Below are 57,671 nucleotides of genomic sequence, written 5' to 3'. Positions count from 1 at the left end.
ATGGAGGGGTACTTGAAGTGACGGAGGAAAGAACGGCTTTAGAGAGGCGGGGTATAGGTTTGGAAGTTCTTTAGCGTCAGTTCCTGAAAGGAGGATATGGGATGGTTCAGAAAAAGCTGGCGGTTCCGGAAACAAAGGGAGGGGCAAAGAGTGTTCAGACTCGGACAGGTATTCGCTCGGTAGAGGAAGAAGAGCTTCAAGTCAAAAGAGACGAAGCACGACAACGAGCTCAGGAGAGGGCTCGGGCGAGAACCTTGGCTAAACGTCAAGCCATGGCTGAGCGTATTTCCAGTGCGGCTGAGGAGTTACTCGCTGGAGTGGAAGAGGCGTCATCTGCGGTGGAAGAATTGGCCAAGGCTATGGAGCAGATCGCGGCTGGGGCTGAGCAGGCTTCCAGCGCTGCGGATGAGTCGCGAGCGGCGGTGAACCAGATTCGGGCAAGTGCTGAAAACATCCAGAACATGGCTCAGGACATGGTTCGAAGCGGCAGAGATGCTCAGAATACACTGGGATTGATGAACGAGAGTATTCAAGGTCTCATCGGGGCTATTGAAGAATCGGCTACGAAAAACGAGGAATCGGCTGCGCTCATTCGCAAGCTCGAGGAACAATCAAATCGGATTGAGGAAATCGTCAAAACGGTGGTCATGATTGCCGATCAAACCAATCTTTTGGCGCTCAACGCTGCCATTGAGGCGGCCAGAGCAGGAGAACACGGTAGCGGTTTTGCGGTGGTTGCTGACGAAGTCCGGGGATTGGCGGAGATATCCGAACGTTCAGCCCGGGAGATTACTGGTATTGTGGGAGACATCAAGCAAGCTGTGGTGCAAACGGTACAGGATATTCAAAAGATTGTGGAGGATTCTCGTTCTCAGGTGGAGCTGGGACGTGAAGTGACTGAACAACTTGAAGACATTGTTCAGCGTTTTGTGGAAATGAATGTCCACATGGAGAGGATTTTACGGGATATGAATGAATGCGCCGATGCCGCCCAGGAACTTCTGGAATCTTCCGAGCAGGTGGCCAGTGGCTCGGAAGAGATGAGTTCGGCTGCAGCGCAATCCTCAAAGGCGGTTGAGGAACAGAGTAAAGCCTTTGCGCAAACGAGTACTGCAGCGCAGGAACTGGTCGAACTTGCCGAAGAATTGAAAACCTCTACCGATACCGAAAAGTCTTCGGAAACTCTGGCTTCCGCAGCAGAGGAGCTCTCTTCGAACATTGAGGAACTTTCAAGTAGTGCGCAAGAGATTGGTACTGCTTTGCAGCAGCTGGAAAAGGGTGCCCACATTCTCTCTGAATCCACCGAACGTTCCAGGCAGATTGTGGAAGTTCTGGCCAAGAAGGTAGAGGATCTGCGGATGGTAGTTGAAGGTGATTTAAATCTTTTGCAACAACTCTCGGAGAAAATAGCCCAGAATCGAGTGAGTGTGGAGAAGATGATTGAGGGGATCTCCTTTGCATCGGAGTCCTATACAAAAGCATCCGGTAATGTGGAAGCTCTTTCTGAGCGTGCTCGACGTATTGGGAAAACGGTGGATACCATCGATAAGGTTACCATACAGACCAATATGCTTGCGGTCAATGGATTTATTGAAGCAGCCCGAGCTGGGGAGTATGGCAAAGGTTTCGCAGTGGTGGCCAACGATATCCGGACCCTGGCCAACGAATCGGGGAGCAATGCCGAACAGATCAAAGACCTGGTAACCAATATTCAGTACCAGGTTCAGCTTGTTGCGAGCGATATCGCTGATTCAGCTAAAGTTGCTGCCGGTGAAGTAGGAAAAGCTCGGGAAACGACCAAGCTTCTCGAGAGCGTCAGAAAAGCGATGCTCGACCTAACCTCCCGGTTCGATACCGTGGCAAAGGAGCTGGAACAGATTGCTTCCGCGATTGAAGAGACCGGTAAGGCCATCGAACAGATCAATTCTTCTGCTGTCGAGTCGGCTTCAGCTATTGAAGAAGCAGCCAAGGGTGCTCGGGAACAGGCAAAAGGGGTGGAGGAGCTGGCCAAGGCGATTGAGGAAATTGCTGCCATTGCTGATGAACTCCAACATGAAGCGGAGGTGTGAGCATGCTTGCTACAGCTGAAGCGAAGTATGTCACCTTTGCCATTGCCGGGGAAATGTATGCTGTACCAGTTGAATATGTGCGGGAAATCGTTCGGGTTCCCAAAGTGACCAGGGTTCCACTGACACCGGCATATGTGCGGGGGGTTGCCAATCTTCGGGGGGAAATCCTCCCAGTGATGAGTATTCGGCAAAGAATGGGTTTTGAGGAAGAGGACCTCGAGACTTCTAAGGTGGTTGTCCTTGATTGGAAGGGGAGAACGCTGGGAGTAGTCGTGGATCGTACAGCGCAGGTGATTCAGATTACGGAAGACCGGATAGAGGAAGCTTCAACGGCGAGCGAACTGGTGCGCAGGGTTATTCGTACCGGCGAAACACTGCAGATGATCTTAGAGATAGAAAAACTCTTTACCATGGGTGTTTCGGAAGCGCATTTTGACGCTCGTTCTGGAGAAGCTCGAACTGTTGACAAGAAATTCGATGAAAAACGGGTGGAGGAATATGTGCAAATTGTAAGCTTTGCACTGGCTGGCGAAGAATATGCATTTCCCATTCAAGATGTTCAAGAAATCATTCGTTACGCTAGGCCAACTGAAGTACCGGATGTACCACCCCATGTCAAAGGAGTGATTCATCTCCGGAGCACCGTCCTTCCCATCGTTGATCTGCGTACCATGCTCGCTCTTCCTGCGGCAAGCACGGATGAGTTTACCAAGGTCATTGTCCTCCGATTGCGCGGGAGGCAATTTGGACTCATCGTTGACCGCATTCATGAAGTTTTGCGGGTACGCAAAAGTGAGATTCAGAAGCCACCTTCCCTGTTTGAACAGGCTGGCAAAAAAGGAATTGCCGGTATCGTGCGCAAAGAGGAACAGACCATAATGATTCTACGCAGTGACGCCTTGCTTTCAGAAGAAGTTGCGGGGTTGTCTCAGGAGGGAGGAGAACGGAGTCGGGAAGCGAAAACCATAGGTCGAGAGGTAGAAACGCAGTACATCATTTTCCGGGTGGCGGAAGAACGGTATGGTGTTGATATTGAGGAGGTACGAGAAATCAACCGCATTGCTACCATTACCAGAGTTCCCCGAGCTCCAGAATTTCTGGAAGGAGTGATGAATCTTCGGGGTGAAGTGACCCCGATTGTGGATTTGCGCAGGCACTTTGGTCTTATCCAGGGTAAGCGGGACGAATCCACCCGAATTATCGTGGCCGAAATCGAGGAGAAAAAGACCGGTTTGATTGTTGATGCAGTGGAGGGTGTGGAAAAAATCCCGCAGAGCGCTATATCCACCGTGCCCGAAGTCGTGTTATCGGGTGAGTCGGGAAGGTTTATCAAAAACGTCGCTCGTCTGGAAGAGGAAATCATCCTTATCCTTGACCTTAATCGGATTTTTAGTGAGAGGGAAATTGAAACGATGGCGAAAATCCTGGAGGGGGAAACCAAAGAGGAACCTCAAAAAAGGGTACCGAAAAAAGCGCTGAAAAGGTTTCAGGAAGGAGAGTAAGTATCTTGGAAAAGTGGCGAGTACTGGTAGTCGATGATTCAGCCTTGATGCGTAAGGTGTTAACTAGGATCATTGCAGCGTCACCAGATTTTGAAGTGATCGATGTTGCCCGAGATGGAGAAGATGCGGTGGAAAAGGCCCGGACATTGCACCCAGATGTTATCACCATGGATGTCAATATGCCTAAAATGGATGGCTTGACAGCCCTCCAGATTATCGTAGAGGAAGCCATCGCTCCTGTGGTGGTGGTCTCTTCTCTTACCCAGGATGGTTCCGTAACGACTTTTGAAGCACTGGAGCTTGGGGCGTTTGATTGTGTGGCCAAACCTGGTGGAACGGTTTCGACTAATGTTTATCTGGTGCAGGAAGAACTCCTGGAAAAGTTGCGCGCTGCCTGTAAAGCTTCCCGAAAGAAACGCATTCTGCAAAGACTTGCTCAGCGAAAAGCGGTTTCTCCCGTTGAAAAAAAGGTGTTCCGTCACCGGCAACCGTTCCTTTCCTTCTCAGCCGTGGCCATTGGGATATCCACTGGAGGGCCAAAAACCATTTATGATGTATTACCATTCCTTCCAGCCGAGTTGAACGCGGCGGTGTTTCTCGTCCAGCACATGCCTCCTGCTTTTACGAAATCTTATGCGGAGAGGCTCAATACTTACTGTGCTCTTAGAGTGGTGGAAGCAGAAAATGGTATGTTGGTGGAGCCAGGAGTGGTATACGTGGGGAAAGGGGGATATCACCTCAAAGTAGGACGTAAAGGAGAAGAAATTCTGATTCTCCTTTCCACCATTCCCAAACATATGTTCATGCCTTCGGTGGATGTGATGATGATGTCGGTACTGGAAGTTTTTGGTGAACGAATGGTAGGGGTGCTCATGACAGGTATGGGGGACGATGGTGCTGAAGCCATGGTGAGAATACGCCAGAGTGGAGGGTATACCATCGCTGAATCTGAAGAAACGGCGATCGTTTTTGGTATGCCCCAAGAAGCCATCGTAAGAGGTGGGACGGATGTGGTTCTTCCGTCGTACCAAATTTATAGAGAGATTGTGAAAAAGGTGGGAACGAGGTGACGCGATATGCGGGTCCTGGTAGTGGACGATTCACCCCTTGTCAGAAATATGGTCAAAAAGGCCTGTATGGGTTCAAAATTTGAGGTGATTGGAGAAGCTAAAAACGGAGAGGAAGCGGTAGCACTCTATCGGGAACTCAACCCCGATATTGTAACGCTCGATGTCACCATGCCTGTCAAAGATGGCCTACAAGCAGCGGAGGAAATCTTGATGCTAAACCCCGAAGCAAAAATTTTACTTCTCAGCGCCATGGGAGACGAGAATCTCTTGAAGAAAGCCATGAACATGGGAATTCATGTGTCTCTTCAAAAGCCATTTACTGCTCAAAGGCTCCTTGAGGTTTTGGAGGATTTAGCGAGGGGGTAGCGATATGAGCGAGGCAGAAATCTACGAAATTGTACAGGACTTTATTGAAGCAACGCAAGAAGTTTGTGTACAGCTTCTCGGTGTAGGTATTCGCGAGATTTCGAAAAGAGAAGTGGAAATTTCCCAAATTCAGTTTGATGGTGTTGTGGCTGTGGTCGGTTTTTCGGGAGGGTTTTCAGGGAGATTCTGGTTGGGTGTTCCAGAATCCTTTCTCAACATGCTGTATGGAACCATGAGTGGTCATCCATCATCGTCCTGGGAGGAACAAATCCTGGCAGTGAGTGAGTTTGGAAACTTAGTTGCTGGTCACGCCCTTACCAGAGTGAATAATCGTTTCCCAGGCAAAAATGTACGACCTGCGCCACCAAGTTCGTTCTGGGGAGAACGACTGGTATTCTTCAACTTTGGCATGAGGGGCTCGCATGTTGTTTTTGAAACTCCTCATGGCCATGTGGAGATGAATATTTTGCTGGAGGAAAACGCATGATTACCGAACTGGGCAGTGCGCTTCAGGAAGTACTCTCGGCATTTGGTCTTGAGTTGGGCGAGTTTAAAATTATTAAAGAAGATATGCACCTGGTAACAGGTGTCCTCTGTGTCATCACCGGTCTTCTGGAATGTAATGGAGAACGGAAGGGAATTATGAGCCTGGAGTTCGATGAAAAAGCGGCTTCGTTTCTCCTTGGCATCATGATTGGCGATGTTAGTGGGCTTTCTTCTGAAATGGGTTTAAGCGCCCTTTCAGAACTCGCTACCATGATATGTGGCTCGTTTTTGACTCGTCTCAATGTGATGATGGTAGCTACTCCCCCCACCGGGGTGATGGGTGGGGTAGTGCGGGGAATACTGAATACCATGCCAGCAGAAAAAGTTTCTTTGTTTATCGGAGGAGGGTTGCTTTTGGCTGGTCTGAGCGTTTCGTAAGGGGTTCACCGTGAGCGATTTTAAAGTTCTTCTTGTGGATGACGAACCGGTTATCATAGAGGTCATTGCAAAATACCTTGAAACATGGGGATACGAAGTGCAAAGCGCCGGAAATGGAAAGGAAGCGCTGGAAATATTTGAGGGGCATCCTCATGCCTATCGAATTATCATCACCGATCTCAGTATGCCGGAAATGGATGGTTTTGAAATGATTACGGCGTTACGTAACCGGCTTTCCTATGTTTATCCATATATTATCGTCCTTTCTGGTCATGGTGAAGAAGAAGCCGTCATCCGTGCTTTAGAATGTGGTGCCGATGATTTTCTGGAAAAACCGGTATCGGCAAAAAAACTCTTTGCCTATCTCCGCTCTGGGCTTCGTAAACTTACCTGGTCAACACTTGATGTGGTACTTGAACTACCCTTAAAAATCATTGAAATGCAAGATGGCCATACTGGGAAACATGTTCGCGATATTCGTATTCTCTCCTTCATCCTTGCTCGTGCTTATAGTGAGCGTTACGAAGTGGAGGATCTTCGATTTGCGGAACGACTCCGAATCGCTTCCGCTTTCCATGACATCGGGAAAATTATTATCTCCACCGACCTTCTTCGTAAACCTGGTCCTTATACTCCTGAGGAACGGAAGTTGGTCGAAAATCATACGTTCTATGGAGCAGATATCCTGAAAGAAGCTATCATGCGCCATCCCGAAAATGAAATACTCAAGACCTGTTACGAAGTAGCCCTCTATCATCATGAACGCTTTGATGGTTCGGGATATCCCTATGGTCTGCGAGGCGAAGAGATTCCGCTTTCGGCTCGGATTGTGGCGGTAGCAGATGTGTTTAATGCTTTGACATCTGCACGTCATTATCGTCCTGCTTATTCCCTGGATGAAGCATATGCCATAATGGAAAAGGAAAGGAAGCGTTTTGATCCTAAAGTCTTTTCCATCCTTTTTGAATACCGTAGTTTCTTCAGGGCAGTAAAGGGGAATAAGTAAGTAGACTCTTTTTCTTGAACTCTACGATAGCATGGGTGATTATCGATTTTTACTGAGTGTTTTGAGTTTTCGTCGAGGTGGAAATAGTTTTTTTGGCTGCATTTTTGCGCTTTACGGAGTTTCTTTTTTTGAGTTGCTCGGTTTTTCGCATCACCTTTCAATTGTTTCCCTGCATATTTTCTCTGCTATTTTCAGATATAAATTCATGTGAATCTGCAATAGGTAGGATAAACAAAAAGCGATAGAATTCTGTGTCCTCACGCTGGCTGTAATCTCAGACTGAGATTTCCAAACTTCCGGTGACTTCATCGCTGTTGATACGCTCGGTATCCGTTCCCTTTCTGAAAAGGCAGGGTATGGGGTTTTTCAGTTCCGCCTTTTCCTCCCTTTATTTTCGGGTTACGATCGATTTGGTCAAGACAATGGTCAGGTGATGAAAACGAACCTTCCGGGAGAGTTCTGGAATCTCCATGATGACGAAATTAATTTTCAAGCCCGCGTTTTCACCTTCAAAGATGGACGAAAGAAGTGTACAATAAAAATGACTAAATTGGAGTTTGGAATCCAGGACACCCCGGGTTTACTGAAGGATACTGGTCTTATCGAGCGTGCCCACGAGGTGAACTTGTACATCTCGTTGACACCCATGAACCTTCGGGATATAATTGAAAGCGCTCTGCGCAAGGGATGGGGCGTGGCCAAGCGGTAAGGCAAGGGACTTTGGATCCCTTATTCGAAGGTTCGAATCCTTCCGCCCCAGCCATCTTTTTCTATTTTTGGAGATGAGGGAAACACGGTGCAAAAGTGGTGTTTGGTGATTTTGGCTGCCGGTCAGGGGAAACGGATGCGTTCTCCTCTTCCCAAGGTTTTCCTCCCTGTTCTGGGTAAGCCGCTGATGGAATATTTGCTCGATGTAACCGAATCGCTTGGATTTGCAAAGCGTCTGGCGGTGTTCTCTCCTTCTTTTCTTGAGGAAGCAAAAAAAACTTTTGGAGGTAGAGTGGAAGTTGTGACTCAGGAGATTCCCAGGGGTACGGCACATGCTGTAAAAAGCGCTTTGCCTTTTTGTGATGCTGGTATTGAGTGGGTGCTGACCGTATATGCTGATATGCCTCTTCTTCCCCGGGATACCATAGAAGCGATGATTCATTTTGTCGAAGCACAGCATGTCGATGTGGTCTTCCTGACGGCCGTTTCACCCAATCCTGGAGGTTTTGGAAGGGTGATTCGGGACGAAAAAGGTTTTCCCTTAGGGGTGGTAGAGGAAAAAGATTGTACGCCGCAGGAACGTTTAATTCGTGAAGTCAATGTGGGCGTGTTTGCTTTTCGGAAAGAAATTTTGGGAGCAATCCTGGAGGCGATTCGGGATGAAAATCAGCAGAAGGAGTTTTACTTAACTGATGCAGTAGCAGTGGGCCGGAAAAAGGGGTTTTCTGTGCAGGCTTTTCAGGTAGAATGGCGAGAAGAATTTCTGAATGTGAATAGTCCTGCAGATTTAGCTGGTGTTTTTGGGCTTGTGCGTGAGCAGAAAGTTGCTTCGCTATGGGTAAAAGGAGTGAAGATTCTTGATCCACAGTCGGTTTATATTGACTGGGACGTTGAGGTTGAAAGTGATGTGTGGTTATATCCCGGAGCCGTGATTGAGGGAAAGAGTGCAATTGGGAGGGGAACGAGAATTGGACCTTTTGCCAGGATTGTGGACAGTGTCGTTGGTCAAAATAGTGTCATCGAATATAGCGTGGTTGAACATGCTTACCTTGAAGATGATGTGCTGGTTGGTCCGTTTGCTCACCTTCGTCCGGGTACAATGCTTGGTAAGGGGGTGCGGATAGGCAATTTTGTGGAAGTGAAAAATTCTCAGATTGGTGAAGGAACAAAGGCACTCCACTTAAGTTACCTTGGTGATGCACAGGTGGGAAGAGAGGTCAACGTTGGGGCAGGCACCATTACCTGTAATTTTGATGGGAAGAAAAAAAATCCCACCTTTATCGAGGATCGGGTCTTTATAGGGAGCAATAATTCGCTCGTGGCTCCGGTTCGAATCGGGGAAGGAGCATATACTGCGGCCGGTTCGACAATTACCCGGGATGTCCCTCCGTATGCCCTGGGGATAGGAAGGGCAAAACAGGTAAACGTTGAGGAGTGGGCGAAAAGAAAGCGAGGAGAGGAGAAGTAATGTTTGGTTTTGTTGAAATTGCACAGCATCTCAAGGTTTTTTCCGGGACGGCTAACCCCTTTTTGGCACAGGAAATATGCTGGTACCTGGATATTCCCCTTGGCAAAGTTGACGTAGGTCGCTTTCCAAACGGAGAAATTCGGGTGCGGATTGAGGAAAGCGTCAGGGGATGCGATGTTTTTGTGGTTCAGCCTACTTCTCCTCCAGCGAATGACCATCTGATGGAACTCCTGATCATGATTGATGCGCTGAATCGGGCTTCGGCTGAGCGGATCACCGCGGTTATCCCGTTTTATGGATATTGTAAGCAGGATCGTAAAACCAAAGGGAGAGAACCGATTTCTGCAAAACTGGTGGCCAACCTCCTGACCACAGCAGGAGTAAATCGGGTTTTGACCATGGACCTTCACGCCGGGCAAATTCAGGGTTTTTTTGACATTCCGGTTGATAACCTGGCAGCACAGTCACTCTTAGCTCGTTATTTTTCGGCGAAGGGGCTAAAAGATATTGTCGTGGTCAGCCCTGATGTGGGGGGGACAGCTCGAGCGCGCAATTTTGCCAATTTTCTGGGTGTGGATCTTGCTGTGATTGATAAACACCGGCCCAGCTACTCTGAAGTCATGGTCATGAATGTCATTGGAGAAGTGAAAGGGAAAAATGCCATCATGGTTGATGACCTCATTGATACCGCCGCGACGCTCGTAGAAGGAGCAGAAGCACTTCTGAAGCATGGAGCCAAAAGGGTCTATGCGTGTGCCACGCATCCCCTTTTTAGTGAGCCGGCTCTGGAGCGGATCGGTCAATCATGTATCGAAGAGGTGGTGGTGACGAATACCATTTGCTGTGACCAGGAAATGCTTCGTCGTCGGGTTCAGGATCGAGTAAAGGTACTCTCGGTAGCACCCATTTTTGCTGAGGCGATCAAACGGATTCATGGGGAACGCTCGGTGAGCGAACTCTTTATATAAAAAACGGAGAGTGAGGATAGAAACCATGGAAGACAAGGTTACGATTCAATTATTTCAGAGAACCCCCGAAGAGAAGGGGAAGGGTGGATCACGCCGCCTGCGAAAGGCTGGATGGATTCCAGCAGTGTTATACTCCAAAGACAGTCGGGGTGGAAAAGGAGAACTGGTCAAACTGCCGGCAAGAGAGTTTGAAAAAGTGCTCTATGCACGTCACGCTTCGCATCATCTTTTGTCGCTTTCCCTTGACGGAAAGGAGAAAAGGAGCATTATTAAGGAGATACAGCGAAACCCCGTAAAGAATGAGGTATGGCATATCGATTTTTATGAAGTCAAGGCTGACCAGAAGATTTCTCTTTCGGTACCGGTAGTGGTTAAAGGTGAAGCAAAGGGTGTTAAAGAAGGTGGTATTTTAGAGGTCGTGACCACTGAACTCGAGATTGAGTGCCTTCCCGAAACCATTCCTGAAGCCATCGTTGTGGATGTCAGTAACTTGGAAATCGGAGACGCTGTCCATGTCCGGGAACTTTCAGTACCCCAGGGTGTAGTGGTTGCAGAAAGCCCGGATGAGGTTGTGGTGGTCATTACCCCGCCTGAGGTGGTGGCAGAGGTCAGTGTGAGTGCAGAGGAAACCGTTGAACCGAAAGTTATTTCTAAAGGAAAAGCCGAAAAGGAAGAAGCCAGGGGTGAATAAGTGTTTCTCCTGGTGGGATTAGGCAATCCGGGCAAACGATTCGCCCAGACACGACACAATGTTGGCTTTCGAGTTTTGGAACGTTTTGGAGAAGATTTTCATCTTTGCTGGAAAAAAGAGAATGGGATTGAGTGGGCAACCTGGATTTTGGAAGGTCAACCAGTTTATCTTCTCAAGCCTCTCACCTTTATGAATCGAAGTGGAGAGGGGCTCTGTTTTTTTTTAACTCGCCGTTGTTTTTTGACTCCAGAACTGGTGGTGGTGCACGATGACTTGGATTTTCCTCCTGGAGTGATCCGAATTAAGAGAGGGGGAGGTTCAGGAGGCCATCGTGGTGTTGAGTCGATCATGGCTGCCTGGGGAAGTGCCGACTTTGTTCGGGTGCGGGTTGGAATCGGCCGCCCATCCTTCAAGGAAGAGGTTGTTGAGTATGTGCTGAGTGTGCCAGAAGGCGAAGAGGTACGTGCTCTTGTTGAAGGTGAAAAAAAAGCGAAAGAAGCATTGCGCTGCATTATTGAGAAGGGTCTGGAGAGAGCGATGAACTGCTTTAATGTTTCTGGGAAGGGGACTGAATGACCAAGAAGGCTCTGGCTGAGCGCATTTCTTTTGTGTTGCAACCCACCTTTGTGGCTGTTGTTCTTTACGCTCTGGTGAGTTTTACCTATGAAAGAGGAGTTAGGGCGCTGTATTTTTTCGTGGTGGGTCTTGTCTTGGTCAGTCTTGTTCCCACTCTTTTTGTGCTCTGGCTTTCCTGGCGGGGAAAGGTGTCTGATCCGGATCTTCCTGATCGCCGAGAGCGCTTTAAACCATACCTTTTAATTTCTCTTTTCTACGGTCTGGCTTTGGCTATTTTCTACTTTTTTTCTGCTTCGTTTGCTCTTTTGGCCATTACCTGGTGTTACATTGCTGTAACTCTGGCGGGAGCGTTTGTCTCTCTTTTTTGGAAAATTAGCCTTCATCTGGCTGGTATTGCCGGACCGGTAACGGCACTGATGATGCTGTTGCACCCTCTGTGGGGACTCCTGTACCTTTCCCTCATACCCCTTGGGTGGGCAAGATGGTACCTCAAGAAACATACCGTTCCTCAGGTGGTAGCAGGGAGTTTCATGTCGGTGATGCTTACTCTGGGGATTATTGCCCTTTTTGTTTAGTTGGAGTATGGGTTGGCAGGAAGAATTTTGGAATCACGTGATGGCTCCCCTGGTGGAGCGCCTGCAAGAGCGAAAAGTTATTGGTGTAGAGCTTGTGCCCCCCTTACGAACACTCGTTGCGGCTTTTTTGGCTCGATTGGGAAATCTCCTCTATGTGGTTCCAGATGAAAGAAGCAGGATGAGGGTGGCCAGAGAACTGAGGACGTGGCAGTCCCTGGTTTCTTTAAGCCATGTCTTAGAAGCTGAATCCATGGATCTTTTCTCGGGTATAACATTACAGGAACGGATGAAAAGTACCGAAAATTGGGTCATGACGGTTTCGATTGACGATTTAAAAAGGGAAGTGGTGGAGTGGCAGTATTTTACGGCTCATTCCCATTTTTTACAGAAGGGTCAGGAAATCAAACGAGATCACTTTCTCGATTTTCTTTTCTCTCTGGGGTATGAGCGGGTTGACCTTGTGACCTCCAAGGGGGAGGTGGCCATAAGGGGCGAAGTGGTGGATCTTTTTCCGCCACAACTTGATCAACCGGTCAGGACCTTCTGGTGGGGGAACCAGGTGGAGAAGTTACGCACTTTTAACCCTGAGACCCAGAGAACCGGAGGAGAGTTGGAAAATCTTTTGATTCCTCCTGCCAGTGGTTTTTTCCGCACCATTCCTTTTTTACGAATTCTGGAAAAAGCGGTCTTCGTCTCTGTTTTTGATGGCGTGGCACCTGAGGGGGGATTTTCTTTTCCTCTATCGGTATACCTGGGGTTAAAGAGAAACGTCGGTGAAGTTTTGACCGTCTCTGTTTCCAGCAGTCCCTGTTTCGAGGGGAATATTGCTCAGTTTGTCGAGTCTATTCAGGCGGAGAACTGGAAATTTATTGGGGTGATTCTCCCCCAGGAAAAGATCGAGGTTCTCTCGCAGATTTTTATGGAATCGGGTATTCCTTTTGAAAATGGTTGGGATGGTCCAGCGAGGGTTCATTTTCAGGTAGGGTTTCTGAGTAGCGGCTTCCTCCTTCCTACCCTTTCTTCGGTTTTTTTCTCCGGGCGAGAGATTTTTGGGTTTTCTCTTCCTTCGTCGTCTTCGAAGGGAAAGATGACTACCTCTTCTTTTGAGTTCCTTTCCACCCTGAATCCTGGTGATTATGTGGTACATGAAGAACAGGGAATCGGGATTTTTCAGGGATTAAAGGAAATGGTGGTGCAGGGTGTGCGCAGGGTATATCTTGAGATTGGTTATGCTGGTAATGATGTTTTGTATGTACCCGTAGAAAATGCCCAGGTAGTCCAGAAGTATCTGGGGGTGGGTGAGGCAAAACCCGTATTGAGCCGTTTGGGAAGGGGAGAATGGACGCGGAGTCGAGAAAGAGCGAAGCGATCGGTTGAAAAAATAGCCCGGGAATTGGTAGAGCTCTATGCCCGGCGTCAGATTGAGAGAGGCCATGCTTTTTCCCCTGATACGCCTTGGCAGAGGGAATTAGAGGTTTCCTTCCCTTTTATCGAAACTCCGGATCAGAAAAGGGCTATTGAGGAAGTAAAGCGGGATATGGAAAGTCCCCGTCCCATGGATCGCCTGGTCTGTGGAGATGTGGGGTATGGAAAGACTGAGGTCGCGGTTCGAGCCGCTTTCAAGGCGGTGATGGATGGGAAACAAGTGGTAGTCCTGGCACCCACGACGTTATTATCTGAACAACATTATCTAACTTTTTCGGAACGGATGAAGGCTTTCCCTGTGCGCATTGCCGTGTTAAACCGCTTTCGGACCCCTGGAGAACAGAGGGAAATACTGGAGAAGGTAAAAAGTGGAGAAATTGATATTCTGGTTGGAACTCATCGATTGCTGAGTAAGGACGTCGTATTTCGGGATCTGGGACTCTTAATCATTGATGAAGAGCAGCGCTTTGGGGTTTTTCATAAAGAACGCCTGCGGACTATGAAAGCCAGCGTTGACGTTTTAACTCTCACGGCGACACCCATTCCCAGGACCCTTTATCTCTCGCTTTTAGGAATAAAGGATGTGAGTCTCATTGAAACCCCTCCCGAGGGACGAAAACCGATCACCACCCTGGTGCTGCCTCGAACTGTGAAAACCATTCGGGAAGCAATTGGGAGAGAAATAGAGCGGGGTGGACAGGTTTTCTACGTTTGCCCTCGCATCCGGGACCTTTTTCGAGTAGAAAAAGAACTGCGGGAAGTATTTCCTCACCTTTCTTTCGGTATTGCCCATGGTCGTTTGAAGGCGAAGGAGCTGGAAGAGATGATGAGGGCATTTTACCAGGGAGTCATACCAGTCCTCCTGTGCACTACGATTGTGGAAATTGGACTGGATGTGCCTCGAGCCAATACCCTTATTGTGGATCCGGCGACACTCTTTGGGTTAGCTCAGCTTTATCAATTACGGGGACGTATTGGTCGTTTTGATCGAGAGGCGTTTGCCTATTTTCTGTATCCTTCTCATCTCCGTTACGAAGCGCAAGAACGGTTGGAAGCGTTGCTTGAGTTCAGTACCACTGGTTCTGGCGCGAAACTGGCTATGAGGGACCTTGAAATTCGTGGTGCGGGCAATATCTTGGGTACTGAACAGCATGGCTTTATTCAGGAAGTCGGTTTTTCTCTCTATCTCAAGCTCTTGCAGGAAGAGGTTGCTCTGTTGAAAGGAGAAAACAAGGAAGCACCAGGCGTAAACCCCCGTATTTTTTTGAGGGTCAATGCCTACATTCCCTCTACCTATTTGGAGAATGAGACCGAGCGTCTTCATTATTATCGGAGATTTTGGGAGTCATCAAGCCTAGAGGATATTCTTGAACTCGTGGAGGAATTACAAGACCGGTTTGGACGTTTTCCGGAAGAGGTTGAAAATCTCTTTCAGATTGCAAGACTACGCTATTATGCTAAAATAACTCAGGTTGAAAGTATCGAAGAAAAAGACGATGGGATATATATTGAAGGGTCTCTGGAAACGTTGGGTAAAATTTCCGCGGTGATGAGGAACCGAATAGAAACGAGGTTACTCATTCAGAACGGTCGAGTGGTGCTGCGTTTGCCAAGGTTGTCAGCCGGTACACTTGTGCAGTTTTTGGAGAGGATGAGCCAAAATGGATGAAAGGGAGAGTAATGGAGTACTTTTTGAAGAACTCCTCGATATTGTTGCTCGATTACGGAGTGAAGATGGTTGTCCCTGGGATAGAGAGCAAACGCGAGAGAGCCTTAAGCCTTTGATGTTGGAAGAACTGTACGAGGCTTTTGACGCCATTGACAAGCACGATGAAATATCATTGCGGGAGGAGCTGGGGGATATGCTGTTGCATATCGTTTTCCATGCTCAGATCGGGAGTGAACAAGGGAGTTTTACCATCAGAGAAGTTTTAGCAGGCATTATTGCCAAGATGAGAAAGCGCCATCCCCATGTCTTTGGAGAACTCCAGGTCAAAAGTGTTGACGATGTGTTACTGAATTGGGAAAAAATTAAGGATGAAGAGCGGAAAGAAGGAAAAGGAATGCTTTCTTCGCTCCCCCGGTCTTTACCTTCCCTTTTGCGAGCTTTGGCCATTCAGTCTCGGGTAGCCAGGGTTGGTTTTGACTGGAAAGACGCCACAGAAGTCGAACGCAAAGTGGAGGAAGAGTGGAGAGAATTCCTTGAGGCTTGGAACCATCAAAATCGTACTCGGATGGAGGAAGAATGGGGGGACCTGGTTTTTGCTCTGGTCAATTTAGCTCGTCATCTTGAGATTCAACCAGAAGATGCGTTACGGAAATCCTGTGACCGCTTTGTGAGACGGTTTGAGTTTGTTGAAAAGAGAGTAAAGGATCAAGGGAAGGCGTTGGAAAACGTGACTCTGGAGGAGATGGATGCCTTATGGGAGGAAGCCAAGAAGGAGCGCTTGTAGGACAAATTCCCTGGGATGAGTTTAAGACGAGGGTCCAGGTGCTTTTGCCGCTGTTACAGGGGTGGAATCCGGATTGTCTTGTGGCTGTTAACGCAGAAGGGCTTCTTCTGAGTGGCCTGGTGAATCGGGTCTTGCAGAAAGAGGTTCGAACGATGGGTATTCAGGAAGAACCCTGGCAAGTTTTATGGGAAGCAGTGGGGGACTTGAAGGATAGGCGAGTTGTGATGGTTGCGGGACGTTTTCTTTTGGCTTCGACTCAAGAAAAGATTGAATCATTTTTGAAAGAACGGGGAGCGCTTTCGATACTGAAAATGGTTATTCTGGGGAGAAAGGGAGATTATTCCTGTTTTCCAGAAAAAAGCGAAGAAACCTTGTTGCCCTGGGAGGAACATGCGGCTCGATAAGTTTCTCCAGGTTTCAAGGCTTATCAAACGTCGTTCTTTGGCACAAACTGCATGCCACAGTGGTCGGGTGTTATTGAATGGGAGGGTTGCCAAACCCGCTACTCCGGTGAAAATTGGGGATCGGATTACGCTTTGTTCTGCAAGTTGGGAGGTTGAAGTGCAAGTCATGGCTCTTTCCGAGAAGGAAGGAGGAGGATTGTTCGAGCTTATCCGGAAAGAGAGGCGACTTGAAGAGTGAAAGTGGTGGTGTGCCCGAACTCTTTTAAGGGGAGTTTGTCAAGTATTGAGGCATCTTTGGCGATATGCCAGGGCCTTGAGGAAGCAGGAATAGAGGGAGTGATTGCAAAACCTCTGGCCGATGGAGGAGAGGGAACGATTGAGGCTTTTGCCTGGAATAAAGGTGGGCAGAAGCGTCTCTACCGGGTCATGGGTCCTTGGGGAGAAGAGGTGGAGGCTACGATACTTCTTTGGGAGAGTACCGCAATCGTGGAAATGGCTCAAGCGGCTGGATTAACACTTGTATCTCCGCACCAACGTAATCCTCGTCTGACCACCACGTATGGTGTGGGAGAGCTGCTTGGCAAAGCGTTGGCATTGGGTGTAAAGCGAATCATCCTGGCGGTGGGTGGAAGCGCTACAACCGATGGGGGGATGGGAGCACTTCAGGCCTTGGGGGTTCGTTTCCTGGATGCTCAAGGTCGAGAACTCTTTGGTGTCGGGGAGAACTTGCTCTCCGTTGCTTCGCTTGATTTCTCGGGTATGGTCATGAAACCCCGGGATGTGGAATTTCTGATTGCTTGTGACGTGGAAAATCCTCTATATGGGGAAAATGGTGCTGCGTACGTCTATGCTCCTCAAAAAGGGGCCTTGCCAGAAGATGTATCGTTCCTCGATAAAGGTTTACGACACTATGCCACGGTTGTGCGACAATTTACCGGGGTTTCCTTGGACGATCTTCCCGGAGGTGGTGCAGGAGGTGGTATTGCTGCTGGAATGTTTGCCTTCTGGGGAGGACAGATTGTTTCCGGAGGGGAGTTGCTTCTGCGGATTTTTGAAGTTGAACGGGAGGCAGAAGGGGCAACCTGGATGGTGAGTGGTGAAGGGAAAATTGACCGCCAGACTACTTTTGGGAAGCTTCCCTGGCGGGTACGGGAAATGTGTATGCGACATGGAAAACCCTTAATCCTGATTGGAGGGGTTGTGGAAGAAGATGCTGGTACGCTTTTTGGGGATCGCGTAGCGCTCTTTTCTTTGGCGAGTTGCTGGGAGACTGAGGAAGCAGCTTTTAAACAGGCTTTTTTGCGGTTGCGGAATCTTTGTTTGAATTTGGGAAAGATAATGAGGGAGGTATAAACAGTGGGGCAGAAAATTAAATTCATCTTTCCCCAGTCGGGGGTTACTGTAGAAGCAGAGTTGAAAGAGAGTCAATTGGCACAAAGTGTTTTGGCAATCCTGCCGTTTGAAGGGAGGGTGAATACTTGGGGTAAAGAGATTTACTTTCCCATTCCCCTTCAGAGTGATATGATATTTCCACAGGGATTGGTCCGAAAGGGGGATATCGGATACTGGCCGGAGGGAGCGTGTCTTTGTCTCTTTTTTGGTCCTACACCGGCAAGTTTGAGTGCTGAAGAAATTCGCCCGGCCAGCGATGTAGAAGTGGTTGGGCAACTTTTGGGAGAGGTAGACGTGCTGGAGCAAATTTCTTCTGGCAGTGTGGTAAAAATCGTAAAGGAATAGAAAGGAGCTGATGCTATGAGTACCATTTTCGATGTTCATGCTCGAGAAATCTTGGATTCAAGGGGAAATCCCACTGTTGAGGTCGACGTCACTCTGGCTTCGGGAGCTTTTGGGAGGGCGGCAGTGCCTTCTGGAGCTTCAACCGGGACTTTTGAGGCTGTGGAACTTCGCGATGGCGAGAAAAATCGTTACCTGGGTAAAGGGGTCAAAAAAGCGGTTTCCAACGTCAACGAAGTCATTGCGCCGGAAGTCATCGGACTGGATGCGCTGGACCAGGCTTCTATTGACAAAACGCTCATTGAACTCGATGGGACTCCCAACAAGGGGAAACTCGGCGCTAATGCCATTCTGGGGGTTTCTCTTGCTGTTGCTAAGGCGGCGGCAGATTATACTGGGCTTCCCCTCTACCGGTATATTGGGGGGTCGAATGCGCGAGAAATGCCGGTACCACTCATGAATATTTTGAACGGTGGGAAACATGCCGATAGTGGTGTAGATATCCAAGAATTCATGATCGTTCCCTGTGGAGCCAGTTCTTTCTCTGAAGCACTCCGAATGGGAGCCGAGACTTTCCATGCTCTGGCGAAGGTCTTAAAACGAAAGGGTTATTCCATCGGGGTGGGAGATGAAGGAGGTTTCGCGCCGAATCTTCGTTCGTCGGAGGAAGCTCTGGAGACCATCATCGAGGCCATTCAATTGGCCGGTTATGAACCGGGACGAGATGTTTTTCTGGCTTTAGATCCGGCTGCTTCAGAACTTTTCCGGGACGGTATCTACGTTTTTGAACGGGAAGGAACCCGAAGAAGCGTTGAGGAGATGGTGGAATTTTACCAGACGCTGGTGGAGAAGTACCCCATTGTTTCCATCGAGGACGGCTTGGCAGAAGAAGACTGGGAAGGCTGGAAGAAATTGACTTTTGCGCTGGGTGAAAAAATCCAGATTGTCGGTGATGACCTTTTTGTGACCAATAAAGAAAGGCTTTTGCGGGGTATTGCCGAAAAATCGGCCAATTCTATTCTGATCAAGCTTAATCAGATTGGGACCCTCACTGAGACTCTGGAAACCATCGAGACAGCCAAAAAAGCTGGATTTACCTGTGTGGTTTCACATCGCTCTGGAGAAACCGAAGACGCCACCATTGCCGATTTAGTGGTGGGGTGCAACGCGGGTCAGATTAAGACTGGTTCGCTCTGTCGTTCAGAGAGGATTGCCAAGTACAATCAGCTTTTGCGGATTGAGGAAGACCTGGGAAGTGCAGCGCTCTTTAGAGGAAAAGGCGTTTTCAAATCACTCCTTACTTAGGAGTGATTTGAAGAAGTTCATATTTGTACTGTTCCTTTCGTTTTTCTTTTTTGGCCTTACGTTGCGGACCAGCGAGAAGGTTGTTCTGTATTTTCGGTTGGAGCGAGAATTACAGGAACTTTCTTCTCGGGAAGAAGCGTTGCGTCGAGAAGTCGCTGAGTTACGAAAAGAGCGGCAATTTCTGGAAGAAGATTGGTATATTGAAAAGTTGGCTCGGGAGAAACTGCGCTTAGTAAAACCAGGGGAAATCCTGGTTCGAGTCATTGAGGAGTAGGGGGAGAAGGGCTTCTCCTACTCCTTTGAAAAAGAGGAGGACTACATCGTGGAAGAAACGAGACTGCGGGAGGAATTAGTTTGGTATGGGCAAAAAATCCTCCAACGGGGGTTAGTAGTTGGGCCAGGCGGAAATCTGAGTGCTCGCTTTGGAGAGCACATCCTTATTTCCCCCAGTGGTTTTGCCTTTGACGAAATACGTCCTGAAGATTATGTCAAAATTTCGCTCCGGGATGGGAAAGTGGTTTCTGGGGGGAAACCTTCTTCGGAAATTTTGATGCACTGGTTAATCTATCTTGAACGCCAAGATGCCATGGTCGTGATGCATACCCATCCTCCTTTTGTTTTAGGTGTTACTGGCGGTGGGGGTACCATTCAGCCGATGTTTCCTGATTTTGTGGCTTATCTTGCGAGGACTGCAATTCTTGACTACATTACGCCTTGCACCATGGACCTTGCTCAGGCTGTTCGGAAGGCCATTCGGGAAGCTGATGCGGTGCTCCTTCGTAATCACGGTTTGGTTACAGTAGGTTTGACCCTGAAAGAGGCGTATTATCGGACGGAAATTATGGAGGAAGCTGCTCGGATTACGGCTGTTAGCAAAATTTTCGGTGCTCCCCGTATTCTGAGCGCTCAGGAATGCGCAGACATCCTTGATCTTGACGCTGAGAAGTACCGCCAAGAACTTGTCAAAAAGGAGCTTTAGACTTGTTGGAGTTTTTCGGAAAGCTGAATTTGGCTTTCGATAATCTGCATACAGAGGTAACAGAGGTTGATTTCGCGGTCTAAGCCAATAGCAATGTGCCAATCAGCATCCTGACCGCAGAGATCACAGGGAACGAAAAACTGCATAATTGGTTCTCGGAAGGCGCTAAAATTTTTTAAGTATTTGGCTACTTCTTCCTTTGTTTTCATCATGAACCCTCCTTTCTTTTAGAGAAAAACAGATTGGTGATGAAAATATTCCCAATACTCCAATGCTCCACAGTATATTTTGGGGAGAGACTGCTTCGTCGTGTTTTTCCAGGAAAGCTCAGTTTTTATCAATCATTGTAATCCTGCTACACAAATTACACGCTGGGTAATAAAGCCTGGTGCATGCACCAGGCTTTATTACCCATTAATACGCGCAAACTCTTTCATAAAATTAAGGAGTGTCTCTACTGCTTCTATGGTTACCGCGTTGTAGATCGAAGCCCGGCATCCACCCACAGCCCGATGGCCTTTCAGGCCCACTAAGCCAGCCTTTTTCGCTTCCTGAACAAACCGGCTTTCTAAAGCTTCGGAAGGGAGACGAAAAATTACGTTCATCTTTGAACGGTCTTCAGGGAGAATGGGATTCCGATAAAAATCCTGGCTATCGATATAGTCGTAGAGGAGTTGAGCTTTTTGGCGATTGATTGCTTCCATTTTTTCTAAACCACCGATTGTCTCTTCCAACCATTCCATGACCAGGTTCACCACGTATATGGCGAAACAGGGGGGAGTGTTATACAGGGAATTTGATTCCACAAAGGTGGAATATTTGAGCATGGTGGGAAGGTTCTGGGGTATACGTTCCAACATGTCTTTGCGAATAATGACGATGGTGACCCCCGCTGGTCCAGCATTTTTCTGTGCTCCGGCATAAATGCACCCGAAAGGTTTCGGGTCAAATACCCGACTAAAAATGTCCGAAGACATATCGGCTATGAGGGGAATTCCTTCTATTTTTGGAAAGAAAGGCCACTGGGTTCCCCGAATCGTGTTATTTGAGGTGATGTGAAGGTATGAAAGTCCGGGTTCAATGGTAAAATTTTTGGGTATGTAGGTGTATTCTTTATCGGCAGACGAAGCCAGAATCCGCACTTCTTTGCCCAAGTTTTTAGCTTCTTTAATGGCTTTTGAAGCCCAGTAACCGGTATCTACGTAACCAACCGGTTTCCCATTCGGAGCAAAATTCATGGGAACCATGGTGAACTGGAGGCTTGCTCCACTCTGGGTGAAAATCACATCAAATTCTTCCCCAAGCTTGAGTATTCTTTTAATGCGAGTAACAGCCTCGTTGAGGATTTCTTCGAATTCTTTGGAACGGTGGCTCATTTCGAGGATAGACATCCCACTTCCTCGGCAGTTCAGCATCTCTTCTTGGATTCGCTTTAAAACCGGTAAAGGTAGTGCTGCTGGTCCAGGGTTGAACGTGCATACCCTTTCTTCCATGGTTATTCCTCCCTTACTGGTGCTCATTGTTTCTCTATATCAGTCTTCCTATTGTATCATTCTTTTTTCGTTTTTGAATTCGTTAGCAATAACTGAAGAAGCGAAGAAAGAGGGGATCCAGGAGGATCCCCTCTTATTGATTTACTCTAAAATACAGATAGACCTTGGTTCCTGAATGAGGAGGCCCAGGCTTTCTGAAATACTCAAGAAAAACCCGTCCTGATCGGTGCCCAGGAAACCAATTTGCATATCCTGTCCCAGGATCAGTGCGGCATAGGTCTCGTTCACATTGATGAGAATGCCACCACTTTGGAGGATTGGTGCCTTGATGACCCGGTCCTGCACGATTTCCTGAATGTGAGCGAGCTCGGTGTGGTGACCGGCGGGGTAACGGCGGAGAAGCAAATTGTAGAGTGATGGCGCAAGTGCCAGGGCGTATGGACCATGAAAACCGGTTTCGTCGAGAAGAGAGACAGCATTGATGATATCAAGGCTTGCCTGACCCACTTTTTCCCAGGAATGGAGAGAAAAGCGGAGGCTTTGCGGAAGCGTTAAAAGACCAGGCCATTGTTCGATACCCCGGAAAATCAGTGTATCTTCAGTGGTGGTACACGCGGTTACCGTTTGGACTAAGGGAGTTACGTCTAAAGTGATTCCTTCTCTTTCAAACTGCGCTACGGTGAGTTTATGGAGATGAAAGGTTTTTTCGATATAAAAAAGAGGCGCATTCTGAACTATGGTCACATCCTGTGACACCTTTGTAGATAAGGGTAAGGCTGTAACACCCAGACCCACAGGGCCCTTCAGGGGGAGGATCTTTCTCCCTGCAAGTTGAGCCCTTCCTACTTCGATCATGGTTTGATCAAGAATTTTCCACACTTTTTCGCCAAAAGGAGCGTCTTCTCGTCCCAAATACGGGTGAGTCATAATCATTCCTCCTTAGCGTAAAGAACCAATGGTCGGTTCTTCAGGGGTATCCGGTTTTGCACGTTCCTGCACCAACTCATCCACTTCTCTGGCACCTTGCTGTAAGAACTCTTTTTCATCTTCGGCTAGGATTTCAAGAAGGCGTAAAAACTCACCAGCATGCACTTTCTCTTCGTTAGCGATGTCAATTAGGACTTTTTTCGCTATGGGATTGTCCGTAGCGTCGGCGTGGGCCAAATAGAGATGTACCGCTTCTTCCTCCGCGGCGAGGTTGAGACGTATGGCGCGCAATAACTCTTCTGTGCTCATTTTGCGCGGGGGAACCATTCCCGAGAAAGGGTTAAGAAATTCTGGCACAATGGCACCTCCTTAAACGTGTTTTTAGAATAAAAAAAGAAACTCCTCTTATATTTTATTCCTTGGGTCTTCCTATTTTCAAATTACAGGGTAAAATAAAAAAATGATCGAGGGTGATTACTCTATTTTCTATAAAGGGAGGAAGTATCATGGCGGTTCACTTTAGCGAGTTAGGGTTGGTCAACACAAGGGAAATGTTTCGTAAGGCAATGGCAGGAAAGTATGCTGTTCCAGCTTACAATTTCAACAATATGGAACAGTTGCAGGCAATCATCACTGCCTGTGTGGAATGTAGCTCACCGGTCATTTTGCAAATTTCTAAGGGCGCCCGGCAATACGCTAACCAGACCCTCCTACGTTATATGGTTCCCGGGGCGGTACAAATGGCTCGTGAGATGGGAAGTTCCATTCCCATTGCTTTGAATCTCGATCATGGGGATTCTTTTGAGCTGGCGAAATCCTGCGTTGATTATGGTTTTTCCAACGTGATGATTGATGGGTCACATCTCCCTTATGAAGAAAATATCGCTCTGACCAAAAAAGTGGTCGAATACGCTCATGCTCATGATGTAACCGTAGAGGGAGAACTTGGGGTGCTGGCGGGCATTGAGGAACATGTTTCCTCAGAAGTTTCCCACTATACCCGTCCGGAAGAAGTGGAAGATTTCGTCAATCGGACTGGCGTTGATAGCTTGGCAATTTCCATTGGAACGTCTCATGGGGCTTACAAATTTAAACTAAAACCCGGTGAACCTTTTCCCACTTTGCGTTTCGACATTCTGGAGGAAATTGAGCGTCGTCTTCCTGGTTTTCCCATTGTGCTTCATGGTGCTTCTTCGGTGCTACAGGACTACGTAAACATTATTAATCAATATGGGGGAAAATTGGAGAATACGGCTGGTGTTCCCGAAGATCAGATTCGCCGTGCAGCGCAGTCAGCAGTGTGTAAAATCAATATTGATTCGGATGGCCGTCTGGTAATGACGGCAATGATCCGGAAGTACCTGGCAGAAAACCCCAAAGAGTTTGATCCCCGTAAATACCTGGGCTATGCACGAGAAGAGTTGAAGAAAATGTATATCTCAAAGTGCCAGCTTCTGGGGAGTGCTGGACGCGGTTGATAGTCAGTGGGGGATGTGCGTCAACATCCCCCACTGGTTTTTTGAGTAGAGGGGCATATCACAGAAAGGAGGATGGTGAGGACGAAATTTTTCATCGATACGGCTTTCGTGGATGAGGTTCGTCAGGCTCTTGAGCTGGGAATTCTTGATGGTGTGACCACTAATCCTACCTTGGTGAGCAAAACCGGACGAGGTTTTAAGGAAGTGATTATGGAAATTTGTAAAATTGTGCCTGGACCAGTCTCGGCTGAAGTGGTCAGTCTTGATGCCGAAGGTATGATCCGGGAAGGGAGAGAACTTCATGGCTGGGCACCCAATATTGTGGTCAAGATTCCCATGACCGCGGAGGGTTTGAAGGCGATTCGGGCCCTTGCTTCTGAGGGTATTGCTGTGAATACCACCCTCATTTTCCACCCTTTGCAGGCGCTCATGGCGGCAAAAGTCGGCGCAAAGTACGTCAGCCCCTTTGTAGGGAGACTCGATGACATATCGAGCGACGGTATGCGTCTTGTAGCCGACATCGTCCAGATTTTTCGAAATTATGGAATGACTGCTGAAGTCATCGTTTCATCGGTGCGTCATCCCATGCATGTGGTTGAAGCGGCAAAAATTGGAGCTCATATTGTCACCCTTCCTTTTGGTGTGATTCAGAACCTGGTCAGACATCCTCTCACTGATATCGGTTTGAAAAATTTTCTTGCTGATTGGGAGAAGGTTCCTGAAAAGCCGTTTTGAATGATACAAAGCCAGAAAAGGATGTGAGTGAACCATGGAAGTGCCACAGGAAGTTTCACAACTCCCGCGTTCTGGGATTCGAGAGTTGATGGGGATGGCTCTCGCTATACCTGATTCCATTCGGCTGGAAATGGGTGAACCCCATTTCCCCACTCCTGCTTTTGTTACAGAGCGGTTACAGCAATTTTTGCTCCAGGGAGAAATTCGTTACACGCCTACAGTGGGCATTCCTTCTCTGCGGGAGAAAATTGCAGCTAAGCTTTTTGCAGAAAAAGGATGGCGGGTTCCGGTCGACCAGATTATGGTTTTACCTGGGTCACTGTTCGGAACTGTAACGGTTTTTCGTACCGTTCTTCGTCCAGGTGACGAGGTACTGGTACCTGATCCTGGCTTTACGAACCACTTTTCCCAAGTAGAACTCTGTGGAGGAAAATCGGTTCATTATCATCTCCTTCCTGAAAACCAGTACCTTCCCGATTTTGCCGAGATTCGCCGTCTGGTGAATTCTCGCACCAGAGCGATCCTCGTGAACTCTCCTTCCAATCCCTTAGGGGTGGTTTTCTCCCGGGAAACGCTAGAAGAAATTGCCCGTCTTGCTGAGGAATATGGGTTACTCGTGATTTCCGATGAGGCATACGAAAAATATGTGTATCAGGGTCAGCACGTCGGTATGTTTGAGATGGTGAGTTCAGAACGGTTGGTGACTATCTTTTCTTTTTCCAAAACCTATGCTCTCACCGGCTGGCGGGTGGGATATATGGTGGTTCCGCCGTCGCTTTTCCCTCACTGTGCGAAGGTTGCAGAATACCTCATTGCCTGTACTTCCCATATTTCTCAAAAGGCTGCTGAAATTGCTCTTGACCTTCCCAGAGAGGAAATCGAAAGAATGGTGCGTTATTATGACGATAACCGTCGTATTGTTACGGTTTTACTCTCTGAGGGTGGTTTTCGCTTCTTTAATCCTCAGGGAGGGTACTATGTGTGGGTGGATGTGCGAGAGTTTGGGAGGCCCTCACTGGAATTTTGCAAGGAACTGCTCCTCAGAGAAAAGGTCGCTTTCGCTCCTGGAGATACGTTTGGGGAGAGTGGAGAGGGATTTGTGCGGATTTCCATTTGTCGGCGAAAGGAGGAAGTTGAAGAAGGTGTAAAGAGATTAATTTCCTGGAGGAGAGAACATTGTTAAAGCCCGTTCTGGCTCTCACCATGGGGGATCCAGCTGGGGTGGGTCCTGAAATCGTGGTCAAAACTATAGCTTCCTGGGATATAGAAGCTATTCCCCTTGTGGTTGGCGATGGGGGTGTTTTGGAGAGAGCACAAAAAGTAAGTGGGATTACGGTACATTGGCAGGAGGCTCGTTTTCCAGTGCAGGGAGATGGTCCATTGCTCCTCCACCTTGGTAATGTTGATCCTTCTTTCTCTTTTGGAAAAATCACTCCGGAAATGGGACGAGCCAGTTACGAATATATTGAAAGGGCCACCATGCTCGCCTTGGAAAAAAAGGTGCAAGGTATTGTTACTGCTCCCATCAACAAAGAGGCCCTTTATCAGGCTGGTATTCCCTTCATTGGTCACACCGAGATTTTACAGTCTTTAAGTGGTGTGGATCAGGCTTTAACCATGTTTCAGGTGGGAACATTGCGGGTTTTCTTTTTAACGCGCCACCTTTCTCTTAAAGAAGCCATTGAAAACGTGAAAAAAGAGGCTCTGGTTTCTTTCGGGGAAAAAATGGTTTTGTATCTTCGACTTCTGGGGATTTCTGTCCCTCGGATTGCGGTTGCGGCTTTAAATCCCCATGCTGGAGAAGGTGGGCTTTTGGGAAGAGAGGAAATCGAAGAAATTATGCCCGCTGTAAAGGAACTGAGAAAAAGAGGATACCAGGTTTCCGGTCCCTATCCGGCGGATTCGGTTTTCTTTTTTGCTTCACAGGGAAATTTTGACGCGGTTCTTTCACTCTATCACGACCAGGGACACATTGCCACTAAGTGCCTTGATTTTTACCGTACCGTGAGTGTTACGCTGGGGCTCCCCTTTATCCGTACTGCTCCGGATCACGGCACGGCTTTTGATATAGCTGGTCGAGGCATTGCTCGGTATGAAAGTATGTACGAAGCAAGTCGTGTTGCAGCACATTATGCCCTATTTTATACCCTCCCACTTCAGAATAAGGCATCCTAAGGGGGGAAGTGTCAAGGAAAGGGTATAAGGCCTTCCGTGGGAAGGTTCTTCCTGAGCATGAACCAGCCCCCAGTTTCCCACATTGCTTCCACCGTAAATTTCAGCGTCGCTATTGAGAACTTCCCGGTAATGTCCAGGTTTCGGTACCCCCAGACGGTAATTAAAGCGCACCACCGGGGTAAAATTAGCCACAAACAGGAGAAAATCATCGGGATTTTCGGCTTTACGGATGAAGGAAATAACGGAATTGTCGGCGTCATGACAATCGATCCATTCAAAACCCTTCCAGGAGTAATCACATTCGAAGAGCGAATTTTCCTGGCGATAAAGGTGGTTGAGATCCTGGACAAAACGCTTGAGTCCGGAGTGAGTAGGGTAGTTCAAAAGAAACCAGTCCAATTCTTGATTATGGTTCCATTCTCTCCACTGACCAAAATCGTTTCCCATGAAGAGGAGCTTTTTGCCCGGATATCCAAACATGACGGCATACGCCAAGCGAAGCTGAGCAAATTTCTGCCACCAGTCTCCGGGCATTTTTTCAATCATACTTTTTTTGCCGTGAACCACTTCGTCATGGGAGAGGGGAAGGATAAAGTTTTCCGAGAATGCATACATTAGGGCGAAAGTCAGATTATTATGATGATACTTACGGTAGATGGGGTCCTTGCTCATGTAGAGGAGAAAGTCGTTCATCCACCCCATGTTCCATTTAAAAAGGAAGCCAAGCCCTCCAAGGTACGGTGGTAGGGTTACGCCTGGCCAGGCCGTTGACTCTTCGGCAACGGTGGCAATACCAGAAAAACTGGTGTAAAGACGCTCATTGAGTTTTTTTAAGAAATCCATAGCTTCCAGATTCTCTCGTCCGCCATAGATGTTGGGAATCCATTCTCCCTCATTCCTGCCGTAATCAAGGTAAAGCATGGACGCCACCGCGTCGACTCGTAGGGCATCGATGTGATATTCCTTGAGCCAGAAGAAAGCGTTGGAGAGGAGAAAGCTCTGTACTTCGTGGCGACCATAATTGAAGATATAACTTCCCCAATGAGGGTGCTCTCCCTTACGGGGATCGGCGTGCTCATAGAGTCCGGTACCATCGAAATGCCCCAATCCATGGGCATCTTTCGGAAAATGGGCGATGACCCAGTCGAGGATTACCCCGATACCATGACGATGGCAGTAGTCTACGAAGTACATGAAATCGTGAGGTGAACCAAAGCGACTGGTAGGGGCAAAATATCCTGTAACGTGATAACCCCAGGAACCGTCAAAAGGATGTTCGGCAATGGGGAGAAGCTCTATGTGGGTATACCCCATTTCTACCACATATTTGACAAGTGCGTGGGCAAGTTCCCGATAATTGAGAAACGAATTATTTTCCCCCCTTTTGAATGAGCCAAGATGCACTTCGTAAATACTCATAGGGCTTTTCAGAAGGTTTGTGTTCTTTCGCTTTTCCATCCATTCTTCATCACCCCAGTGGAATCCGTCCAGTTTGTAAACGATTGAAGCGGTTTTGGGACGTACTTCAAAGAAAAAGCCATAAGGGTCGGATTTGAGCAGGAGTTGGCCGGTTTTGGTTTTAATCTCAAATTTGTATAGGGTATTTTCTCCAATTCCGGGAATAAAGATTTCCCATATTCCCGAATTTTTTAAAGGACGCATACCATGTACTCTTCCATCCCAATTGTTAAAATCTCCGACTACACTGACTCGCTCGGCATTCGGAGCCCAGACAGCAAAGTGGACCCCTTCTGTCCCTTCCATGCTGATACAATGGGCACCAAGTTTGGCATAGGCGTAGTGATGGGTTCCTTCGTTGAAGAGGTGGAGGTCAAGGTCGGTGAGAAAGGGTGGAAAGGAATATGGATCCCGAATCGTATATTCTTTACCGTCTTTTTTGATTTTAAGTAGGTAAGGGAAAGCCGTGTATCCTTCCAAAATCCTTTGAAAAAAACCCTCTTCATGGACCTTCGTAAGAGGGAATAACTTTCCTCCTTCTTTTTCCATCACGGTGACGTTTTGAGCACCGGGAAGGAAAACTCGTACGACCACACCCTGCTGGATTTCATGCATCCCCAGGAACGAGAAAGGATTGCTGTAATTACCCTTGACGATGGCCTGAATCGATTCTCTTTCGGTCATGTGTTTTCTCCTTTTTGAGAAAAGTAACGAAGTTTCTCGTAAAATATTTCTTGAATGACTTCCGGATGGGCTTTGTAAGGGATGACAATCCGGGATGATGGTTCCGGTAGAGGAGGAAGCGAAAGGGGTAGCAAAGAAAGTTTGGCATTGTAGGCAAAGACGATGAGTTTCTCGAGGTTTACAGTGTCAGCGATGTTATACGCCAGAAGGGTTTCTAAAGCCTCAGGACACCCTTCCTCATATTTCTGCCAGAGTAGTACTGCAGTGTATCCATCCACTCCTTTCAGCTCTCCCCGGTCGATGCCTAACATTTTTTCGCAAGCTTTTAAACCTCCTCGCAGGCCTAAACTTCGTAGGACGTACCGCAAGTCAATATGTACCTGAGGAAGCTTTATTCTCAGAGTCCTTTCAATGAAAGGAACATCAAAACACTTGCCACCAAAGGTGATGAGCACTTTATAACGTACGATTTCTCGGGCGAATTCCTGTAGGTTGATACCGTGGATGAAGGTCTTAATCTCTTGCCCGTTGAAAAGAGTAACGGTGGTAATATGATCATCAGGAGGATTGAGGCCGGTGGTTTCAATGTCAAGGAATACTGAATGGTGCCTGAATTCAGGAAACATCCTCCAGAGTTCTCGAGAGGGCAAGAGGCTGGCAAAGAATAAAGCTTCCTCTCGCTCAAGATGGCTCAGGGAGCGAAGTACAAAGGATTTCAGGGTATAATGGATTGCTGGATAAGGGAGACGCTGAGGCGAAAGTTCAAGTAGCGCTTCCTCCCAGGTGGTAATGCCATGTTCCCAGAGCTTTCGTTCGATTTTTTCTCCTATGTTCGGTATGTGGCAAAAAGTGGATGTTAACATATTTTGTCCTTTTAGGGTTTCTTTTTTAAACTACTTACTTGTACACTTATATTGTAAAATATTGGGAGTGCTTTTCCAATTAGGAGTAGAAAGAGTTTGGCAATGTGAGCGCCTTGTGAATCCTGAAGGGGGGCTAAGCAGTGAAACGCGTTGGAGTTTTAAGTGGAGGGGGAGACTGCCCGGGTATTAATGCGGTCATTCATGCGGTAGTAAAGAGAGCGATCCTCAAATATGGTTTTGAGGTAATTGGTATTCTAGATGGTTTTGAGGGCATGGTGGAGGAAAGATGGCGCTCTCTCAATTACAACGATGTTTCCGGCATCATGCCATTGGGTGGAACCATTCTCGGTACTTCGAACCGGGCGAATCCTTTCCATTACCCGGTTTGTGACGAAAAAGGAGAACTCTGTTTTGAGGATCGGTCTCAAAAGGTGGTCGAAACTTATGAAAAACTTAAACTTGATGCCTTGATTGCCATCGGGGGGGATGGAACGTTCCATGTGGCAGAGAGGCTTTCCCAGATGGACCTTCGAATTGTCGGAGTTCCCAAGACTATTGATAATGACCTGAATGGGACGGATCTCACTTTTGGTTTCGACTCGGCGGTAAAAATTGTCACTGAAGCGATTGATGCGCTACACACCACAGCGCAGTCTCACCATCGGGTAATGGTGGTGGAAGTGATGGGTCGTTATGCAGGATGGATTGCGTTATATGGGGGAATTGCTGGAGGGGGTGATGTGATTCTCATCCCTGAGATTCTTTTCGACCTAGCTAAAGTTGGAGAGTTTATCCGGAAAAGACAGCAGGCCGGAAAGCGTTTCAGCATTGTGGTGGTAGCCGAAGGGGCTCGCCCTCGAGGTGGTGAAATGGTGGTTCAGAAAATCGTCAAGGAGAGTCACGACCAGATTCGTCTGGGTGGTGTTGGTCATGTTGTTGCCCAAAGTATTGAGGAAAGAACTGGTTTAGAAGCTCGAACCGTTATTCTGGGGCACCTGCAAAGAGGTGGTTCACCCACGGCTTTTGACCGGATTTTGGCTACCCGTTTTGGTGCAAAAGCCGTAGATCTTGTGGTAGAAGGGATGTTTGGCCATTTCCCTGCGCTGCGCGGGAAGGATATTGTGCCAGTGACTCTGAAAGAGGCCATTGTTTCACTTAAAGTTGTGCCCCCTGATTCCCCAATTCTTGATGTGGCTCGTTCTATGGGAACCTATTTTGGAGATTGAAAGGGAGGACGAACGGTGATTAGTGAAAGAACAAAAAAGGCCTTAGAAATTGCTCAAGAGGCAGGAAAATTCGCTTTTTCTCGGTGCCATTCGGTAGGCAAAGTTGAAACCAAAAGTAGCCTCATTGACGTTGTGACCGAGGTTGATAAGGAGACGCAGCATTTAATCGCCAGGCAACTGAATCGCTCTTTTCCGAAAGATCTGGTCTGGGGTGAAGAGAGTGGATATCCACTGGAGGATTTTTCCTCCACCTGGGTCATCGATCCGATTGATGGGACGAGTAATTACATCCATGGTTTACCTTTTTATGCTATTTCTATGGCATATTTTCGGGGTGGAAAACCATCCATAGGGGTGATTTATGCTCCTGTTCTTAAAGAGCTTTTCTTTGCTGAAGAAGGACAGGGTGCTTTCCTCAATGGAGAGCCGATTCGAGTTTCTCCGGTGGACACGTGGCATCAGGCAATTGTGGGGACCGGTTTTCCCCACGATGAAAAACGCTGGGCGTTTATCGAGCCACTCTATGCTCGATTGTTGACTACCTGTCAGGCTCTCCGGGCCATGGGAAGTGCGGCGTTGGGTGTGGCCTATGTTGCCTGTGGTCGTCTAGATGGGTATGTTCAACTGGGGATTTCTTTCTATGATGTGGCGGCAGGAATATGCCTGGTGAGGGAAGCAAAAGGAACAGTCAGTGACCTCTGGGGAAAGGAGTGGACCTTCGTCAGCCGGTCACTGTGGGTGACAAACGGCGTTCTGGATTTGGGAGTTGTGAAAGGAGTCCTCCCAGAAGAAACCCCTGTGCAGCGTTGATTACTTTTCTGGTGAGGGGCGACGGAGAAAAAAATAACACCAAAAGACGTGTCCCTCCCACGCAGATACAGATAAACGCTGGGACCAGAATCCAGGAGTTTAACTTTCCTATGACTTCGGCAAGAAGAAAGGCGATGCCGATGGCAATGGTGGTGAGACTACTTTGTCCGGTATCCCCCCGTTTGGGTGGTGATGGAGTCTTCAGGTCCTGAGGTAAAAGTCCTTTCGCAATCATGGCCATTTTTTGACGGTGTTCGGTGAGAATGGCCACAACGGCGACCGAAATTCCTGCTAAGGGAATCAGTATCCAGATCCAATCTGCTATATTCTTTCCCTCCTTTTCATCTTGAAACCATTATAGAGGAAAAGAGCGATGTTGGATAGAGATAACATTTTTTTGGATGGTATACTTAGAATATATTTCAATCCATGACACCATAAGGGGGATGGAACATGAGAAAGATTGCCATTATTGGAGCAGGAAGTATCGTTTTCTGCAAGACACTCATGCTTGATATTATGGCTACGCCACCTCTGGAAGAGACGCAGTTTGCGTTGATGGCTCCCTCTACCACCCGCACAAGCCAGGTAGAACGTTTTGCTAAAAGGGTCATTGAGGCCAATCGCCTCAAGTCGGAAGTGTACGTTACCACGGATCGCAGAGAAGCCCTGCGGGATGCAGATTATGTGATTACTACCTTCCAGGTTGGCGGGGTGTCGGCTTTTCAGATGGATTATGAAATTCCTCTTAAATATGGTGTGGATCAGTGTATTGGCGATACGCTTGGACCGGGAGGAGTTTTTCGAGCCCTGCGGAGCATTCCCGTCATGCTTGAAGTTGCTCGAGAAATGGAAGAAGTTTGTCCTAGAGCCATTCTCCTTAATTACGTCAATCCTATGGCCATGGTTTGCTGGGCATTGGGAGAAACCAGAGTTCAGTTTGTTGGTCTTTGCCATGGGGTCCAGACCACTCTGGATTTGATTTCTGGATACGTGGGGGTACCGAAGGAGGAAATTGATTATATCTGTGCCGGAATTAATCATATGGCCTGGTTTATTAAACTGGAGCACCGAGGGAAGGACCTTTATCCTATTCTGCGGGAGCGTTTTGAGCAGCCTGAGTACTATGTCAACGAAAAAGTACGTGGAGAGGTATTTCGGCATTTTGGGTACTTCATGACTGAGTCGACTGGCCATCTTTCAGAATATGTTCCCTGGTTCCGCAAGAACGGGAAAGCCTTGTCACTTTACTGTGACGAACCATCTTTTGGTGGTGAGTCTGGAGCCTACTATAAGTGGTCGCAGTACGTCGCTTTTAAGTATCAGAACAGGGATGTATTGAGTGATGAGCCGGTAACTCTTCCACCGCGAAGCGTGGAATACTGTTCATACATCATTGAGGCTCTGGAAACGGGAAAAACCTTCAAATTCAACGGAAACGTGCGGAACGATGGAATGATTACCAATCTTCCTCCGGATTGCTGTGCCGAAGGACCCATGTATGCGGACCGTTCAGGATTACATCGAACCATTGTGGGGAACCTGCCTCCTCAGTGTGCAGCCTTAAATTTAACCAATATTAACGTCCAGCGCCTGGCAGTACTGGCAGCCAAAAGTGGTGATCCGGAATACGTCGTCCAGGCCTGTGCCTTGGATCCCCTCACCGGAGCGGTACTTACTCTGAAAGAAGTTCGGGACATGGTTCGGGAGATGTTGGAAAAAGAGAAACAGTGGTTGCCTCAGTTCGAAGGGAAAATATTAAAGTCCACTCCCACCATTGTTATTCCCAAAAATGTTGAACGGGCCAAAGTTCCGGTTGATCCGGCCCTGGCAATTTTTGCCCGTTTTGGGGAGCTGGCACAATGATGAAAGTCGCCATTGCTTCGGATCATGCTGGTTTTCGTTTTAAGGAGGAAGTTAAAAAGAAGCTGGTACACGAGGGATACGAGGTACTGGATTATGGAGCAGCGGATGAAACGCCCACTGGGACCGGCCCTTATGCTCAGAAAGTCGCTCGTGCTGTTTCTCTGGGGGAGGTAGAGCGGGGAATTCTCATCTGTGGAACCGGTGGGGGTATGTCGATTGGTGCTAACCGTTACCCTAACGTGCGGGCAGTGCTTGTTTTCAATGAGTTTACCGCTCTGAATGCTCGAAAACACAACGATGCTAATGTTCTGGTTCTGGGTGCGCGAACCATCGACCTTGCTCAGGCTCTGGTTTTTGTTGATATCTTCTTACAGACGCCTTTTGATGGGGGCAAGTACGCTGAACGTCTGGCGTATCTTGAAAGGGTCGAACGGGAGGTCTGGGAATTGTTACAGAGGAAATTTGCTCAGTAAATTGTTATTTTTCAGGAAAAGGCTCAGGGACAAACTAAAGTTTATTCCGTATGCACCGATATATAGAAGTGGAGAGGTGAAAAAGGGGGATGGAGAATGAGGATAAAAATTCGCACGAATTATGGTCTTTACAGGAATACTGTATCGATGCCGCTTTCGCCTTGTGATTTCCAGAGTTTGTCCCTGGTTTCTTTTTCATGCTCACCAAAACGTCTTCAGAAAGAGGACGGCCGCTCTATTATTCATGAGCCAAGTCGTCCGTTAGAAGCCTCATAACTAAGGGAGGGCTTATCATGCTTCACCGTGGTTTAAAGGGAAAGTTGATGATTTTTTTTCTCGTTTTTTCCTTGGGTCCGTTGCTTTTCCTGTTTTTTTATGCTTTCTCCCGTTTTCAGGTTTCGCTCACCGAGGCGTATAACTCCCAGTTGCTGAGCATTGCCGATACCGTGGCTCGCTCTGTTGACGCCTGGGCACAGAGAAAGATTGACCAACTTTCTGCCGGTAGGGATCCTAACGCGGTTCAGACCTTTTACGTGAATCCGGACGGGGAGGGTTCGGATAATAAGGGTGCCAAGATTGCGTTGAGGGATAACCCCTACTTTTTGAAAGCGAAGTCAACGGTGTTGCCCACCTTTTCGGGTTTTCAACGGGATAAGGAAACCGGAAAGAAAGTAGTGTGGGTATTTCAACCGCAGGTCGTCAACGAGAAGCTTATTGGAGTGTTGGGAATGGTTGTTTCTGTGGAAGACCTCGAGAACATGGTTGCTTCCATCCGGGTGGGACAAGGTGGCTCTGTGGTTTTGGTGGATGGAGAGGGATATTTTGCCATTCATCCTGATGAAGATAAGGCTTTAGTGACCAAAATTTCTGATGTCGATGCTACTTTGGGAAAAAGGCTCATGGAAGAGAAAAGTGGTTTGCAAGGAGGAGATGGTCGGAGTAACATCCTGGCGTTTTCTAAATCAGAACTTTCCGGCTGGCAAGTTCTCGCTGAAATTCCCGTTCAAGAAGCGTACGCCGGAGTGCTGATGGTGCGAACCTGGCTTTTAGTGATTATTGCCGTTATTGGTGTGGTGGTTACGTTGCTTTCTCTTTGGATTTCGGGAATGGTTTCTTCGGGGATTATCAAAATAACGGGTATTGCGAAACTCGTTGCGACGGGGGATTTAAGTGTAGAAACCGCTGAGCTTGAGGGTCTGAAAGAACGGTTTCGGGATGAGGTGGGAATTCTGGCTGGGGTATTTTCGCAGATGGTCTCCAATTTGCGGGACTTGGCCCGAAGCATTGTTGAGGTTTCCACACGTCTTGCTTCTTCGAGTGTCGAGGTTTCCCGTTCTTTGGAGGAGATAACCAGAGCAAACCAAGAAGTCGCCGGTGCTGTAGCGCAGGTAGCTGAGGGTTCCGCGAAACAGAGTGAAGACCTTAACCAGCTTAGTCGAAGAGCTGAGGAAATGGCTGAAAAAGCCGATATGGTGAACCGGGCTACGCAGCGAAACCTTGCTCTTCTTGAGGAAATGAAAGAGAACTTGCAGAGAAATTCACGCTCTCTCACTGAAATTGAGAAGGCTATTACCATGGTGGAAAAAGAAGAGGAAAATACCCAGAAGGAAGCTCAAAAGGGGCGGGAACTTCTGGAGATTCTCTTGAATAACATTTCTTCCATCTCTCAGGTTGCCGGAGAAGCAGGAAAGGCCATATCCACATTGAACGAACGGTCGCAAGAAATTGGAAAGATTGTTGATATCATTACCACCATTGCCGAACAGACCAATCTCCTTTCTCTCAATGCGGCCATTGAAGCGGCTCGGGCTGGCGAAGCTGGGAGAGGTTTTGCGGTGGTGGCCGAAGAAGTCCGAAAGTTGGCCGAGAACTCAGCGCAGGCTGCCCAGCAGATTGCGCAACTCGTCGCAGAGATCCAGAAAGATACTGCCATGGCGGTAGAAAAAATGGAAGAAGCACGTTCTCGAGTTGACGGTGGTGTGCGACAGACACAGGAAGCGAGCACTGGATTCAGCACCATTGCTCAGGCCATACACCGGGTAATGGAAAGCATTCAAGCTTTGGCTCAGGCTTTTGAGACAGCGAGGAATGCTCAAAAAACGACCGAAAGAGGAGAAGAAGAAATTACGACCCTTTCCGAAGATAACGTCAAACTCATTGAGGAAGTCTTGGGGCATATTCGGTTCGTTTCTGAAAGCATTGCTTCACTCGCTTCGGTGTCCAGCGAGAACGCTGCTTCAAGCGAAGTGGTCTCGGCTTCAGTGGAAGAACAGAGTGCCTCTTTGGAAGGTGTTGCTGGGACAACAAAAGCCCTCTCTGAATTGGCTCAAGAATTGCGCCAGGCAGTTTCTCGTTTTAAAATGTAAAGGTAAGGAGATACCAAAGCGTGGGGCCGTTTATCCAAAAACTTCGTCTTAGCGTTATCGCCGATTGGCAGAAAATTCTGACTCATCCATTTTTGGTGGAATTGGTTCGGGGTGTTCTTCCCCGAACCAAGTTCGATTATTACCTAAGTCAGGATGATCACTACCTCCAGGATCTTCTTTCCACCTTGGGGATTCTGGTGGCTAAATCGTGCGGAGAGACCAAAAGGTTTGCCGTTCGACTACTCTATGAGACTTTACATGGTGAAATAACAATGCATGAAGTAATCGCAAAAGAAGGTAAAACAAAAACTTTTCCCAGGGGTGAAGCGGCGTCTGCGTATGGTGACTTTCTGCTTCGCACGGCGTATGAAGGGGATGCGCTTGATATCCTCGTTGCAATTTGTCCTTGTTTCTGGAGTTATCTGGAAATCGGAGAACAACTATTTCCTCAGATAGAAACAAATATCCCTTCGGTATACCGTTTCTGGGTAGAGAGTTATGTCAGCGATGGGTATAGGCGGATTACCAGTGAGCTTCTTACCCGCGTGGAAGAAGAGCTGAGTGGTGTTTCAGAAAGAAAGCACGTGAATCTCGTTGGTCTTTTTCAACGGGCCACTTGGTTTGAGTATCGCTTTTGGGAGGAGAGTTATGCATTTCATTGAGGGTGAATGATACCTGAGTGACATTGGCAATCGGGTGGACTTTGTGAACGGGATCGGTTTTCATGGTAGATCGAGATAGGAATATAAACCTCCTTGAGGGTTTATGCAATTTTTTCCTTCCCCAGCATTGTGTGGCTTGTGCTCGTTATCTTCCTTCCTCATCCGGTTTTCCTCTCTGTGAACAATGCCTTTTGCAGGTTCCTTTCTTAAGGACTCCGTTTTGCGTTCGTTGTGGAAGACCCGTTGCAGGAGGACGGATTCTTCTCTGCCGACGTTGTCAGAGTTTTTCGTTTCACTTCGATGAAGCGAGGGCTGTAACGCTCTATGAAACCCCGATTCGGGAATGTATCCATGCTCTGAAATATCAGGGGGTCTTCTCTTTTATCCCCTTTTTTGTCCATTTGCTGGTCGAATACATGGAAGAACACCCTTTTTTACGAGAGGTCGATTATATCTTGCCGGTACCCTTACACCCCAAGCGGTTAAAAGAAAGAGGGTTTAACCAGACGTTACTTCTGGCTCGGAACTTGAGTGTCCAGTTTGGGATTCCCCTTCTGAATGGGGCTGTCATTCGATGGAAACACACCGTCCCCCAGGTCGGTTTAAGCCTTCGAGAGCGGCGGAAGAATGTCCAGAATGCCTTCCGGATGGTACAACCAATATCCCACCAGGGCAATCGTATTCTTATTATTGACGATGTTTTGACTTCTCGAGCCACAGTGGATGCTTTAAGTAGGGTCCTGAAGCAGGCGGGTTGTCGAACGGTTCGGGTACTGGCCATTGCTTCAGGGAAGTAAGCGAAAATTTATTCTTTGTTATAAGAGTTATTGATTTTTTTGCCTCTGTTTGTACAATATATTTGAAATATTATTCTTTTTAGGAATAATTCTATGGATGAAGATGACCTGGAATTGATGACCCGGGTGGCGTGGCTTCACTTTGTGGAGGGAATGACTCAGGGAACGATTGCTTCGTATCTGGGGATTTCTCAACCCAAGGTGGCTCGCCTGGTTGACAAGGCTCAGAAAATAGGCATTGTAAAAATTTCCATTGCTTCTCCCTATCGGAGCTGTCTTGAAGTTGAGAGACAGCTTTCTCGGCTTTTTCCCACCCTTAAGGATGTTCTGGTGGTACCGGTACCCTCTCAGGAAACTATTTTTGAAAGTTTGGGTCGAGCTGGTGCCTGGTACCTGGAACGAGTTTTACGAGATGGGGACTTGGTGGGCATTGCCTGGGGAAGAACTCTGAAGCAGGTGGCCCTTTCCATCAAAAAAGCGGAGGTCAAGAATCTTAAGTTTGTCACTCTGGTGGGGGGACTCACTTCTTCTGCGTCACTCAATCCCTATACCATTGGGGAGAAACTTGCCTCGATTTTTGAAGGTGAGTGCTATTATCTCTACGCGCCGGCAGTGGTGGAAAGCGAGGACGTACGGAATTTTTACCTCAATGAACGAATCAATCGTCGGACTTTGGACCTTGCTCGCCAGGCCAAGTGGTCTTTGGTAGGGATTGGAACTGTGGATGCACGGTATTCTATTTATTCTCTTACTGGATTTATTGATTATCACGAATGGGAACTCCTGAGGCAGAAGGGAGCGGTAGGAGATATCGTTGGACAGTTTTACGACGTTTGGGGAAACATTGTGGATACGCCTTTGCATCGCCGAACGGTGGCTATTCCTTTGGAGGATGTCAAAAGGATGCAGAATGTCATTGGGATTGCTGGAGGACTGAATAAAGTGGAAGCGATTTTGGGGGCTCTGCATGGTGGGTACATCAAAATTCTCATTACTGATGAGCCGACGGCGCTCAAAATTGTGGAATATGAGAAGGGAGAGGGGTAAGGTATGGCACGGATAACCTGTGTGGGAATTCTGGTTGCAGACCTCATTGGCCGGCCCATTGATCGTTTACCGGAGAAGGGAAAGTTAATGCTCGTTCCGGAAATGGAACTCCATGTTGGTGGATGTGCCCACAACACTGGAGTGGTGTTGCGGAAGCTGGGGGAAGAGGTTACGGTAGTAGGAAAGGTTGGAAAAGATGACCTGGGTGAGGTGGTCATCCGTTCTCTGGAACGGCATGGAGTGGACGCTCGGGGGGTAGCTCTGGATGAAGTGTACCATACTTCGGCGACCATGGTCATTCTTGACACGGCTGGGGAACGAACTTTTCTCCACTACCCCGGGACGAATTCTTGCCTGCGAGCGCAGGATGTACGGGATGAGTTCTTGGCAGATGTTCAAATCGTCCATGTAGCTGGGAGCTTTCTGATGCCTGGTTTTGATGGAGAAGAGACTGCGCTCCTTTTTCGGCGGGCAAAGGGTCTGGGAGTGATAACGTCTTTAGATACAGCCTGGGATGATACTGGAAAGTGGTTGGCTACGATTAAACCGGTTTTACCGCATATCGACATTTTCATCTCTAATCGGGACGAATCATCCCGGATCTCTGGTAAAACGAGCCTTGTCGAAATAGCACAGTTTTTCCTTGATTGGGGAATCAAAATTGTGGCGATCAAAATGGGTGCAGAAGGAAGTTTTATTATGACTGATGAAGAAAAAATTGTTGTTCCTCCCTTTCGGGTGAAAGTAGTGGATGGCACTGGTGCAGGTGATGCTTTTGCGGCGGGCTTTCTCACCGGATACTTGAAAGGATGGGACCTTTACGAGGTGGGTCGGTTTGCCAACGCTTGTGGGGCGATGTGTGTCCAGAAGATGGGTGCTACTGAAGGTGTGGGGACTCTGGGAGAGGTGCTGGCTTTTATGAAACAGCCTGAAGTTGGAGGATAAAACGATGAAATATGGAGTTCAATTTGGGGCTGGTAACATTGGACGGGGTTTTATTGGACATCTCCTCTGGGAATCGGGTTTCCGGACGATTTTTGTAGAAGCGAACCAGGAACTGGTAAAGCTTCTTAACGAAAAAGGAAGGTATCCGTTGCGGCTTCTGGATAAAGATGGGACCGCTCACGACCTTCTGATCGACCGCATTGAAGCACTCTCAAGTGAGGAAGAGGACCGAGTGATTGACGCTGTTGGCGGGGCAGAAATCGTTTTTACCGCAGTGGGAGTAAAAAATCTACAACTAATTGCCCGAACCTTGGCTCGGGGAATTGAAAAAAGGTTTAGGGCTAATCCTCAGTTTCTCAACGTATTTCTCTGTGAGAACTTGAAAGATGCTCCGGTCTTGCTGCGGAAAGAAGTGGAGGCGTATCTTTCGCCTCTGGGAAAAGATTTCTGTCAGCAAAAAGTTGGTTTTGTGGGAACGGTGGTTGCCAGAATGGTTCCAGTTATTGGAGAGCGGTATGGAATTAACGACCCCCTCCTTATTGTGGCTGAATCCTATCATAAACTTCCTTTTGATGTCGGGGCAGTAAGGGGTTCGGTTCCTTCCATTTCAGGATTAAAACCAGCCAGTGATTTTCAAGCTGAGGTGGATAAAAAACTTTTTCTTCACAACCTGGGTCATGCAGTGCTGGCATACGTGGGATACCTGAAAAAATATGCCTATATTCATGAAGCCATTCATGATCCAGAGGTTGAAGGGATTTTGGGGGGTGTGTGGGAGGAGGTTACGCGTTCTCTGTTTCACAAGTATCCTGCCATCAACCGTACTGAGACAAAAGAAATGGTACAAGACCTCAAGGAACGCTTTGCTAATCCGGCTCTGATGGATACAGTGGAACGGGTGGGACGAGAACCGCTCCGGAAGTTAAAGCCAGACGATAGGCTGGTGGGAGGCATTCATCTTTGTCTTTCCCAGGGAATTTTTCCGCGGTTTATTGCCATGGCCTGCGGAGCAGCCCTCCATTACGATTTTTCTGGCGATCCCGAAGCGGTCATGTTGCAAGAGATGATCATCAAGAAAGGGGTAAAAGAGGTCATAAAAGAGGTGTGTGCGCTTGATCCGGAGAGTGAGATAGGGAAGGAGGTCCTTGCTTCTTATCATTTCTGGTTGCACACGAAAGTTCGGTAGTGGGGTTCAAACATTGATGAAAATGAATGGAGGTGTCTTTATGGAAAATAGAGAAAAACTTTTAGCCATGTATAAGGATATGCTTCGCATCCGCCGTTTTGAAGAAACGGTGAGCGATCTCTTCAGTCAGGATAAGATTCGAGGAACAACCCATCTCTACATTGGCGAGGAAGCAGTGGCAGTGGGGGCATGTCATGGAATCCACTCCGACGATTACATCACTTCTACCCATCGGGGGCATGGTCACTGTATTGCCAAAGGGGCTACACTCGATAAAATGATGGCTGAGCTGTATGGGAAAATCGATGGGTACTGTAAGGGAAAGGGTGGTTCGCTGCACATTGCGGACCTCGATGCGTTTAATCTGGGAGCCAACGGGATTGTCGGTGGTGGGATCCCCATTGCCGTTGGTTCCGGCTTTACGGCTAAATACAAAAACAGTGGTAAAGTTACAGTGTGTTTTTTTGGGGATGGAGCCGTAAACACCGGAGCATTTCACGAGGCTGTGAACCTGGCAGCGGTGTGGAAGTTACCGGTCGTTTTTGTGTGTGAAAATAACCTCTATGCCATGTCTACACCAGTCAGAGAGGCGTTTCCCATCCAGGATATCGCTGAACGGGCTCAGGCTTACGGAATTCCGGGACTGGTCGTGGATGGAATGGACGTGCTGGCAGTCAAAGAGGCGGTAGAACAGGCTGCAGAACGGGCTCGCCGGGGTGATGGTCCTACCCTCATTGAGTGCAAGACCTATCGGTATCTGGGGCACTCCAAAAACGACCCCCGGGTCTATCGGACCAAAGAAGAGGAAAAACAGTGGAAGGAGAGGGACCCAATCAAGCGGTATCGAAAGTGGCTTTTGGAGAATGGTGGGGTTCTGGAAGAGGATCTGCGAAAAATCGACGAGGAAGTGGAAAAGGAAGTTGAAGAGGCCATTGCTTTTGCAGAAAAAAGTCCCTATCCTCCACTGGAAGAAATCACCAGAGACGTCTATGTGGAGGAGGACTTTGCCGAGATTGAACGGCGGAAAGGAACGAGGGTCGTCAAAACCATCGAAGAGATGGGTAGCGTTGAATCAATGCGAGTCATAACTTACCGGGATGCTTTGAATGAGGCGCTTCGAGAGGAAATGCTCCGTGACGAAAATGTGGTGCTTATCGGGGAAGATATTGGACTCTATGGAGGAGCTTACGGGGTGACGAGGGGATTGTGGCAGGAATGCAGGGGAGAACGGATTTGTAATACTCCCATTTCTGAGGCGGCCATTGTTGGTTGCTGCGTAGGTTCGGCGATGACTGGTTTACGTCCTGTAGGGGAGATCATGTATATTGATTTTCTCACTCTGGCTATGGACCAGCTGGTTAACCAGGGGGCCAAAATTCGTTACATGTTTGGTGGGAAAGCTCGGGTTCCCATGGTGATCCGTACCGAAGGTGGATGTGGGCGTTCTTCGGGCGCGCAACATGCGCAGAGCCTGGAAGCCTGGTTTTTGCATGTTCCAGGACTCAAGGTGGTGATGCCGGGGACTCCTTTTGATGCTAAAGGATTGTTGAAAGCGGCGATTCGAGAAGATAATCCCATTCTTTTTATCGAACACAAGATGCTTTATAACACGAAGGGCCCTCTTCCAGATGAGGAGTACATCATTCCCATTGGTGTGGCAGATATAAAAAGAGAGGGGCGGGATGTGACGGTGGTTGCCTATTCCCGTATGCTTCTTGTGGCCCTGGAGGCAGCTCAGCTCCTTTCCCAGGAAGGAATAGAAGTGGAAGTGGTGGATCCCAGGACTCTTCTTCCTCTTGATATCGAGACAATTTGTCAATCGGTCCGAAAAACCAATAGAGTGGTTATCGTCTATGAGGGCTGCCGTACCGGTGGGACAGGTGCCGAGATTGGGATGCAGATTATGGAGCATGCTTTTGATTATCTGGATGCTCCCATCATCCGTCTGGGAGCTTATGATGCTCCGGTTCCCTGTAGCCGATACTTAGAGGATAATTATATTCCTCAGGTACAGGACGTGGTAAAAGCCGTCAAGGAGTTGGTGCGATAATACCGTAATGGCCCTGTATGGACTTTTTGGATCCTGCAGGGCCAAAAAGGAGCTTAGGCTATGGAGAAGAAGGTACGGCAAAAACTCTATTTTTTGGTTACCGTTGCCTTTTATTTTTTGGCTCTCTCGATGGTTCTCACCGGAGCTGTGCTTCCTGAATGGTTGAATCGCTTTCAGATTTCGTCATCCGAAGGGGGGCAGCTTTTTTCTCTTTATTATTTCTCTTATGTTCTTGTTACTTTCAGTAGTGGGATCCTTGCGGACCTGGTGGGGACGAAATGGATTTTGGTTTTGAGCCAGCTTTTTCTCCTCATCGGATTTTCCACCGTGAGTCTTGCGGATCGTTTTTCCACCATCAAATGGGGGATGCTCCTTTTGGGTTTTGGAGGAGGATTCTGTGAAGCTCCCCTTACTGGTCTTGTTTCCAGAGTTTTTACAGGGGAAGAGGGGTATGCGTTGAACGTAAGTCAGATTTCTTTTGGACTGGGGGCAGCAAGCGGACCATTTTTAATGGGTTTTTTCCTGGGTCAGGGTGTTTCCTGGAGGGTACTCTATTTTATTTCTGCTTTGATTTCTTTTTTGCTTCTGGTTCTTTTCGCGATTGAGCGAACATTTTTGGTGGTACCTAAGGTAGAGAAAGAGAAAAAGGACTGGTTGAGCCTTCTGAATTTTCGGAGTTTGCTTCTTTCCAGTTTCTTGGCTATATTCTTATATGTGGGAGCAGAAATTGGGTCTTCTGCCTGGATGAGTACGTATATGGTGCGGGAACTTAACGCAAGCATCTATGTTGGGGGAATTGCCATGGCTATTTTCTGGGGCAGCATAACTGTGGGCAGGTTCCTCTTTGCACAGCTTGCGCGTTTTTTCCCTCCTCCGCGACTATTACGTTTAGCGGTGGGTATTAGCCTGGTATTCCTTGTACTCCTTAACAGTACCAGTCAGGTGAATTTAGTACTCCTCGCTCTGGGTGGCGTGGGTCTGGGGTACTCGGCGATATGGCCCTTTATTGTGGCCAACGTGGCCGGTAAAGTTGGACATCTCCAGGCGACGGCTATTGGTTTTACCGTTGCTTTTGGGGGGATAGGGGCTCTCTTTTTTCCCTGGTTGATGGGAGTATGGATCGATTTTTTGAATCTTCGTTCCATCTTTTTACTGGTTCTTATACTGGTGGTGGTGCTCTTGATGGTGGTGCGAGGTGAGAATTTCAGAGAAGAGAGGGGGTAATAAACCTTGATTCTTTTAGGTATTGATGTCGGTACAAGTGGTTGCAAGGGGGTGGCCTTTCAGGAGGATGGAGCATTGTTAGGGGTGGTTCAGCGAGAGTACCCTTTCATTACCCCTCAGTCAGGGTGGTTGGAGATCGATCCGAAGAAAATATGGGAGGCAGTTTCGCTTGTTATTCAGGAAATTACAGTCCAACTCAAGAAACGTATCGATGTTATCGCTGTCACTTCACATGGAGAAACGCTGGTCCCGCTCGGTAAAAACGGTAAACCGCTTGGCAACGCCATCGCCAATTTTGATACTCGAGCCCAGGGGTATGTGGATTTCTGGAAAGCAAGAATCGATCCCTTCGAACTTTTTCAGATTACCGGTATGCCTCTTCATGGTATGTATACCGTCAACAAGATTCTCTGGCTTCGTGAGCATTGGCCAGAAATATTTGAAGAAACTTGGAAGTTTTCTTGCGTGGAGGATTTCGTGATCGCTTGTCTGACCCAGGACGAGCCGGTTATTGATTATTCGCTTGCTTCCCGGACCATGATGTTTGATGTCCGAAAGAAAGAATGGTCGGACAAGATTCTGGCACTGGCCGGAGTGGAAAAAGAACGTCTCCCTCGTCTTGAGCCTTCAGGGAAGATAGTGGGGGTTTTGAGCGCTTCACTTCGGAGAGAATGGGGGTTACCGGAGATACCCATTGCCACCGGGGGGCATGACCAACCCTGTGGAGTTCTGGGTTGTGGAATACGGAAACGGGGTGAAGCCATGTATGGAATCGGAACTTCAGAGTGCGTGGCGCTTAATCTGGGCAGCTCTCCTTCTTTGACTCGAGAAATGATGGAGAACAGTTTTTGCTGTTATCCTCACGTGGCGGAGGGAAATTACATCACCCTGGCGTATGTCGCTTCGGGGGGGTCGGTGTTGCGTTGGTTTCGGGATCAATTTGGCTATGAGGAGACTCTCAGAGCCAAACAGGAAAGCCGGGATGTGTATGATGTTCTTTTAGAGGACCTTCCTGAACAACCAACTTCTCTTTTTGTTCTGCCGCATTTTGCCGGTTCTGGGACACCGTATCTTGATGAGCGTTCTCGGGGGGCCATGCTGGGTCTCACTCTGGGCACCAGAAAGAAAGAAGTGGTCCGGGCAATTTTGGAGAGTTTGACCTATGAGATGAAACTCAATCTGGATCTCTTTGAACAGTTCGGAATTCCGGTAAGGGCATTACGGGTTATTGGGGGTGGTTCGCGTTCCCGGCAGTGGTTGCAGATTAAGGCTGATATTCTCCAAAAACCGCTTATGGTACTTGAAACCGGTGAAGCCGTGGCACTCGGTACGGCTATGCTGGCCGGCAAGGCCAGGGGTATTTTTTCCACCCTTGACGAAGCGGGAGAAGCAATGGTCCGGGTAGGGGAAGAATTTGTACCTTCTCATCTTGTTTCGCTCTACACCCGGCGTTATGCCGTTTATCGTGAGATTTATAAAAAGATTCGGGAGTTGAATTTGGAGATTAGCAAATTAGTATAATGGATAAGGGGGGTTCTTTCATGAAGAGCAAAGGTTTTGCGACTGGTATCTGGGTTTTTGGTTCGTGTTCAGACCGATACTGTGTGCGGGGATACAAAGAGGGATTTTCTCTGGAGATGGCCTTAGATAAGATTGCGGCGATTGATGGATTACGGGGCGTAATCATGCATTATCCCCATCCCATTAATGAGCAGACGGTGGAAGCTGTCAAAAAAGAGCTGGAAAGGCGGAATCTGCAACTTGCTTCCTGTGATGTGGACCTTTTTAGTGACCCCGTGTTTGCTCTGGGTAGTATCGTGTCAGAGAACGAGGGTTTGCGGAAAAAAGCGATTGATATGAGCAAAAAAGCAATGGATATTGCTGAATATCTGGGAGCCGAGGTCATGAACCTCTGGCCAGGTCAAGATGGTTTTGATTATCCTTTTCAAATTGATTATCGTACTCAATGGGAGCTCCTGGTTCAGGCTCTGCGGGAAATTGCCGAGCACAATCCCCGGGTCAAGTTGAGTTTGGAGTATAAATTACGGGAGCCCCGGACTCATTCCACCATTACCAATGCCGGAGTGGCGCTTTTTCTGGCTCAAATAACTGGGCTGCCCAATGTTGGCGTGACCATCGACCTTGGTCATTCGTTTAATTGTAAAGAGTCTCCAGGAAATGTGGTGGCTTTTCTGGATCGATACGGGAAGCTTTTTGCTTTGCATCTTAATGACAATTTCCGGGATTGGGACGACGATATGGCTGTGGGAGTGGTGCATTTCTGGGAGACGCTGGAGTTCCTTTATTATCTCTATCATTCTAATTATAATGGCTGGTTGGGACTTGACATTTTTCCCTATCGGGAGGATCCGACAATGGCTTGTCAGGTCAGTATTGAAAATGTAACCAGCATGTTGAGTGTGGTGGAAAAAATCGATGTGGTGATGCTTCGGGAAATGCAGAGGAAAGCGGATGGACTTTCGGCCATGCGTTACGTCAAGAGCCTCTTATAAGAGAGGGGGGGACCATTGTTGAGTTATTTGGGTATCGATGTTGGAACTACAGGTTGTAAGATCATTGCATTTGACGAGAGAGGAAGAATTCTCGCTTCGGCGTACAAAGAGTATCCCCTTTATCATCCCCGGGAGGGATGGGTGGAACTCGACGCGGAAGAAGTTTTCCGGGCGGTAGAGGAATGCTTAGGGACCGTATCGGAGAGAATCAAGGACGATCCTCCACGGAGTCTTGGAATTTCCTCTCAGGGCGAAGCTGTCGTTCCTGTGGATAGAGAGGGGAAAGTGATGTCTCGGAGTATCGTCACCTTTGATACCCGAGGCGACGAATTTGTTCCGTTTTGGGAAGAAAAACTGGGTAGGGATGGTTTTTTTGCCATCACCGGGATGCCCTTAAGCGGTGTGGGAACCATCAACAAGATCCTCTGGTGGAAGAAATATCAACCCCCCATTTTCGAAAACGCCCGGTATTTTCTCTGTTTCGAAGATTTTCTTATGCTTCGCATGGGGCTTGAGCCAGCAATGAATTTCGCCCTCGCTGGAAGAACTATGATGTTTGATGTACGAAAAGGAGATTGGTCGGAAGCGATTCTCTCTTTGGCTGATCTTGGAAAAGAGCGCTTAGCACGGGTTCTTCCTTCAGGTGCAGTTGCCGGAGAAGTGGCGTCATCGTTCCGCAACCGAATGGGCTGGGTCGGGAAGGTGGTGGTTGCTTCGGGGGGTCATGACCAGCCCTGCGGGGCGTTAGGGGCAGGTGTCATTCGACCTCGGTATGCCATGGATGCCACTGGGACAGTGGAGTGTATTGCTTCGGCGATGGAGAGTTTTATCGCTTCTCCTTCCATGTGGGAGAACAACCTCTGCTGTTACCATCATGCCTTTCCCGGCCTTTACGTGACCTTGGTTTACAATTTTACTGGGGGATCGCTCCTGCGCTGGTATCGGGACCAATTTGCCGCAAAGGAAAAAGAAATCGCTGTGCAACAGGGAAAAGAAGTGTATGAAATACTCCTTTCCTCTTTACCAGAGGAACCTACTTCTCTGTGGGTTCTTCCCCACTTTACCACCACGGGTACACCTTACTGTGATTCCCATTCCTGCGGTGTGGTTGTGGGGCTTCGACTTTCAACGCAAAAAGAGGATTTTATCAAAGCGCTCCTTGAGGGTATAAGCTATGAAATGAAATTGAACCTGAAGCTCCTACAGAGAGCAGGAGTTCCGGTTGAACGATTGCGGGCCATTGGAGGTGGCGCCAAAAGTCCAGTGTGGTTGCAACTGAAGGCTGATATGTTTGGTTTGCCGGTAGAAACCCTCTCTGTTTCTGAAGCGGCCTGTTTTGGGGCCGCACTTCTTGGTCGTAAAGCCCAGGAGGGAATTACCGATTTTGGAGCACTGGTTGATGAATTGGTAAGAGTAGAAAAAGTCTATGAACCGAATATGCATCGGGCGGCTCTCTATGAAGAGAAGTTTCTGGTTTATCAGCGGATTTACCCAGCGCTCCGCAATTTTATCTTGAAAGGAGAATCGTAACATGAAAGCGGCCTTTTTTCTTGGTCCGGGAAAAATGGAAGTCAAAGAGGTGGAGATACCCCGGGTTGAAGAGGGAGAGGTTCTCATAAAGGTGGCGGCCTGTGCTATTTGTGGTACCGACGTGCGGATCTTTCAGCATGGTCATGCTCATGTGGTTCCTCCTCAAATTACTGGACATGAGATTGCCGGAGAAATTGTAGCAGTGGGAAAGGGTGTAGAGGGGTACAAGGTCGGTGATAAGGTGGCCGTCATCACTGTCATTTCCTGTGGGAGGTGTTCCTACTGTCGAAAGGGGCTGCAAAACCTTTGCCCTGAGCAGAAGTATATTGGTTATGATTATCCCGGTGGCTTTGCTGAATATATGAAAATGCCCCGAAAGGGGGTGGAACATGGGAACCTTCTGGTTTTACCTCCCGATGCCGACCTTCTGGAGTCCAGTCTCGTTGAACCCCTTTCCTGTGTGGTTAACGGCCAATCCTATCTGAACATTGGTCTGGGTGAAACGGTGCTGGTTATTGGTGCGGGTCCTATAGGCTGTATGCATGTGGCTATGGCTAGAAACCGGGGAGCAGGAAAAATTTTCCTGGCGGATATTTCGGAAGAACGCTTGCAGTTAGCTCAGAGGATCGGCGCTGATCTTTATATCAATTCGGCACAGGAGAATCTAAAAGAAGTGATTTTGCAGGCTACCAGTGGTCTGGGCGTCAATGTGGCTATTGTGGCGGCTTCTTCGGGTAGTGCTCAGGAACAGGCTTTGGAACTCCTGGCTCCTCAAGGTCGAATGAGTCTTTTTGGGGGACTTCCTAAGGATAAACCAACCATCACTTTCAATAGCAATATTGTGCACTACAAGGAAATTGGGGTGTTTGGCGTATTTGCTTCACATGCTTCGCAATATGAAGAAGCAGCAAAACTCATTTATAATCAGCGCGTGAAAGCGAAAGATCTCATCACTCATGTATTGCCCTTGGAAAAGGTGGTGGAGGGGATTGATCTGGTGAAAACGGGAAGGGCACTCAAGGCGGTTGTAAGTATGGAGAAGTAGGAGGATGAATAAGGATGGATCCCCAACCTTTAAAAGACAAAATTGCCATTGTGACCGGAGCGGCCTCGGGTATCGGTAAGGGTATTGCCGTCCGCTTTGCTGCGGAGGGTGCGCATGTGGCTTGCTGTGACCTGAACGAAGAGGGTGTGCGAGGCACAGCTCGGGAAATCGAAAAATTGGGGCAAGAGTCGTTAGGCATCAGGGTGGATGTCACCAAGAGTCATGATGTGGCTGAGATGGCTAAGGCGGTTTTTGAGCGCTGGGGTAGGATTGATATCTTAGTTAATTCGGCTGGAATTATCAAAGCTCATTTCATTACCGAGGTTCCGGAGGAAACCTGGGATGCGATTCTCTCAGTAAACCTGAAAGGAGTCTTTCTTTGTATTCGGGAAGTGTCGAAATATATGGTGGCTCAAAAAAAAGGGAAAATCATCAGTATCAGTTCTAAGTCAGGGAAAAGGGGAGGATTATGGTTGGGTGCCTATTCGGCGTCAAAGTTTGGTATTATTGGACTCACTCAAAGTGTGGCGATGGACCTGGCGCCCTTTGGTATCAACGTCAACGCCATTTGTCCGGGGAACGTCTTTTCCACTCCCATGTGGGATTTGTTGGACAAGGAATATTCAAGGAAATTAGGGGTACCACCGGAACAGGTGCGAAAGATCTATGTGGAAAAGGTTCCTCTGGGCCGAGAGTGTACGGTGGAGGATGTCGCCAATGTGGCTGTTTTCCTGGCTTCTGCGTATTCTGATTATATGACTGGACAGGCAATTAACGTTACTGGTGGGCAGGAGGTTCATTGAAACTGCATCAGGTTGGACTTATTGTCAATCCAGCAGCAGGAAAAGACATTCGTCGACTGGTGGCTTATGGATCGGTGTTCGGTAATCGGGAAAAGGTGAGTTATGCCATCCGCATGCTCATGGGCCTTGCCAGCACTGCAGAAAAACCGGTTCGGGTCCTTTATATGCCGGACCCTTACGACCTGGTGGGGATGGTGCGGGACGAAATCAAATCCCGGTATTTGCCTCTGGAACTTTTGGCGGCTCCCATTCCAATTCTGGGAGACGAAACGGACACCCTGAGTTTTACGGAATGGGCAGTGACAGAAGGAGTGGAGGCGCTTCTGGTTCTGGGTGGAGATGGGACAAATAGGCTGGTGGCAAAAAAAAGCGCTTCAGTCCCACTGTTCCCGGTTTCCGGAGGAACAAATAATGTTTTTGCTCACACTGTAGAACCCACAATTGCAGGGATGGCTTTAGGGTTTTTCTTGGAAGGATGGGTGACCGTATCCGAAGTGGTTGAACGGAGTAAAGTGTTGCGCTGTACAATGTTAGAAGGTGGACGAAAGGAAGATCTGGCATTGGTTGACCTGGTGTTGGTTGACACGGAGATTTCGGGAGCCAGAGCCATATGGGAACCAGAGCTCGTAAAGTTGGTCATGGTTACCCAGAGCAGTTCCCTTTCTATTGGGTTGAGTGCAGTAATCGGAAGGATTGTGCCGATTACGCCTCAGGAAAAGCGAGGGGCATATGCGGAACTGGGGGTACCGGGAAAAAAAGTGAAAGTTCCTCTTGCTCCGGGGTTGGTGAAGGAAGTATCGGTAAGGGGTTTTGATTTCCTGCAAATGGGAAGTGAAATTGTTCTTAAAGCTGACAGGGGGATTCTGGCTCTGGATGGGGAAAGAGAGTTGCCGGTACGAGAGGGAGAGACATGGAAGGTGGTTCTTGAAGAAAATGGACCTCTCAGAGCAAACATCGAGAGGATTATGAGTTTGACGCGGGAAAGGGGTGTATACGATGGCTAAAAAGGTAATCATGCCAAAGTTGGGTTTGACCATGGAAGAAGGTGTTATCAATCGGTGGCTGGTCAAGGAGGGAGATCAGGTAGAGCGAGGTGATATTCTTTTCGAAGTGGCCACCGATAAAGTGAATATGGAAGTTGAATCTCCGGCTTCGGGAGTGGTTCTGAAAATTCTTTACCCTGATGGAGCCACGGTTCCCATTACCCAAACGGTGGCCTACATTGGTGAACCGGGAGAAACCGTTAATGAAGAGGTTGTAGAAGAGGCAGTCGGTGTATCTGAGGAAAGCACGCAGCAGGAGGGAGAGCAAAAGGCAGAAATTGTTTCCGAGGAGAAAGAGGAGCGTATTAAGGTTTCGCCTTTAGCCCGGCGCTTGGCTGCAGAATATGGGGTTGATCTTTCCCGGGTGGAAGGCACTGGTCCGGGTGGTCGAATTGTAAAAGAAGATGTGGAAAGAGTGAAAAAGCTTCAGAAAGAAACTGTGACAAAACCCCCAGTTGAAAAAGAAATACCCATTCCATCGATGGAAAAAACGCCGGTGGTTTTAGGTTCTCAGGAGAGGGTGCCGCTTTCGCGGATGCGAAAAATCATCGCTCAGAGGTTAACAGAGAGTTTCCAGACCAAGCCCCATTTCTTTGTACGGCAGGAAATACTGGTGGATGAACTCATTCGGGTTCGGGAAAGGCTCTTGCCCATCATTGAAAAGCAAATCGGCCTTCGCCTTTCCTATACGGATCTTTTGGTAAAGATGGTGGCCAAAGCCTTGGAGAAATATCCCCTTTTGAATGCGTACCTTATCGAGGAGGAGATTGTCTTCAATTCGGAAGTGAACATTGGTGTGGCCGTGGCCCTGGAAGAAGGATTGGTGGTGCCGGTGGTGAAAAACGCAAACCTCAAGGGTTTAGCCCAGATTGCTCAGGAACTCCATGCTCTGGCGGAGAAGGCAAAAAATGGAAAACTTGTTCCGGAAGAGGTTTCTGGTGGAACTTTCACCATTTCCAATCTGGGTATGTTTGGAACAGATTCATTCACAGCCATCATTAATCCTCCCGAATCGGCGATTCTAGCCTGCGGGACCATTAAGAAAAAGCCGGTGGTTAGGAATGACGAAGTGGTGATTGCCTCCCTTATGGAGTTGACACTTTCCTGTGATCACCGCCTCGTTGACGGTGCTGTGGCAGCGCAATTCATGCAGTACTTGAAATCGCTCCTTGAGGAACCATTTGCTTTAATTCTTTAAAGGGGGGATAGAGATGGAATACTTTCTGGGTATTGATGTCGGGACGACTGGATGTAAGGTGGTCCTGGTTAACGAGGAAGGAGCGCTCGTGGGAAGAGGTGTGGAAGAGTATCCCCTCTATACGCCTCGACCCAACTGGGCAGAACAAGATCCGCTTTCCTGGTGGCAGGGAACCCAGAAAGCCATGGAGAAGGCTTTCGCTTCTTCTGGAATAAATCCAAAAGCGGTCACTGGTGTTGGTCTTACCGGACAGATGCATGGGTCGGTGTTTCTCGATAAGGATGGAAAAGTCCTGCGCCCAGCGATACTCTGGTGTGACCAGCGGACAGCCCTGGAGTGTCAGCAGATTACCGAAATTGTTGGTTTCGAGCGCATTATGCGAATTAACTGTAATCCAGTTCTGGCTGGGTTTACGGCTCCCAAAATCCAATGGGTAAAAAATAACGAACCGGACGTTTACCAGAAGATTGATAAAGTTCTCCTGCCCAAGGATTATATCCGTTTCTGCCTCACCGGGGATTTTGCGACTGATGTTTCTGATGCTTCTGGGACCTCCCTTTTCGATGTGCCTCAACGACGATGGTCAGAAGAGCTTGTTACTGCTTTAGGATATAAGATGTCCTGGTTTCCTGCTTCCTTCGAGTCTCCTGAAGTCACCGGGTATCTCAAGCCAGAGATTGTCCGTCAATTTGGTTTCCGGGAGAAAGTAGCGGTTGTCGCTGGTGGTGGTGACAATGCGGCTGGGGCTATTGGTACCGGCATTGTTACGGATGGTCTGGTTTCGGCCAGTCTAGGCACTTCTGGCGTGGTATTTGCTTTTAGTGCTGAAGTCAAAGTCGACATGAAGGGTAGGGTACATACGTTCTGTCATGCAGTGCCTGGTAAGTGGCATGTTATGGGTGTTATGCTCTCTGCTGGTGGGTCTCTGCGCTGGTTCCGGGATGCCCTGGGTCTGGAAGAAAAGAACCTGGCTTCAATCCTTGGTGTTGATTCATATGATTTACTTTCCCAGGAGGCTGAAAAATCCCTCCCTGGTGCGGAGGGTTTAATATTTTTGCCTTATCTCACTGGAGAGCGGACTCCTCATGCTGACCCTTATGCGCGGGGAGTGTTTTTTGGGGTTACGTTAAAACATCGTAAAAACGAACTAGTGCGTGCGGTGATGGAGGGGGTTACCTTTGGGATGCGTGATTCCTTTGAAATCATCGCTGAGATGGGAATCCCGGTTCGGGAGGTAAGGGCCATAGGTGGTGGAGCCAGGAGTGCTCTATGGAGGAGGATTCAAGCTGCGGTGTACAAGGTACCGTTGTCTCTCCTTCTTGTGGATGAAGGACCAGCTTTTGGGGCGGCGCTTCTTGCCGGGGTTGGAAATCGGGTCTTTCGATCGGTTGAAGAGGCCTGTCAGAAGGCAGTAAAGGTGGTAGAGCAGATTGAACCTGATCCGGAGTGGGTGAAACTCTATGAGCATATCTATGGAGTTTATCGGGATCTTTACCCAGCGCTCCGGGGCTTTTACCGCAGGGTGATATAGAGGAGTGAGGTGCTGTGGAAAAAAGGGCTATTTGTTTAGGGGAACTCCTCATCGACTTTGTTTCCACCATGAGTGGGGTTACGTTAAAGGATGCTCCAGGATTTGAAAAAGCTCCTGGAGGTGCGCCGGCGAATGTGGCTGTGGGTTTGGCAAAATTAGGTATCGAAACATACTTTGTTGGAAAAGTGGGTCGAGATGCTTTTGGGGAATTTTTACGAGATACTCTGGTGAAGAATGGTGTTGATACTCGTTTCCTCAGCTCCACCGAGAAAGCAAAAACAACTCTTGCTTTTGTTTCGCTCACTAAAGAAGGGGAACGGGATTTTGTCTTTTACCGTGATCCTGGTGCGGACATGCTTTTGGATCAAAGTGATATTGAAGAGGAAGGATTCCGGAAAGGGGGAGTTTTTCATTTTGGTTCTATTACTATGACCCATGAACCGGCATGCAGTGCTACCTTAAGAGCCCTCTCTTTAGCGGAAAAATACGGTTGTTTAATCTCTTTTGATCCAAATCTTCGTCCGGCGCTGTGGAGAAATCTGGAAGAAGCTCGTTTTCGAATGCTTCAGGGGGCTGAAAAAGCGCATATTCTTAAGGTCAACGAGGAGGAAGCAATGTTTCTGGCTGGTCAAGCTTCTCTTGAAGACGCCCTCGATTTTCTGGTAAAAAAGTTTCCCCAGACTCTGATTGCGATTACGCTGGGGAAGGGCGGTTGTCTTCTTTTACAGGGAAAGATGAAGATCAGGGTAAATGGCTTTACGGTGAATGTTGTGGATACGACTGGGGCCGGGGATGGTTTTGTAGCAGGGCTTTTGAGTTCTCTTTATATGTTCTGGAAAGATTTACGGGAAGGAAAGGCCATTCCTGAAGATGCTTTTCATCATGCTGCTTTGAGGGCCAATGCCGTAGGAGCGCTGACCACGACCAAAAAGGGTGCCATTCCGGCTCTTCCCACTCAAGAAGAAGTGGAAATCTTTTTGGAAGGAAATCCTCAATGATTCATGTCCTGTGTCTTAATCCTGCCCTGGATCGTATGCTGGTCATGGACCACTTAGAGCTCGATGAAGTCAATCGGGTAGAAAAAGTCTATGAGGTTGTGGCCGGTAAGGGTGTTAACGTAGCTAGGGCCATCCAAAGTGTGGGAGGGAATTCGAGGTTGCTCCTTTTTTTAGGAGGTTTTATTGGGAAGAAAATTGAAAGAGGGTTGTGCGAAGAGGGTTTAGCGTTTGTGTCCTGGGAAGCAGGAGGTGAAACCCGAATTACCACTGTAATTCACGAGCGAGATAAAAAGAGGCATACGGTTGTGAACGAGCCCGGTCCGCTGGTGTCCCTCTCTCAGGCCGTGAATTTGTGGCGGTTTCTGGACGATCAGGTCAAAGATGGTGATTACCTCATCCTTTCCGGATCCTTACCGATGGGATTACGGGTGGATTTTTACGCTCAGGTTGTGGCGCTCTCTCACCGTAAGAGAGCCAGAAGCGTGGTTGATTCTTCGGGGGAATTCCTGCGCAGGGCTTTAAAATTTTCTCCTTTTATGGTAAAACCTAATGTGAAAGAGGCTGAAGGCGTTCTGGGTTTCCCGATCCAGAGTTTTGAAGATAAGCTTCGGGCAGTGGAGGTGTTTCGTGACCAGGGGGTAGAGCTAGTGGTTCTTTCTGATGGTCCCAGAGGTCTTGTGGTGGGATTTAAAGAACGGTTATGGAAAGTCTCGCTGGCTCAAAAGGTGCGGGGAGAATACTTGATCGGTTCTGGAGATACCCTGGTGGGAGTGCTGATCGAAAAGCTGAATCGGGGAAACACGGTTGAGAAAGCCATTTCTTTTGCTACCGCCTGTGGGTTAGCCAATACTCTGTGTCCAGGTGCCGGGGTGTTCGATGTTGAAGAGGCCCACAGATTAGAAGAACTGGTAGTTTTAGAAGCATTGTAAAAATAGTGGAAAGGGGGGAGGAGTCATGGAAGTCGTTGTTCGAGGAAAAAATATCGAGATCAATCAGTCTGTTCAGGATTACGTTGCCAAGAAGCTGGCTAAACTTGAACGTTTTTTTAATCGTCTTCTGGATGCCACAGTAAATTTTCGGGTAGAGCGAGGACGAGTTAAAGTAGAAGTGACACTTGCTGCCAGTGGAATCACCATCCGGGGTGAAGAACTGGGACCGGAATGGCGTTCTGCTTTCGATGGAGTGATGGATAAATTGGAACGGCAGGTCAAGCGATACAAAGAGCGCTTAGAGCGAAGGGGAGTGTTGAAAAAGGAAGAACTGGTTGCTGTGGAAACATTGCTGGGCAGTGAATCTGGGATTTCAGAAAAGACTCCAGAACAGATTGTCAGAGTGAAAGAATTTGTGCTTCGCCCCATGAGTATGGAAGATGCCATTTTGCAAATGGAACTTCTGGGGCACACTTTTTTTGTGTTTAAAAACCTTGATAACGATAAAGTTCAGGTGATATACCGCAGAGAAGATGGGAACTATGGCCTTATTGATCCGGTTTATTAGAGGTTGCTGATATGCCCACAAACCTTGATCTGAAAGGGATAGAAAAAGCGATCGAGTGTATCGAAGGAGTTTTGCAGGCACGGGTAGTGGGTGAGCACACTATTGAAGAAATTCACGTCCTTTCCCGTCCAACTAAACCCCCTAAACTCCTTGTTCGAGATATCGAAACCCTGTTGAAAGCGAAATTTAATCTTTCTGTGGATCATAAAAAGGTGAGTGTGGTAACCTTTGATGTAGGAGAAGAACCCGAAGAAAAGGTTTTCTTGCGTCCAGTGCTGTTTGGTTTAAGCTGGAAAAAAAACCTGGAAGAAGTGAAAGTGGAAGTTGAAGTCAAACTTCGGGATCGAATTTATTGTGGTACAGGTAGTGAAGGGTCGCTTCACACCAAAAACCAAAACATTCTTATTGCTCATGCCACGGTAAACTGTATCAATCAGATGGTGGGCAACGGGATTTTTTCAGTCTATGGGGTTTCATTACATCATTTGGGCGATATCGAGGTTGCCCTGGTTTTCGTGGACTATCAGGGGATCAGAAAAAGTGGTGAAATGCTGGTTGGGTCAGCTCTGGTGCGCGATGATGCTTACGAAGCCGTTGCTCGGGCAACCCTTGATGCTGTTAATCGCAAGTTGAGTTTCTATCAGGAATATCTGGAAGGAGAACAGGGTGAGTTGGGATAAATGGTTGGATTGAGCGAAGCGAGTTGCCATCTCCGTGAAGCGGAAGGAGATGAGAACAAAACGAAGGAGGGTTTGTAACAATGGCGAAGGTTATTAGTATCCTTCTTGGTTTGCTGGCAATTGTGCTTGCTAGCGGTGCTGGGTT

58 protein-coding genes and 1 tRNA gene (1 of these 59 only partly in view) are annotated in these 57,671 nt (G+C 48.1%); 52 read left to right on the top strand and 7 right to left on the bottom strand.

All coding sequences use genetic code 11. The annotated features are described in order from the left end of the window. The 24 genes from ABDK92_00570 to ABDK92_00455 all read left to right on the top strand — a co-directional run. Positions 1 to 74, top strand: the 3' portion of a protein-coding gene (locus ABDK92_00570) for an Hsp70 family protein (protein ID MEN3185118.1). 1,408 nt of this gene lie to the left of the window's left edge; 74 of the gene's 1,482 nt are visible here — the last part of the coding sequence; its start codon lies off the left edge, out of view; the stop codon is at positions 72 to 74. A gap of 27 nt (positions 75 to 101) precedes the next feature. Next, entirely contained in the window at positions 102 to 2,069 is a 1,968-nt protein-coding gene (locus ABDK92_00565) for a methyl-accepting chemotaxis protein (GenBank protein MEN3185117.1), read from the top strand. A gap of 2 nt (positions 2,070 to 2,071) precedes the next feature. Further along, positions 2,072 to 3,571 (top strand): chemotaxis protein CheW, encoded by a 1,500-nt coding sequence (locus ABDK92_00560; GenBank protein MEN3185116.1) that lies wholly within the window; start codon positions 2,072 to 2,074, stop codon positions 3,569 to 3,571. A 5-nt stretch (positions 3,572 to 3,576) separates the two neighbouring features. Further along, complete coding sequence (locus tag ABDK92_00555) at positions 3,577 to 4,641, top strand: chemotaxis response regulator protein-glutamate methylesterase (protein MEN3185115.1); 1,065 nt, start codon at positions 3,577 to 3,579, stop codon at positions 4,639 to 4,641. Between the two features lie 6 nt (positions 4,642 to 4,647). Then, positions 4,648 to 5,007, top strand: a complete 360-nt coding sequence (locus ABDK92_00550) for a response regulator (GenBank protein MEN3185114.1) — start codon at positions 4,648 to 4,650, stop codon at positions 5,005 to 5,007. 4 nt (positions 5,008 to 5,011) lie between these two features. Then, complete coding sequence (locus tag ABDK92_00545; protein MEN3185113.1) at positions 5,012 to 5,494, top strand: chemotaxis protein CheX; 483 nt, start codon at positions 5,012 to 5,014, stop codon at positions 5,492 to 5,494. After that, entirely contained in the window at positions 5,491 to 5,931 is a 441-nt protein-coding gene (locus ABDK92_00540; protein MEN3185112.1) for a chemotaxis protein CheX, read from the top strand. The genes ABDK92_00545 and ABDK92_00540 overlap by 4 nt, the downstream gene beginning before the upstream one ends. Before the next feature lie 10 nt (positions 5,932 to 5,941). Beyond that, entirely contained in the window at positions 5,942 to 6,937 is a 996-nt protein-coding gene (locus ABDK92_00535; GenBank protein ID MEN3185111.1) for an HD domain-containing phosphohydrolase, read from the top strand. 433 nt (positions 6,938 to 7,370) lie between these two features. Next, positions 7,371 to 7,646, top strand: coding sequence for a hypothetical protein (locus tag ABDK92_00530; protein MEN3185110.1), 276 nt, complete (start codon positions 7,371 to 7,373; stop codon positions 7,644 to 7,646). Beyond that, positions 7,626 to 7,700, top strand: a tRNA-Gln gene (locus ABDK92_00525). Before ABDK92_00530 ends, ABDK92_00525 begins: the two co-directional genes overlap by 21 nt. A gap of 33 nt (positions 7,701 to 7,733) precedes the next feature. Further along, positions 7,734 to 9,113, top strand: coding sequence for a bifunctional UDP-N-acetylglucosamine diphosphorylase/glucosamine-1-phosphate N-acetyltransferase GlmU (gene glmU / locus ABDK92_00520; GenBank protein ID MEN3185109.1), 1,380 nt, complete (start codon positions 7,734 to 7,736; stop codon positions 9,111 to 9,113). Beyond that, positions 9,113 to 10,081, top strand: coding sequence for a ribose-phosphate pyrophosphokinase (locus ABDK92_00515; protein MEN3185108.1), 969 nt, complete (start codon positions 9,113 to 9,115; stop codon positions 10,079 to 10,081). The genes glmU and ABDK92_00515 overlap by 1 nt, the downstream gene beginning before the upstream one ends. A 25-nt stretch (positions 10,082 to 10,106) precedes the next feature. Continuing rightward, complete coding sequence (locus tag ABDK92_00510; GenBank protein ID MEN3185107.1) at positions 10,107 to 10,772, top strand: 50S ribosomal protein L25; 666 nt, start codon at positions 10,107 to 10,109, stop codon at positions 10,770 to 10,772. Continuing rightward, on the top strand, positions 10,773 to 11,348 hold the full coding sequence (pth, locus tag ABDK92_00505) for an aminoacyl-tRNA hydrolase (protein MEN3185106.1): 576 nt from the start codon (positions 10,773 to 10,775) through the stop codon (positions 11,346 to 11,348). It abuts the gene before it with no gap. Next, the gene (locus ABDK92_00500; GenBank protein MEN3185105.1) at positions 11,345 to 11,923 is read left to right on the top strand and encodes a hypothetical protein; all 579 of its coding nucleotides are present in this window, start codon (positions 11,345 to 11,347) and stop codon (positions 11,921 to 11,923) included. The genes pth and ABDK92_00500 overlap by 4 nt, the downstream gene beginning before the upstream one ends. A 7-nt stretch (positions 11,924 to 11,930) precedes the next feature. After that, complete coding sequence (gene mfd, locus ABDK92_00495; GenBank protein MEN3185104.1) at positions 11,931 to 15,017, top strand: transcription-repair coupling factor; 3,087 nt, start codon at positions 11,931 to 11,933, stop codon at positions 15,015 to 15,017. Further along, a complete protein-coding gene (gene mazG / locus ABDK92_00490; protein MEN3185103.1) occupies positions 15,010 to 15,801 on the top strand; it encodes a nucleoside triphosphate pyrophosphohydrolase in 792 nt (263 codons plus the stop codon). Before mfd ends, mazG begins: the two co-directional genes overlap by 8 nt. Further along, positions 15,771 to 16,205 carry a hypothetical protein gene (locus ABDK92_00485; protein ID MEN3185102.1) on the top strand — a complete coding sequence of 145 codons (435 nt, stop codon included), beginning with the start codon at positions 15,771 to 15,773 and terminating at the stop codon, positions 16,203 to 16,205. The genes mazG and ABDK92_00485 overlap by 31 nt, the downstream gene beginning before the upstream one ends. Further along, positions 16,192 to 16,443: an RNA-binding S4 domain-containing protein gene (locus ABDK92_00480; protein ID MEN3185101.1), complete on the top strand. Its 252-nt coding sequence runs from the start codon at positions 16,192 to 16,194 to the stop codon at positions 16,441 to 16,443. Before ABDK92_00485 ends, ABDK92_00480 begins: the two co-directional genes overlap by 14 nt. Next, a complete protein-coding gene (locus ABDK92_00475) occupies positions 16,440 to 17,558 on the top strand; it encodes a glycerate kinase (protein MEN3185100.1) in 1,119 nt (372 codons plus the stop codon). The genes ABDK92_00480 and ABDK92_00475 overlap by 4 nt, the downstream gene beginning before the upstream one ends. 3 nt (positions 17,559 to 17,561) lie before the next feature. Continuing rightward, positions 17,562 to 17,942 (top strand): cyclophilin-like fold protein, encoded by a 381-nt coding sequence (locus ABDK92_00470; GenBank protein ID MEN3185099.1) that lies wholly within the window; start codon positions 17,562 to 17,564, stop codon positions 17,940 to 17,942. A gap of 15 nt (positions 17,943 to 17,957) precedes the next feature. Further along, the gene (gene eno, locus ABDK92_00465; protein MEN3185098.1) at positions 17,958 to 19,244 is read left to right on the top strand and encodes a phosphopyruvate hydratase; all 1,287 of its coding nucleotides are present in this window, start codon (positions 17,958 to 17,960) and stop codon (positions 19,242 to 19,244) included. Positions 19,245 to 19,251: 7 nt separating this feature from the next. Beyond that, complete coding sequence (locus ABDK92_00460) at positions 19,252 to 19,518, top strand: septum formation initiator family protein (protein ID MEN3185097.1); 267 nt, start codon at positions 19,252 to 19,254, stop codon at positions 19,516 to 19,518. A 48-nt stretch (positions 19,519 to 19,566) separates the two neighbouring features. Further along, positions 19,567 to 20,223, top strand: coding sequence for a class II aldolase/adducin family protein (locus tag ABDK92_00455; GenBank protein MEN3185096.1), 657 nt, complete (start codon positions 19,567 to 19,569; stop codon positions 20,221 to 20,223). Here the strand turns inward: ABDK92_00455 and ABDK92_00450 are convergent. The 4 genes from ABDK92_00450 to ABDK92_00435 form a co-directional block, all read right to left on the bottom strand. Further along, on the bottom strand, positions 20,220 to 20,435 hold the full coding sequence (locus tag ABDK92_00450) for a hypothetical protein (protein ID MEN3185095.1): 216 nt from the start codon (positions 20,433 to 20,435) through the stop codon (positions 20,220 to 20,222). The two genes, ABDK92_00455 and ABDK92_00450, sit on opposite strands and share 4 nt — an antisense overlap. Before the next feature lie 195 nt (positions 20,436 to 20,630). Beyond that, entirely contained in the window at positions 20,631 to 21,716 is a 1,086-nt protein-coding gene (gene serC, locus ABDK92_00445) for a 3-phosphoserine/phosphohydroxythreonine transaminase (GenBank protein MEN3185094.1), read from the bottom strand. Positions 21,717 to 21,857: 141 nt separating this feature from the next. Beyond that, positions 21,858 to 22,643, bottom strand: coding sequence for a family 1 encapsulin nanocompartment shell protein (locus tag ABDK92_00440; protein MEN3185093.1), 786 nt, complete (start codon positions 22,641 to 22,643; stop codon positions 21,858 to 21,860). 12 nt (positions 22,644 to 22,655) lie between these two features. Beyond that, a complete protein-coding gene (locus tag ABDK92_00435; protein ID MEN3185092.1) occupies positions 22,656 to 23,000 on the bottom strand; it encodes a ferritin family protein in 345 nt (114 codons plus the stop codon). Positions 23,001 to 23,149: 149 nt separating this feature from the next. On the opposite strand from ABDK92_00435, the gene ABDK92_00430 reads away from it, so the two are divergent. From ABDK92_00430 to pdxA, 4 genes are all read left to right on the top strand, one after another. Continuing rightward, complete coding sequence (locus ABDK92_00430) at positions 23,150 to 24,121, top strand: class II fructose-bisphosphate aldolase (protein MEN3185091.1); 972 nt, start codon at positions 23,150 to 23,152, stop codon at positions 24,119 to 24,121. A 72-nt stretch (positions 24,122 to 24,193) separates the two neighbouring features. Further along, positions 24,194 to 24,856 (top strand): fructose-6-phosphate aldolase, encoded by a 663-nt coding sequence (fsa, locus tag ABDK92_00425; GenBank protein MEN3185090.1) that lies wholly within the window; start codon positions 24,194 to 24,196, stop codon positions 24,854 to 24,856. Positions 24,857 to 24,890: 34 nt separating this feature from the next. Beyond that, a complete protein-coding gene (locus ABDK92_00420) occupies positions 24,891 to 26,039 on the top strand; it encodes a pyridoxal phosphate-dependent aminotransferase (GenBank protein MEN3185089.1) in 1,149 nt (382 codons plus the stop codon). Further along, positions 26,033 to 27,031, top strand: a complete 999-nt coding sequence (gene pdxA / locus ABDK92_00415) for a 4-hydroxythreonine-4-phosphate dehydrogenase PdxA (GenBank protein ID MEN3185088.1) — start codon at positions 26,033 to 26,035, stop codon at positions 27,029 to 27,031. The genes ABDK92_00420 and pdxA overlap by 7 nt, the downstream gene beginning before the upstream one ends. On the opposite strand, the gene glgB is transcribed toward pdxA, so the two are convergent. Next, positions 26,993 to 29,173: a 1,4-alpha-glucan branching protein GlgB gene (gene glgB, locus ABDK92_00410; protein MEN3185087.1), complete on the bottom strand. Its 2,181-nt coding sequence runs from the start codon at positions 29,171 to 29,173 to the stop codon at positions 26,993 to 26,995. The genes pdxA and glgB overlap by 39 nt on opposite strands. Next, positions 29,170 to 30,036 carry a ribonuclease H-like domain-containing protein gene (locus tag ABDK92_00405; GenBank protein MEN3185086.1) on the bottom strand — a complete coding sequence of 289 codons (867 nt, stop codon included), beginning with the start codon at positions 30,034 to 30,036 and terminating at the stop codon, positions 29,170 to 29,172. Before ABDK92_00405 ends, glgB begins: the two co-directional genes overlap by 4 nt. Positions 30,037 to 30,176: 140 nt before the next feature. Here ABDK92_00405 and ABDK92_00400 point away from each other — a divergent pair, with 140 nt between their 5' ends. Both ABDK92_00400 and ABDK92_00395 read left to right on the top strand, forming a co-directional pair. Beyond that, a complete protein-coding gene (locus ABDK92_00400) occupies positions 30,177 to 31,262 on the top strand; it encodes a 6-phosphofructokinase (GenBank protein ID MEN3185085.1) in 1,086 nt (361 codons plus the stop codon). Between the two features lie 15 nt (positions 31,263 to 31,277). After that, the gene (locus tag ABDK92_00395) at positions 31,278 to 32,072 is read left to right on the top strand and encodes an inositol monophosphatase family protein (protein ID MEN3185084.1); all 795 of its coding nucleotides are present in this window, start codon (positions 31,278 to 31,280) and stop codon (positions 32,070 to 32,072) included. Here the strand turns inward: ABDK92_00395 and ABDK92_00390 are convergent. Beyond that, positions 31,984 to 32,343, bottom strand: coding sequence for a hypothetical protein (locus tag ABDK92_00390; GenBank protein ID MEN3185083.1), 360 nt, complete (start codon positions 32,341 to 32,343; stop codon positions 31,984 to 31,986). The two genes, ABDK92_00395 and ABDK92_00390, sit on opposite strands and share 89 nt — an antisense overlap. Positions 32,344 to 32,525: 182 nt before the next feature. On the opposite strand from ABDK92_00390, the gene melA reads away from it, so the two are divergent. From melA to ABDK92_00280, 22 genes are all read left to right on the top strand, one after another. Further along, on the top strand, positions 32,526 to 33,938 hold the full coding sequence (melA, locus tag ABDK92_00385) for an alpha-galactosidase (GenBank protein MEN3185082.1): 1,413 nt from the start codon (positions 32,526 to 32,528) through the stop codon (positions 33,936 to 33,938). Next, positions 33,935 to 34,411: a ribose 5-phosphate isomerase B gene (rpiB, locus tag ABDK92_00380; protein ID MEN3185081.1), complete on the top strand. Its 477-nt coding sequence runs from the start codon at positions 33,935 to 33,937 to the stop codon at positions 34,409 to 34,411. Before melA ends, rpiB begins: the two co-directional genes overlap by 4 nt. 293 nt (positions 34,412 to 34,704) lie before the next feature. Beyond that, the gene (locus ABDK92_00375) at positions 34,705 to 36,777 is read left to right on the top strand and encodes a methyl-accepting chemotaxis protein (protein MEN3185080.1); all 2,073 of its coding nucleotides are present in this window, start codon (positions 34,705 to 34,707) and stop codon (positions 36,775 to 36,777) included. A 20-nt stretch (positions 36,778 to 36,797) separates the two neighbouring features. Then, a complete protein-coding gene (locus tag ABDK92_00370) occupies positions 36,798 to 37,439 on the top strand; it encodes a hypothetical protein (protein MEN3185079.1) in 642 nt (213 codons plus the stop codon). A 62-nt stretch (positions 37,440 to 37,501) separates the two neighbouring features. Further along, complete coding sequence (locus tag ABDK92_00365; protein ID MEN3185078.1) at positions 37,502 to 38,236, top strand: ComF family protein; 735 nt, start codon at positions 37,502 to 37,504, stop codon at positions 38,234 to 38,236. Between the two features lie 93 nt (positions 38,237 to 38,329). Then, on the top strand, positions 38,330 to 39,283 hold the full coding sequence (locus tag ABDK92_00360) for a sugar-binding transcriptional regulator (GenBank protein MEN3185077.1): 954 nt from the start codon (positions 38,330 to 38,332) through the stop codon (positions 39,281 to 39,283). 3 nt (positions 39,284 to 39,286) lie between these two features. Then, positions 39,287 to 40,228: a carbohydrate kinase family protein gene (locus tag ABDK92_00355; GenBank protein ID MEN3185076.1), complete on the top strand. Its 942-nt coding sequence runs from the start codon at positions 39,287 to 39,289 to the stop codon at positions 40,226 to 40,228. Positions 40,229 to 40,232: 4 nt separating this feature from the next. Continuing rightward, complete coding sequence (locus ABDK92_00350; GenBank protein ID MEN3185075.1) at positions 40,233 to 41,414, top strand: hypothetical protein; 1,182 nt, start codon at positions 40,233 to 40,235, stop codon at positions 41,412 to 41,414. 40 nt (positions 41,415 to 41,454) lie between these two features. Then, positions 41,455 to 43,464 carry a pyruvate dehydrogenase (acetyl-transferring) E1 component subunit alpha gene (pdhA, locus tag ABDK92_00345; protein MEN3185074.1) on the top strand — a complete coding sequence of 670 codons (2,010 nt, stop codon included), beginning with the start codon at positions 41,455 to 41,457 and terminating at the stop codon, positions 43,462 to 43,464. Positions 43,465 to 43,524: 60 nt separating this feature from the next. Beyond that, positions 43,525 to 44,688 (top strand): MFS transporter, encoded by a 1,164-nt coding sequence (locus ABDK92_00340; protein MEN3185073.1) that lies wholly within the window; start codon positions 43,525 to 43,527, stop codon positions 44,686 to 44,688. A 6-nt stretch (positions 44,689 to 44,694) separates the two neighbouring features. Further along, the gene (locus tag ABDK92_00335; GenBank protein MEN3185072.1) at positions 44,695 to 46,209 is read left to right on the top strand and encodes an FGGY-family carbohydrate kinase; all 1,515 of its coding nucleotides are present in this window, start codon (positions 44,695 to 44,697) and stop codon (positions 46,207 to 46,209) included. 20 nt (positions 46,210 to 46,229) lie between these two features. Continuing rightward, entirely contained in the window at positions 46,230 to 47,201 is a 972-nt protein-coding gene (locus ABDK92_00330; protein MEN3185071.1) for a sugar phosphate isomerase/epimerase family protein, read from the top strand. Positions 47,202 to 47,219: 18 nt separating this feature from the next. Then, on the top strand, positions 47,220 to 48,731 hold the full coding sequence (locus tag ABDK92_00325; protein ID MEN3185070.1) for an FGGY-family carbohydrate kinase: 1,512 nt from the start codon (positions 47,220 to 47,222) through the stop codon (positions 48,729 to 48,731). Between the two features lies 1 nt (position 48,732). Beyond that, complete coding sequence (locus tag ABDK92_00320; GenBank protein MEN3185069.1) at positions 48,733 to 49,776, top strand: zinc-dependent dehydrogenase; 1,044 nt, start codon at positions 48,733 to 48,735, stop codon at positions 49,774 to 49,776. A 14-nt stretch (positions 49,777 to 49,790) separates the two neighbouring features. Next, the gene (locus ABDK92_00315) at positions 49,791 to 50,579 is read left to right on the top strand and encodes a glucose 1-dehydrogenase (protein ID MEN3185068.1); all 789 of its coding nucleotides are present in this window, start codon (positions 49,791 to 49,793) and stop codon (positions 50,577 to 50,579) included. Beyond that, a complete protein-coding gene (locus ABDK92_00310) occupies positions 50,576 to 51,583 on the top strand; it encodes an NAD(+)/NADH kinase (protein MEN3185067.1) in 1,008 nt (335 codons plus the stop codon). Before ABDK92_00315 ends, ABDK92_00310 begins: the two co-directional genes overlap by 4 nt. Then, entirely contained in the window at positions 51,576 to 52,820 is a 1,245-nt protein-coding gene (locus ABDK92_00305; GenBank protein ID MEN3185066.1) for a dihydrolipoamide acetyltransferase family protein, read from the top strand. The genes ABDK92_00310 and ABDK92_00305 overlap by 8 nt, the downstream gene beginning before the upstream one ends. Before the next feature lie 13 nt (positions 52,821 to 52,833). Further along, entirely contained in the window at positions 52,834 to 54,351 is a 1,518-nt protein-coding gene (gene xylB, locus ABDK92_00300) for a xylulokinase (GenBank protein ID MEN3185065.1), read from the top strand. A 14-nt stretch (positions 54,352 to 54,365) separates the two neighbouring features. Next, positions 54,366 to 55,349 (top strand): PfkB family carbohydrate kinase, encoded by a 984-nt coding sequence (locus tag ABDK92_00295; protein ID MEN3185064.1) that lies wholly within the window; start codon positions 54,366 to 54,368, stop codon positions 55,347 to 55,349. Next, the gene (locus ABDK92_00290; protein ID MEN3185063.1) at positions 55,346 to 56,278 is read left to right on the top strand and encodes a hexose kinase; all 933 of its coding nucleotides are present in this window, start codon (positions 55,346 to 55,348) and stop codon (positions 56,276 to 56,278) included. The genes ABDK92_00295 and ABDK92_00290 overlap by 4 nt, the downstream gene beginning before the upstream one ends. A gap of 25 nt (positions 56,279 to 56,303) precedes the next feature. Beyond that, entirely contained in the window at positions 56,304 to 56,846 is a 543-nt protein-coding gene (raiA, locus tag ABDK92_00285) for a ribosome-associated translation inhibitor RaiA (GenBank protein ID MEN3185062.1), read from the top strand. 11 nt (positions 56,847 to 56,857) lie between these two features. Then, positions 56,858 to 57,526 (top strand): hypothetical protein, encoded by a 669-nt coding sequence (locus ABDK92_00280; GenBank protein MEN3185061.1) that lies wholly within the window; start codon positions 56,858 to 56,860, stop codon positions 57,524 to 57,526. Positions 57,527 to 57,671 lie beyond the last annotated feature (145 nt).

It is taken from the genome of Atribacterota bacterium (genome assembly GCA_039638595.1).
In the GTDB taxonomy this organism is placed as follows: domain Bacteria; phylum Atribacterota; class Atribacteria; order Atribacterales; family Caldatribacteriaceae; genus Profundicultor; species Profundicultor thermophilus.
The sequence above is the reverse complement of the archived record's forward strand: the minus strand, read 5'-3'. Positions and strand labels throughout refer to the sequence as shown.

What these genes read in the sequence shown, in the direction of transcription:
- ABDK92_00565 (MEN3185117.1), top strand. Translation starts at nt 102, where the DNA reads ATGGTTCAGAAAAAGCTGGCGGTTCCGGAAACAAAGGGAGGGGCAAAG.
- ABDK92_00560 (MEN3185116.1), top strand. Translation starts at nt 2,072, where the DNA reads ATGCTTGCTACAGCTGAAGCGAAGTATGTCACCTTTGCCATTGCCGGG.
- ABDK92_00550 (MEN3185114.1), top strand. Translation starts at nt 4,648, where the DNA reads ATGCGGGTCCTGGTAGTGGACGATTCACCCCTTGTCAGAAATATGGTC.
- ABDK92_00545 (MEN3185113.1), top strand. Translation starts at nt 5,012, where the DNA reads ATGAGCGAGGCAGAAATCTACGAAATTGTACAGGACTTTATTGAAGCA.
- ABDK92_00540 (MEN3185112.1), top strand. Translation starts at nt 5,491, where the DNA reads ATGATTACCGAACTGGGCAGTGCGCTTCAGGAAGTACTCTCGGCATTT.
- ABDK92_00530 (MEN3185110.1), top strand. Translation starts at nt 7,371, where the DNA reads ATGAAAACGAACCTTCCGGGAGAGTTCTGGAATCTCCATGATGACGAA.
- ABDK92_00515 (MEN3185108.1), top strand. Translation starts at nt 9,113, where the DNA reads ATGTTTGGTTTTGTTGAAATTGCACAGCATCTCAAGGTTTTTTCCGGG.
- ABDK92_00510 (MEN3185107.1), top strand. Translation starts at nt 10,107, where the DNA reads ATGGAAGACAAGGTTACGATTCAATTATTTCAGAGAACCCCCGAAGAG.
- ABDK92_00500 (MEN3185105.1), top strand. Translation starts at nt 11,345, where the DNA reads ATGACCAAGAAGGCTCTGGCTGAGCGCATTTCTTTTGTGTTGCAACCC.
- mfd (MEN3185104.1), top strand. Translation starts at nt 11,931, where the DNA reads ATGGGTTGGCAGGAAGAATTTTGGAATCACGTGATGGCTCCCCTGGTG.
- mazG (MEN3185103.1), top strand. Translation starts at nt 15,010, where the DNA reads ATGGATGAAAGGGAGAGTAATGGAGTACTTTTTGAAGAACTCCTCGAT.
- ABDK92_00485 (MEN3185102.1), top strand. Translation starts at nt 15,771, where the DNA reads ATGGGAGGAAGCCAAGAAGGAGCGCTTGTAGGACAAATTCCCTGGGAT.
- ABDK92_00480 (MEN3185101.1), top strand. Translation starts at nt 16,192, where the DNA reads ATGCGGCTCGATAAGTTTCTCCAGGTTTCAAGGCTTATCAAACGTCGT.
- eno (MEN3185098.1), top strand. Translation starts at nt 17,958, where the DNA reads ATGAGTACCATTTTCGATGTTCATGCTCGAGAAATCTTGGATTCAAGG.
- ABDK92_00450 (MEN3185095.1), bottom strand. Translation starts at nt 20,435, where the DNA reads ATGATGAAAACAAAGGAAGAAGTAGCCAAATACTTAAAAAATTTTAGC.
- serC (MEN3185094.1), bottom strand. Translation starts at nt 21,716, where the DNA reads ATGGAAGAAAGGGTATGCACGTTCAACCCTGGACCAGCAGCACTACCT.
- ABDK92_00440 (MEN3185093.1), bottom strand. Translation starts at nt 22,643, where the DNA reads ATGACTCACCCGTATTTGGGACGAGAAGACGCTCCTTTTGGCGAAAAA.
- ABDK92_00430 (MEN3185091.1), top strand. Translation starts at nt 23,150, where the DNA reads ATGGCGGTTCACTTTAGCGAGTTAGGGTTGGTCAACACAAGGGAAATG.
- fsa (MEN3185090.1), top strand. Translation starts at nt 24,194, where the DNA reads ATGGTGAGGACGAAATTTTTCATCGATACGGCTTTCGTGGATGAGGTT.
- ABDK92_00420 (MEN3185089.1), top strand. Translation starts at nt 24,891, where the DNA reads ATGGAAGTGCCACAGGAAGTTTCACAACTCCCGCGTTCTGGGATTCGA.
- glgB (MEN3185087.1), bottom strand. Translation starts at nt 29,173, where the DNA reads ATGACCGAAAGAGAATCGATTCAGGCCATCGTCAAGGGTAATTACAGC.
- ABDK92_00405 (MEN3185086.1), bottom strand. Translation starts at nt 30,036, where the DNA reads ATGTTAACATCCACTTTTTGCCACATACCGAACATAGGAGAAAAAATC.
- melA (MEN3185082.1), top strand. Translation starts at nt 32,526, where the DNA reads ATGAGAAAGATTGCCATTATTGGAGCAGGAAGTATCGTTTTCTGCAAG.
- rpiB (MEN3185081.1), top strand. Translation starts at nt 33,935, where the DNA reads ATGATGAAAGTCGCCATTGCTTCGGATCATGCTGGTTTTCGTTTTAAG.
- ABDK92_00375 (MEN3185080.1), top strand. Translation starts at nt 34,705, where the DNA reads ATGCTTCACCGTGGTTTAAAGGGAAAGTTGATGATTTTTTTTCTCGTT.
- ABDK92_00365 (MEN3185078.1), top strand. Translation starts at nt 37,502, where the DNA reads ATGGTAGATCGAGATAGGAATATAAACCTCCTTGAGGGTTTATGCAAT.
- ABDK92_00360 (MEN3185077.1), top strand. Translation starts at nt 38,330, where the DNA reads ATGGATGAAGATGACCTGGAATTGATGACCCGGGTGGCGTGGCTTCAC.
- ABDK92_00355 (MEN3185076.1), top strand. Translation starts at nt 39,287, where the DNA reads ATGGCACGGATAACCTGTGTGGGAATTCTGGTTGCAGACCTCATTGGC.
- ABDK92_00350 (MEN3185075.1), top strand. Translation starts at nt 40,233, where the DNA reads ATGAAATATGGAGTTCAATTTGGGGCTGGTAACATTGGACGGGGTTTT.
- pdhA (MEN3185074.1), top strand. Translation starts at nt 41,455, where the DNA reads ATGGAAAATAGAGAAAAACTTTTAGCCATGTATAAGGATATGCTTCGC.
- ABDK92_00340 (MEN3185073.1), top strand. Translation starts at nt 43,525, where the DNA reads ATGGAGAAGAAGGTACGGCAAAAACTCTATTTTTTGGTTACCGTTGCC.
- ABDK92_00330 (MEN3185071.1), top strand. Translation starts at nt 46,230, where the DNA reads ATGAAGAGCAAAGGTTTTGCGACTGGTATCTGGGTTTTTGGTTCGTGT.
- ABDK92_00320 (MEN3185069.1), top strand. Translation starts at nt 48,733, where the DNA reads ATGAAAGCGGCCTTTTTTCTTGGTCCGGGAAAAATGGAAGTCAAAGAG.
- ABDK92_00315 (MEN3185068.1), top strand. Translation starts at nt 49,791, where the DNA reads ATGGATCCCCAACCTTTAAAAGACAAAATTGCCATTGTGACCGGAGCG.
- ABDK92_00305 (MEN3185066.1), top strand. Translation starts at nt 51,576, where the DNA reads ATGGCTAAAAAGGTAATCATGCCAAAGTTGGGTTTGACCATGGAAGAA.
- xylB (MEN3185065.1), top strand. Translation starts at nt 52,834, where the DNA reads ATGGAATACTTTCTGGGTATTGATGTCGGGACGACTGGATGTAAGGTG.
- ABDK92_00290 (MEN3185063.1), top strand. Translation starts at nt 55,346, where the DNA reads ATGATTCATGTCCTGTGTCTTAATCCTGCCCTGGATCGTATGCTGGTC.
- raiA (MEN3185062.1), top strand. Translation starts at nt 56,304, where the DNA reads ATGGAAGTCGTTGTTCGAGGAAAAAATATCGAGATCAATCAGTCTGTT.
- ABDK92_00280 (MEN3185061.1), top strand. Translation starts at nt 56,858, where the DNA reads ATGCCCACAAACCTTGATCTGAAAGGGATAGAAAAAGCGATCGAGTGT.